This is a genomic window from Asanoa siamensis (genome assembly GCF_016862555.1).
In the GTDB taxonomy this organism is placed as follows: domain Bacteria; phylum Actinomycetota; class Actinomycetes; order Mycobacteriales; family Micromonosporaceae; genus Asanoa; species Asanoa siamensis.
Genome location: NZ_BONE01000050.1, coordinates 1 through 55,227, shown reverse-complemented (window position 1 = coordinate 55,227; position 55,227 = coordinate 1). Strand labels below are relative to the sequence as shown.

Sequence of the window (55,227 nt, the reverse complement as noted above, 5' to 3'; positions counted from 1 at the left end):
CCGCGAGGTCGTACGGCGGCTCCAGGTTGAGGGCCGGATCGACGAAGAGCAGCTTCACGTACGCGTCGGTGTGGCCGTTGCCGCCGAACTTGGCCAGCGACTCGCCGCCGGCGACGACCCGCACGATGTGCGGGGTCAGCTGTTCGGTCGACTCCACCGTCAGCACGAACTGACGGCGCGGCTGCCGCTCCGGCGCTGCTGCCATGGCGTATCCCTTCGGCGGTCACATCCCGTTAGGCAAGGCTACGCTCCCACGAACCGGCCGGACCTGCGTACCATCGGCAGTGGTGTCTGTCGATGTGTGGAGGTCCGCGATGAAGCGGCTGGCTCTTGTCACCTTCGTGCTCGCCTCCCTGCTCGTCGTGCCGGCCGGCCCGGTGGCCGCCGCGCCGGCAGGGCCGCGGCAGGTGATCGCGAACCTGTTCGAGTGGAACTGGCCGTCGGTGGGCACCGAGTGCACGACCTTCCTCGGCCCGCGCGGCTACGGCTACGTGCAGGTCTCCCCGCCGCAGGAGCACGTGCGCGGGCAGGAGTGGTGGGTGGCCTACCAGCCGGTGAGCTACCGCATCGAGTCGCGCAAGGGCACGCGGGCGCAGTTCGCCGCGATGGTCAACGCGTGCCACGCCGCGGGCGTCAAGGTGATCGTCGACGCGGTCGTCAACCACATGGCCAACGAGGACAAGACGGGGCCGGGCTGGGCCGGGTCGGCCTGGAGCCACTACAACTATCCCGGTGTCTACCAGGTCCAGGACTTCCACCACTGTGGACGCAACGGCAACGACGACATCAGGAACTACGGCGACCGGTACGAGGTGCAGAACTGCGAGCTCGTCAACCTCGCCGACCTGGACACGGGCGCGTCCTATGTGCGGGGGCGGCTCGCGGCGTACCTCAACGACCTGCTCAGCCTCGGGGTCGACGGGTTCCGGATGGACGCCAGCAAGCACATGCCGGCGGCCGACATCGCCAACCTGAGGTCCCGGCTGTCCCGGCCCGCCTATCTGGTCCAGGAGGTCATCTTCGGCGCGGGTGAGCCGATCACGCCGGGCGAGTACACGGGCAACGGCGACGTGCACGAGTTCCGGTACGGCAAGGACCTGGCCCGGATGTTCCGGTCGGAGCGGCTGGCGTACCTGCGGGACTTCGGCGAGGCCTGGGGCTACCTGCCGACCGGGTCGGCGGCGGTGTTCGTCGACAACCACGACACCCAACGCGACGTCGCCGGCGTGCTCACCCATCGCGACAACGGGATCTACGCGCTGGCCAACGCGTTCATGCTGGCCTGGCCGTACGGGTCGCCGACGGTGATGTCGAGCTACGAGTTCTCCTCGCGCGACCAGGGGCCGCCGTCGGACAGCGCCGGGCGCACGCAGAACAGCACCTGCTTCAGCGGCGGCTGGCGGTGCGAGCACCGCTGGCAGGTGATCGCGAACATGGTCGGCTTCCGCAACGCGGTCAACGGCCAGCCGGTCGTCAAGTGGTACGACAACGGCAACAACCACATCGCCTTCGGCCGCGGCTCGGCGGGCTACCTGACGATCAACGACGAGGACGGTGCGGTCAACGGCCGCTCGTACGACTCGAACCTGCCCGCGGGCCGCTACTGCGACGTCATCCACGGCGAGCGCAGCGGCAGCACCTGCACGGGCCCGACGATCACCGTCGACGCGGGCGGATGGTTCAGCGCGAACATCGCCGCCCACGACGCGGTGGCGCTGCACATCGGCGCGAAGCTCCCCTGATCCCGCGCGGTGGATTGCGACAGACCTGTTGCCACACCGTTTAATATCCTAGTAAATCTATAGAATTTATTGACTTCATGAACCCGGCTCGGGACAGTGGATGCGGGCACCTTCCGTGTCCACAGTAGAGTCCCGAGGAGCCAGCCTTGCCAACGCGATCACGGGCCGTGCGGATCAGGCGGTTCGGCGGACCCGAGGTGCTCGAGGTCGTCGACGTCGAGCGACCCGCGCCGCCGGACGACGGCGTCGTCATCGAGGTCCGGGCCGCCGGCGTCAACCCGGTCGACACGAAGGTGCGTCGCGGGCTGCGCGGCAACGGCCCCCTGCCGATCGGGCTCGGGTCCGACGCGGCCGGCGTGGTCGTCGCGGTCGGTCCCGCGACGACGCGCTGGACGGTCGGCGACGAGGTGGTCGCGCGCGGGCTGACGGGGGCGTACGCGACCCACGTCGCCGCCGGGTCCGCGCACCTCGTCCGCCGGCCGCCGGCGCTGGGCCACACCCAGGGTGCCGCGATCGGCGTCCCGGCCGGCACCGCCTACCAGGTGCTGCGTTCCCTCAAGCTCACCGAGGGCGAGGCGCTGCTCGTGCACGCCGGCTCGGGCGGCGTCGGCCAGGCCGCCGTCCAGTTCGCCCGGCTGTGGGGCGCCACGGTCGTCGCGACGGCCCGCCCCGCCAACCATGACCGGCTCCGCGCGCTCGGCGCCACCCCGGTCGCGTACGGCGAAGGCCTGCTCGACCGGCTTCGAAGGGTCGCTCCGGGCGGCTTCGACGCCACCCTCGACGCGGCCGGCACCGACGAGGCGCTGCTCACCTCGCTCACGCTGACCCGCGACCCCGACCGGATCGCCACCGTCGTCGCGGTCGAGCAGGCCGCGACCCTGGGCATCCGGGCGTTCAGCGGCTCGCGCCCTGGCTGGCTCTCCGACGAGGAACGCGCCTGGCGGGCCGAAGCCCTCCAGGTGACGGTCGACCTCGCGCGGCAGGACCGGTTCAGCATCGAGATCGCCGCCGGCTATCCCCTGGACGCGGTCGCCGAGGCGCACCGCCACAGCGAGACGACGCACGTCCGCGGCAAGATCGTGCTGGTGCCGTGAGCGCCGGGCAGCGCCACGTCGGCGACTCGACGCTGGTCGTCTCCGAGCTCGCCGTCGGCGCGGCGCCGTTCGGCAAGGCCGGCCGGATCCACGACGGGCAGCGCGGCGTCGACGCGATCGTCCACCGCGCCCTCGACCTCGGCGTCACGCTCTTCGACACCGCCGAGTCCTACGGCGACGCGCCCGGTGCCAGCGAGGAGCTGCTCGGCAACGCCCTGGCCGGTCGGCGGGACCGCGCGGTCATCTCGACCAAGTTCCGCGCGGGCGGACGCGACGAGGTCCGGCGGGCCGTCGACGCCTCGCTGCGGCGGCTGCGCACCGACTGGATCGACCTCTACCAGATCCACACGCCCGACCCGACGACGCCGATCGAGGAGACCCTCGCCGCGCTCGACGCACTCGTGATCGCCGGCAAGATCCGTTTCGCGGGCAGCTCGAACTTCGCGGGCTGGCAGGTCGCCGACGCGGAGCACGTCGCCCGGGCCCGCGGTTACCGCGGGTTCGTCTCCGCGCAGCACGAGTACAACCTGCTCTGGCGTAAGCCCGAGGAGGAGATCCTGCCGGCCGTCAACGCGTACGGGCTGGATCTGCTCGCCTATTTCCCGCTGCAGAACGGCCTGCTGACGGGCAAGTACCGGCGGGACGTCGCGCCGGCCGACGGCAAGGTGACCCGTTTCAAGTCCCACCTGCTCGACCACGCGTCCTGGGCCGAGCTCGACCGGTTCAGCGCGTACGCCCGCGACCGTGGCCTGACCGAGGTGCACCTGGCGTACGGGTGGCTGCTCGGCCAGCCCGGCGTCAGCAGCCTCGTCACCGGGGTCACCAGCGTCGCCCAGCTCGACGCCAACGTGGCCGCGGCCCGGTGGCGACCCTCCCCGGCCGAGCTGGTCGAGATCGGCGCCCTGTTCACCACCCGCCTGAGCGGCCGACCGGGCCGCCACGACAGTCACCACGCACCGGCCCCGGCGCCGGCCTGACCGAACGGATCGACATGCCCAGACCCCTCCGTACCCTGGCCGCCTTCGCCCTGGTCCTGTCCCTCGCCGCCTGCGGCCTCGACGACGTGGAGCCCGGCGCCGCCTCCGCCGCCGGCCGGGACCGGGTGCTGGTCGGCACCTCCGGCGACTCGGCCGGCACGCAGCTCGCCTACAACATCGCCCGGGCCGAGGGCTACTTCGCCGCCGAGGGCATCGAGGTCGAGGAGGTGCAGGTCAACGGCGCCCCGCTGATCCTCCAGGCGCTCATCAACGACCAGGCCAACGTGGGCTTCCTGTCGCTGTCGACCGCGCTGCAGGGGCGCGAGCACGGCAAGAACATCAAGCTCGGCGCCGCCGTGCAGATCACCAACGACTGGACGCCGATCATCTCGGTCGCGTACCTGCGGAAGAAGGGCATCGACCCCGCCGCGTTCGTGAAGCTGCCGCCGCGCGACCGGCTGGCCCAGGTCAAGGGCAGCGTGTGGGCGGTCAACGCGGCCGGCGGCCTCTACGAGCGGGCGACGGCCTACCTCGCGGGGCACTACGGGCTCGACCCCGAGCGGGACATCGAGATCATCCCGCTGGACCAGGTCAACCAGGTCGCCGGCGTGAAGAACGGCTCGGTCAACGTCTGGCTGGCCAGCCCGCCCAACAACCACCTGCTGGTCACGTCCGGTGACGCGGTCGAGCTGCTGACCCACGACGAGATCGTCGCCGAGACGCCGCTGGTCGCCAACGCCCGATCGGCCGAGACGATCATCAACGCGGACTGGGCCGACCGGAACAGCGAGGTCGCGAAGCGGTTCTTCAAGGCCTACCAGCGGGGCGCGGAGTTCGTGGTCGCGCATCCGGTGCCGGAGATCATCGCCTCGCTCGGCAAGGTCTACCCGGACCTGTCGGACGCCCGGATCACGGCGATCGTCGAGGCCAACAAGAAGAACACGCCGCCGGACAGCCGGCACTCGACGGAGGCGATCGCGGCCCAGGTGGCGTTCGCGGTCGCCAGCGGCAACATCAAGAAGACCTTCACGGTCGAGGAGGCATACACCGACGCCTATCTGCCTCCGGTCGCGCCATGACCGTCCTCACGGAGGCCGCGCCCGTCTCGGCGCCGCGCCCGCCACGATCGAAGGCCCCACTGGTACGCGCGGCGCAGCACACGGCCGTCGTCGCCGCCTTCCTGGTGCTCTGGCAGGTGGCCTCCGGCCGGTGGATCGACCCGCTGCTGGTCACCGACCCGCTCTCGGTGGGGCGGCAACTGCTGGAGTGGGTCCAGGACGGGCGGCTGGTCTTCCACCTGTCGTTCACGCTGCAGGCGCTGCTGATCGGCTTCGTCGCCGGCTCGGTCGCCGCGTTCCTGCTCGCGGTGCTGTTCACGGAGCTGCCGCGGTTGGGCCGCTTCGCCGAGACGTACATCATCGCCTTCAACGCGATCCCGAACATCGCGCTCGTGCCGATCTTCATCGTCTGGTTCGGGTTCGGCATCGCGACGAAGATCCTGATGGCCTACCTGACCGCGTCGTTCATCGTGTTCATCGCGGCGTTCCAGGGCCTGCGCAACACCGACGCGCGCTATCTGGAGCTGGCCCGGATCCTCGAGGCCAGCCGCTGGCAGGTGCTGGTCAAGATCCGGCTCTGGGCGGCCCTGCCGTTCCTCGCCTCCGCGTTCAAGATGGCCCTGCCGAAGACCGCCCTCGCCGTGGTGATCGCCGAGTTCCTCGGCTCCAACCGCGGCGTCGGCTACCTGGTCGTCCGGGCCAGCAACCTGCTCGACATCCCGGCCCTGTTCGCCGCCGTCGTGGTGCTGACCGCGCTGGTGCAGGTGCTCTCGCTGGTCGCCGCGTTCGTCGAGACGCGGCTGCTGCGGTGGATTCCCAAGGAGAAACGATGACCACTGTCGTGGCGCCGGCGGCGCCGGACGTGCGGGGCGGGTCGATCGCCATCCGCGGGTTGGGCCACGCCTTCGGCACCGTCGAGGCGTTACGCGACGTCGACCTGGACATCGCGGCGGGCGAGTTCGTCTCGTTCGTCGGCACCAGCGGCTGCGGCAAGTCGACGCTGCTGAACGTCATCGCCGGGCTGCTCACCCCGACCAGCGGCACCGTCACGATCAGCGGTGCGCTGCCCCGGCGGGCCTACATCACGCAGGACGACCGGTTGCTGGCCTGGCGCACGGCGCTGCAGAACGTCGCGTTCCCGCTGGAGCTGCACGGCGTGCCGAAGCGGGAACGGCTGGAGCGCGCCCGCGAGCTGCTGGCCCGGGTCGGGCTGGCCGACGCGGTCGACCGCCGGCCGCACGAGCTCTCCGGCGGGATGCGGCAGCGGGTGTCGATCGCCCAGGCGCTGGTCTACCGGCCGGCCGTGCTGCTGATGGACGAGCCGTTCGGGGCGCTGGACGCCTGGACCCGCGAGGCACTGCACGAGGTGCTCCTCGACGTCCGCGCGGAGCTCGGCACCACCACCGTGCTCGTCACCCACGACGTGTACGAGGCCCTGAGCCTCTCCGACCGGGTCGTCACCCTGGCACCGCGCCCCGGCCGGGTGCTGCGCGACCACTCCTTGCGCGACCACCCCAGCCCCCGCGACCTGCGCTCGGCGGCGCTCCTCGACCTGCACGAGACCATCCGGGCCGACCTCGGCTTCACGCACTCCACGAAGGACACTCCATGAGCGACGATCGACGACACGTGAAGCTGGGCTTCTCGATCTGGGCCAGCGGGTTCCATCCCGCCGGGTGGCGACTGCCGGAGGCGAACGCGCACGGCACGTTCGACCGGGCGTTCCTGCGGCAGACGGCCGAGACCGCCGAGCGCGGCAAGCTCGACTTCTACTTCATCGGCGACCGGGTGGTCGGGCTGCCCGCCTCGCAGCACGAGGCGCCCAACGAGGTACTGCGCCCGGAGGCCCTCACCACGGCCGCGTTCGTCGCGGCGGTGACGAGCCGGATCGGCATCGTGACGACGGTGAACACGACCTACGCGGACCCGTACACGATCGCCCGCGCGACCGCGCAGCTCGACCACCTCAGCGACGGCCGGATCGCCTGGAACATCGTGACGGGCAAGAACGAGGAGGCGGCCGGCAACTTCGGGCGCGCGTCGCACTGGGACGCCACCAAGCGGTACGAGTGGACCAGCGAGTTCGTCGAGGTCGCCCGGGCGCTCTGGGACAGCTGGGAGGACGACGCGCTGGTCGCCGACAAGACCGGCGGCACGTTCGTCGACGAGCGCAAGGTGCACCGGATCGACTACCGCGGGCAGCACTTCTCCGTCGACGGGCCGCTCAACATCGCCCGTCCGCCGCAGGGGCACGTGCCGATCCTGCACGCCGGGTCGTCGGAGGAGTCCCACGAGTTCGGGGCCAGGTACGCGGACATCCGGTTCGTGCTGCTCAAGGACACGCCGGAGGCGAAGGTCTACTACCGGGAGACCAAGGGCAGGCTCGCCGCGTACGGGCGGACCGAGGACCAGCCACTCGTGGCCGGCCTGCCTGTCTACGTGGCCGAGACGGCGCGGGAGGCCCACGCGAAGTTCCGCGAGATCCAGCACCTGACGGTCGCGGAGGCCCGGCTGGAGCCGCTGTCGGCGGCGCTGGGGGTCGACCTGGCCGGCCAGCGGCCGGAGGCGCCGATCGACGAGGTGCCGGCGCTGGCGGGGCTGACCGGGCGGCCGGCGCTGATCCTCGACCGGGCGCGGCACGCCTACGGCGACGCGTCGCCGACGCTGCGGGAGGTGGCGCTGTTCCTCAAGCGCACGCACGGGAAGCAGGTCGCGGTCGGGTCCGGCGCGCAGGTGGCGGACTACATCGAGGAGCAGTTCCGCGAGCGTACGGTCGACGGGTTCATCCTGTTCCCGCCGTACCTGCCGGGGCCGCTGGACGCGTTCGTCGACCTGGTCGTGCCGGAGCTGCAACGACGGGGGTTGTTCCGCACCGAGTACGGCAGCGAGCGGACCTTCCGCGAGTTCTTCGGGCTGCGCAAGCCGGAGAACCAGTTCACCGCCGCCGCCATGGCCGCGGCATGAGCGCCGTGTTCGTCTCCGCGGCCGCGCTGGCGGCGTCGCCGCGGCCGCCGGTGGTCCTGCACGTCGGCGACGGGCTCGGCGGCCGGATCCCGGGCGCGGTGACGGTCGACCTCGCCGCCCTCCAAAGCCCGCCCTCCACTGTGGATGGCAAGCGTCCGCTGCCGTCGATCGAGGATCTGCAGGCGTCGGCCCGCTCCTGGGGCATCTCGCGGGATTCCACTGTGGTCGTCTACGACGCCGTGGGCGGGACGCGGGCGGGGCGCGCGTGGTGGGTGCTGACGTGGGCCGGCCTCGCCGACGTGCGGCTGCTGGACGGTGGTCTGGCGGCCTGGTCCGCCGCCGGGCGGCCGGTCACCGACGCCGCGCCGGCGCCCGTCCCGGGCGACGTGGTGCTCTCCCCCGGGCACCTGCGGGAGTTGGACGCCGAGCGGTCCGCGGAGTACGCGGCCGCGGGCCGGCTCTTCGACGCGCGGGGCGCGGAGGCGTTCGCCGCCGGCCACATCCCCGGCGCGATCTCGGTGCCGACCCGCGACAACCTCGACCACGCCGGCCGGCTGCTCCCCGAGCCCGTGCTGCGGGCCCGGTTCGCCGCCTTCGACATCGACGGCCGGCGCCCCGTCGGCCTCTACTGCGGCGGCGGCGTCGCGGCCGCGCACCAGGCCGCGGTGCTCGCCTCGCTCGGCATCGAGACAGCCCTGTTCGTCGGGTCGTTCTCCGCGTGGTCGGGCGACCCGGACCGCCCCGTGTCCCGCACCCCCGTCCCGGAGGTAACCCGATGACCGCCACTGACGACCTGATCGCCAACGCCACCCGCTACGCGGAGAGCTTCGACAAGGGCGACCTGCCGCTGCCGCCCGCCCGGCAGGTGGCGGTGCTCGCGTGCATGGACGCGCGGCTCAACCCGTACGGCCTGCTCGGTCTCGCCGAAGGCGACGCCCATGTGATCCGCAACGCCGGCGGAGTGGTCACCGCCGACCAGCTCCGTAGCCTCGCGATCAGCCAGCGCCTGCTCGGCACCACCGAGATCATCCTGATCCACCACACCGACTGCGGGATGCTGACCTTCACCGACGACGGGTTCAAGGCCGGCATCCAGGCCGAGACCGGGCAGAAGCCGGCGTGGGCGGCCGAGGCGTTCACGGACCTCGACGAGGACGTCCGCCAGTCCATCCGGCGGATCGAGGCCGACCCGTTCATACCGGTCAAGAACTCGATCCGCGGGTTCGTCTACGACGTGCACACCGGCAAGCTGCGCGAAGTCTCATGACCGCCACTCCCGTGCGACCGTCCACGGTGGATGGCGAGCTGTTCCGGCGGCTGCACGCCGCCGGCGTGGTGGTGGTCACCGCACCGGGTGACCCGCCGGCCGGGTTCACCGCCACGTCGTTCACCTCGGTGTCGCTCGACCCGCCGCTCGTCGCGTTCAGCCTGTCCCGCACCGCGTCGGCCTGGCCCGCGGTGTCCGCCGCCGACCACGTGGCCGTGCACGTGCTCAGCGCGCGGCAGGAGCGGGTGGCCCGGACCTTCGCGACGAGCGGCATCGACCGCTTCGCCGCGCACGGTGACTGGCGGACCGGTCCCGAGGGGGTGCCGTTGCTGGGCGGCGCCCTCGTCCAGCTGGTCTGCCGGGTGGCCGGCCAGGTGACCGCGGGCGACCACACCATCGTCCTGGCAACGCCGTTGACCGGCGGATACGCCGAATCCGGCGGGCGCCCGCTGCTCTACCACCAGGGCGGCTACGCGGACCTCCAGCACCGCTGGACCCAATAGTCCATCTAATTAGTAGGACATGTGGGTTTGATCACGTTCGGTTGAGGAACCTCCGACGCACCCGGCACGGTGGAGGGCCTTGGACCCGCGTGTGGCGGGTCCATCGCCACGTCTACAGAGAGAGTCGGTCGACAGAGCCCGTGATCCGCATCGACGGGGTACGCCGGACGTACCGCAGTCGCGGTGGCGACGTCGAAGCCGTAGCGGGCGTCGACCTTACTGTACGTGCCGGTGAGATCTACGGAGTGCTGGGCCGCAGCGGTGCGGGCAAGAGCACGCTGCTGCGCTGCGTCAACCTGCTGGAGCGGCCCGACGCCGGGACCGTCACGGTCGACGGCGTCGACCTGAGCACCCTGCGCGAAGCCGACCTGCGCGCCGCCCGGCAGCGGATCGGCATGATCCACCAGCACTTCGCGCTGCTCTCGTCGCGGACCGCGGCCGGCAACGTCGCGTTCCCGCTCGAGGTCATGGGGGTGCCGCGCCGGCAGCGGGCCGCCCGCGTCGCCGAACTGCTCGACCTCGTGGGCCTGGGTGACCGCGCCGACGCGTACCCGGCCCAGCTCTCCGGCGGCCAGAAGCAGCGGGTCGGCATCGCCCGCGCGCTGGCCGGCGAGCCGAAGGTGCTGCTCTCCGACGAGGCGACATCGGCGCTCGACCCCGAGACCACCGGCTCGATCCTCACGCTGCTGCGCGACCTCAACCAGCGGCTCGGCCTGACCATCCTGCTGATCACGCACGAGATGGAGGTCGTCAAGCGGATCTGCGACTCGGTCGCGATCATGACCGACGGCCGGATCACCGAGGCCGGGCCGGTGCACGAACTGCTCGCGAAACCGGACTCGGCGCTCGCCCGCGGGATCTTCCGGCTGGGCCCGCCGCCGGCGCTCGACGACACCACGGTCGTCGACGTGACCGTCGTCGGCGACGACACCCTAATCTCCGACCTCGCCCGCACCCACGACGTCGACGTCCGCATCCTCGACGGCGCCGTCGAGACGCTGGCCGGCGGCCGGGCGGGCCGGCTGCGGCTGGCCCTGCCGGGCACGGCGGCGGCGAACGCGGCCGCGCTCGACCACCTGCGCGCCGCGGCGGTCGCCGTGGAGGTGCACCCGTGACCTGGTCCGAGATGGTCCCGCTGCTGTGGGAGGCGACCAAGGAGAGCGCCTACATGGTGCTCGTCGCCACGCTGCTCACCGCGGTCGGCGGCCTGCTCGTCGGCGTCGCGCTCGTGCTGACCGACCGCGGCGGGCTGCTGGCCGCCCGCCCGGTCAACGCGCTGCTCGGCCTGGTCGTCAACGTCGGGCGGTCACTGCCGTTCATCATCCTGCTGGTCGCCATCATCCCGTTCACGCGGGCGATCGTCGGCACCACGATCGGCACGTCGGCCGCGATCGTGCCGCTGACCGTCGGCGCGATCCCGTTCTACGCCCGGATCGTCGAGACCGCGATCCGCGAGGTCAGCCGCGACGTCGTCGCCGCGGCCCGGGCGATGGGCGCGTCCCGGCGGGAGATCGTCGTCAAGGTGCTGCTCCGCGAGGCCCGGCCCGGGCTGATCGCGGGCCTGACCATCACCGTCGTCGCGCTGGTCGGCTACTCCGCCATGGCGGGCGTGGTCGGCGGCGGCGGGCTCGGCGACCTGGCCATCCGCTACGGCTACCAGCGGTTCGAGACCGGAATCATGATCGCCACCGTCGTGCTGCTCGTCGTCTTCGTGCAGCTCGCCCAGATGCTCGGCGACCTCCTCGCCAAGCGTCTTTCCCACAAATAGAAGGGCTCCACCGTGCGTCGCACCATCGCCACCGTCCTAGCCACCGCCGGCCTCGTCCTCGGGCTGGGCATGGCTGCCTGCGGCTCGGACTCGGACGCCGCCCCCGCCTCGGCGGACGCGCCGCTGAAGGTCGGCGTCAGCCCCGTCCCGCACGGCGAGATCCTCAAGTACGTCTCGGACAAGCTCGCTCCGGCCGAGGGCCTGAAGATCGACATCGTCGAGTTCAACGACTACATCCAGCCGAACGTGGCCCTGCGGGACAAGCAGCTCGACGCCAACTACTTCCAGCACATCCCGTACCTGGAGGAGGAGGTCGCGTCCAAGGGCTACAAGTTCACCCCCCTGAAGCCGGTGCACATCGAGCCGCTGGGCGTCTACTCCAAGAAGATCAAGAACCTGGCCGACCTGCCTTCCGGTGGAATCGTCGCCGTGCCGAACGACCCGTCGAACTCCGGCCGCGCCCTGAACCTGCTGGCCGCCAACGGTGTCATCACGCTCAAGGACGGCGCGGGTGTGAAGGCCACCGAGGCCGACATCACCGGCAACCCGAAGAACCTGAAGTTCGAGCCGCTCGAGCCGGCGCAGCTTCCGCGCAGCCTGGACGACACCGCGATCTCGGTCATCAACGGCAACTACGCCATCGAGACCGGCCTCACCCCGGCCAAGGACGCGCTGGCGCTGGAGAAGGGCGAGAACAACCCGTACGCGAACCTGGTCGTTGTCCGCACCGGCGACGAGAACGACCCGCGCATCGTGAAGCTCGAGAAGCTGCTGCACTCGCCCGAGGTCAAGAAGTTCATCGAGGACAAGTACGCGGGCTCGGTGCTGCCCGCCTTCTAGACGCGCGCGGCCGGTCGGGCGCACGCCGCGCGGTTATGCTCTGCAACCGTGGAGCTGGAACCGCGTAACGAGCCCGACCGGCTACGGGTCTCCGACCGGGAGCGGGAGCAGATCGTCGAGTTGCTCGGCCAGGCGACGACCGAGGGCCGGCTGACGCTGGACGAATACACGGAGAGGGTCGGTGCCGCGCACGCCGCCCAGACGCGCGGCGAGTTGGCCCGGGTCACCGACGACCTGCCGGTGGCCGCCGCCCCGCTGCCCGTCCAACGCCCCGGCGCGGCGCCGGTGAGCACGGCCCAGGAACGCCTGGTCGCGGTCTTCGGCAACGAGACCCGCAAGGGCCACTGGATCGTCCCGGCCCACCTGGAGGCCCGCTCGGTCTTCGGCGACTGCCACCTGGAGATGCAGGAAGCGCAGTTGCAGGCCCAGGTCACGACGATCGACGCGACGGCGGTCTTCGGCTCGGTGACCATCTTCGTCCCCGAAGGGGTCGAGGTCCGCATGTCGGGCCGGGCGGTCTTCGGCAGCAAGGAGTCGAAGCTGCGCGGCACACCCCCACCGGGCGCCCCGGTGCTCGACGTCCGCTGCAACGTGGTCTTCGGCTCGGTGACCGTACGCCTGCCCAAGCGCCGCTGGTTCTCCGACTAGGAAAGCTGGCGCGCCGCCGCGGCGAGGGTCGTGGCGGCGAAGTCGGCGAGGTCCGGCTCGTCGTTCAGGTCGCGGCGGGCGATGACCCAACCTGCGGTCTCGCTCAGTCCCGGTCGCAGCGACTGCTCGGAGAGCAACCGCCGCAGCGCCTTGCCGACCTCGTCGCGGCGGGGCAAGGAGTCGGCGCCGGCCCGGTCGGCCACCGCCCGGAACCGCGCGAGCACGACGATCAGCGCGTCGTCGGCCGGGAACGTGACGTCGTCGAAGTCCATGCCGTCGAACTCCGCGTAGCGGAAGTCGCTCGACTCGAACGTGACGCGCCGCAGGACGACGGGCGGGTGCTCCCCCGCCCGGCCGCGGCCGAGGAACCGCGCCTCGTTCAGGGCGCCGGTGAACCGGCAGTCCACGAAGGCGCAGCCGGTGAAGTCGACCTTGGCCAGGGCCCCGAACGTGACCTCGGTGAACGTGCTGTGCTGGCCGGTGAGGCGCCTGGTCTTCGCCCGCGACAGGTCGATCGACGACCAGCCGGCGTCGGCGACGATCGCGTCCCGCAGGTCGGCCCGCGCCAGGCTCGACCCGACGACGGAGCCACCGGAGAACACGGCCCGGGAGGCGTCGACGTGGTCGAACCGGCAGTCGCGGAAGTGCACGTTCCACAGGTGGGCCGAGGACAGGCAGCCGTAGCTGAGATCGACGCCGTCGACCCGCGCGTCGCGGGCGTCGAGGCCGCCGGCGGGGAGGCCACGCAGGTCGAGTCGCCCGTCCACGGTGGGCAGTCCGAGGTCGGCGAGGGACGAGCCGTCACCCAGCCGCCGAAAGACCTCCTGCGCGGTCTCCCAGCCGACACCGACCCGCCAGCGGTCGACCAGATCCCTGCGCAACACATCGACCACCATAGCGGCGCCGGGGCGAAGGGCCGGCCCGCGGGCCTGGCCCTTCGCCGCGGTCGTCAGGAGAGGCCGACCGTGATCTTCCATTCCTGGAGCTTGCGGTCCCTGGTCACGTCGAGCTGCGTGTACGGGTCCTGGTCGACGAGCGCCTGCGCGGCCCCCAGGTCGGCGGCGGACAGCACGATGACGCCGCCGCTGAGGTCGGCGAGGGGCCCCGCCAGCACGAGCGAGCCGTCCGCCTTCAGCTTGTCGAGGTGCGCCAGGTGGTCCGGGCGGCGCTCCGCGCGCAGCGGGGTGTCGTTGTAGCCGTACGTGAGGAGGAAGTGGGCCATCGGGGTGTCACCTTTCGTTGGTTTCGCCGAATCCGTAGACCCGGCGGGCTGTGCGGGAGAACACGTCGGCCTGCTCGTCGGCGGTGCGGTGGCTGACCGCGACCCGCCACGCGTCGGTCAGCTCCGCCGCGTTCGTCCACAGTGTCTCGACGGGCAGGTTGGTGCCGAACATCGCGCGCGTCGCGCCGAACTCGTCGAGGACCTCGTCCGCGACGAAGCGGAGCAGGTCCGGGTCCACGCGGTGCACGAACGTGCCCTGGCCGGTCAGCTTGACGACCACGTTCGGCAGGGCGGCCAGCTCGCGCATGCCGGCCTGCCACTGCGCGACGGTCGCCGGGTCGGTGTGGTCCGTGAGCATCCCGGCGTGCACCAGCACGAAGGTCACGTCGGGGTGCTCCGCGACCAGCGCGGCGGCGTCGTGCATCTGCGGGGCGAAGACCTGGAGCTCGAACAGCCAGCCCAGGTCGGCCAGGGCGGCGATGTTACGGCGGAAGACGGGATCCTTCATGCGGTCCGGGCCGTCGGCGAACCGGAACTCGGGGCGCTCGTGCCAGTGGAGCTGCAGCCGGGTGCCCACGACGAGCGGGCTGATCCGCTGCTGGGTCCGCATGACCTCGACGGCGTCCTGCGCGAACAGGTCGGCGCAGCCCACCACGGCCATCGGCCAGCCGGTGCGGGCGTGCAGGCCGGCGACCCAGCGCACCTCGTCGACGACCTTGTCCAGCGGCCAGTTCGGCTGCACGTACACCGACGCCCCGATGCCGGCCGACGTGGCGTCGCGGATGTACTCCTCGACGAGGTAGTCGCGCCGGATCGGCTCGTACGGGCCGAAGATGCGCGGGACCATCGGCCCGGACAGCCACGGCATGTCGGCCTGCCGCCAGACGTGGTGGTGGCAGTCGACGATGTCACCGGAGTACATGGTCTCTCCTAGAGGTGAACTTCGCGCGCAGCGCGGCGAGGGCGGTGTCGAGGTCGCGGACCCCGGTGAGGGCGTCGAGGTGGCCGAGCACCGCCGACATGCCGCGGGTCACCGGGCGGTACGACGGGTCGCAGGCCAGCGGCGACCACCAGCACAGCCGGTGCGCCAGCAGCGAGAGCCGGCGGGTGGCGGCCACCATCGCCGTGCAGTCGCCGCGTTCCAGCCCGTCGGAGAGCACGACCACGAGGGCACCGCGGGCCATCGCCGCGTGGTGGGCGTTGCCGAGGAACTCCGCCAGGCTCGGCCCGATCAGCGTGCCGCCGTCGGCGTCCAGCACGACCTCGGCCAGCGACGCCAGCGCCGCGTCCACATCGGACGCGCGCAGCGCCGGGGTGACGCGGGTGAGCCGCGTGCCGAATGTGAAGACCTCGGCCCGCTGGCAGGTCGCCACGACGGCGTGGGCGAAGCGCAGGTAGTCGGGGCTGTGCTGCTTCATCGACCCGGAGACGTCGACGAGCAGCAGCACCCGCCGCTCGCGGGCCGGCCGGTGCCGCCAGCGCAGCCGGGTGATCTCGCCGTAGGTGTGCCGGGAGGCGAGGTAGATCGCGCGCAGGTCGAGTTCCTCGCGCCGGCCACCGGGTCGGCGCCGTCGGGACCGGGTCGGTGGCACGGCCCGGGGCAGCTCGCGGCGGATCTCCGCCAGCGTCCCGTGCGCGTGCGGCGCGGTCGGTGCGAACCGCTTGACACCGTCGGGGCTGAGCCCGCTCGCCGCGAGCCCGTCAGCGCCGGCCTGGTCGAGGAGCGCCTCGTCGGTGTCGCGGGAGCCGGGCATCGCGGTGGGCTCGTCCTCGTCGCCGTTCGGGGCAGGCACGTCCTCCGTGACCACCAGCCCGTCCTCGGGCACCCCGAAGAACCGCCGGAACACCTCGTCGTAGACGCGCTGGTCGGGCTCCGACGCCGGCAGCGTCGCGGCGCCGATCCAGTAGAGCTGACCGGTCGTCGCCGGCGCCAGCGTGTCGATGCCGGCGAAGAACGCCCCCTGTTTGTCGGCCGGGACGCGCAGGCCGGCCGTGTGCAACCCCCGCAGGAACCCGAACAGGTGCTCTCGCGTACGCGCGACGAGCGGCGGCTCAACGGTCGTCGGCACCGAAGACCTCGCTCGCGTGCGCCGCGACGAGCGCACCGTCCTCTTCGGACTTGAGCACGAGCCCGAGCGACGCCCGCAGCGCCTGCGACCATTCGGTGCCCTCGTCGGCGAGGGCCAGCGACCCCTGCGCCCAGGCGATGGACTCGGCGATGCCGGGCCGCTTCGTCGGTCCCAGCGACCGGATGACGTTGACCGACGCGACCAGCCGGGCCGCGGCGCGGGCGCTGAGCCCGGGCGCCTGGGCCTCGACGATCGCCCGCTCACGCTCGGCGTCCGGGAACGGGATCCAGTGGTAGAGACAGCGCCGCTTGAGCGCGTCGTGCAGCTCGCGCGTGCGGTTGGAGGTGAGCACCACGAGCGGCGGCACCGTGGCGCCGATCGTGCCGACCTCCGGGATCGTGATCTGGAAGCCGTCGAGGAACTCCAGCAGGAACGCCTCGAACTCGCTGTCGGCCCGGTCGATCTCGTCGATCAGCAGCACGGAGCCGGTCGCGCTGCGCAAGGCGCGCAGCAGGGGCCGTTCGAGCAGGAACTCGTCCGCGTACAGGTTGCCGACCGTGTGGCCTTCGGCCTCGGCCGTCCGCAGGCGCAGCAGCTGCTTGAGGTAGTCCCACTCGTAGAGCACCTGCGACGCGTCGATGCCCTCGTAGCACTGCACCCGGATCAGCTCGCGTTCCAGCGCGGCGGCCAGGACGTGCGCGACCTGGGTCTTGCCCACGCCCGGCTCGCCCTCGAGCAGCAGCGGCCGCCGCAGCGCGATCGACAGCCGGATCGCGGTCAGCAGGCCCTGGTCGGCGAAGTACCGGTGCTCCTCGAGCTGCCGCCGCAGGGTCGCGTGCTCAGGCAGCATCGCGCAGTGCGTCCAGTCCACGCAGGACGGACTCCGGCGTGAAGGGCATCGTCGCCAGCCGTACGCCGCAGGCGTCGAAGATCGCGTTCGCGATCGCCGGGATCGGGGCGTTCGCGGTCATCTCGCCGATGCCCTTGGCGCCGAACGGCCCGTTGGACGCCGGCCGCTCCAGGATCACGCTGGTCTGCTCGGGACTCTCGCCCGGCCCCGGCATGAGGTATTCCGAGAAGTCCACCGGTCCGTGCTCCCGCGACGCCGGGTAGTAGGGCTCGGTCGACTCGAAGATGGCGTGCGAGACGCCCATCCACGCGCCGCCCTCGACCTGCTGCGCGACCATCGCGGGGTTCAGCGCCCGGCCGATCTCGTAGGTGTTGTAGAGCCGCAGGACGGTGACCACGCCGGTCTCGTCGTCGACCTCCACCTCGGCCACCGTGCAGGCGTGGGCCTGGCAGGAGTCCGGGTCCATCTCGCCGGTCTCCGGCACGGGGTATGACCGTTCCTTGAGGAAGATGCCCCGCCCCGAGATGGTCTTCCCCTGCTTGAAGTGCGCCGCCAGGGCGATGTCCGAGATGTGGATCCGCTTCGCGGCCGCACCCTTCACCGCGACGTAGCCCGTGCCGTCGGTCTCCAGGTCACCGGCGTCGACCTCGAGCTCGTCCGCCGCCACCTGGAGCATCACCTCGCGCGCCTCGCGGGCGGCCATGATGACGGCGTTGCCGACGCGGTGCGTGCCGCGGCTCGCGAACGTGCCCATGCAGTGCGGCCCGGTGTCGGTGTCGGCGGTGTCGACGATGACGTTCTCCATCGGGATGCCCAGCGTCTCCGCGGCGCACTGGGCGACCACGGTCTTGAGGCCCTGCCCGAGGTCCACGGAGGACAGGCTGACCACGAAGCCGCCCATCGTCGTCGCGTGGACCAGCGCCTGCGACGGGTCGCCGCCGAGGTTCATGCCCGTGGGGTAGTTGACGGAAGCGAAGCCTCGGCCGTGCAGCAGCGTCATGCGATGGCTCCTCTCGGGGTCGAGGACGACATGGCCTGGTATTCCGCCGGCAGGTCGTGCCCGACGAGCGCGGCGGCCCGCTGGATGACCTCGATCAGCGCGGTGCCGGAGGCCTCCTTGCGGTGGGCCTTCATGTCACCGTCGCGGTAGGCGTTGACGAGCCGGAACTGCAGCGGGTCCATCCCCAGCGCCCGCGCCACCCGGTCCATCTGCGACTCGATGGCGAAGTCGGCGATGGTGACGCCGAAACCGCGCATGGCGCTCGACGGCGTCCGGTTGGTGTAGACGCAGTGACAGTCGGCATAGACGTTGGGGATCGTGTACGGGCCGGGCAGGTGCGCCGCCGCCTTGGTCGCGCCGTAGGGCGAGTGCCGCGCGTACGCGCCGGCGTCCACATAGAGCATGATCTTGCGCGCCACGATCCGGCCGTCGTTCATCACGCCGTCCTTGATGTAGATGCGCTCCGCCGCCCGGGGCGACGAGACCTGCATCTCCTCCTCGCGCGTGTAGACGAACTTCACGGGACGGTTGGTCAGCGTGGCCGCGATGCAGGCGAGCGGCTCGACCATCACGTCGACCTTGCCGCCGAACCCGCCGCCGACGGTGCCGCCCTTGACCTGCAGGTCCGTCGGCGCCCGGTTGATGATCAGGGCGGTGTTGTCGAGCGTGAAGAACGCCGCCTGCGTGTTGCTGTGGATGAGCAGCCGCCCGTCGGGCTTCGGCTCGACGATGCAGCCGGTGGTCTCGGTCGGCGCGTGCTCGATCGGCGCGGAACTGTAGCGCCACTCGAAGACGTGGTCCGCCTGCGCGAACCCCGCCTCGACGTCGCCGAACCGGATCCGGCGCGCGTGGTGGCCCTCGTACACGAAGTAGTTGGTGCCCGCCTTCTTGATGACCGGGGCGTCCGGCGACATCGCCTCCTCGACGTCGAGCACGGCCGGGAGCACGGTGTAGCTGACCTTCACCTTGCTGGCGCCCTCGAGCGCCGCCGCCTCCGAGTCGGCGACCACGGCGACGATCGGCTCGCCCCTGTAGATGACCCGGTCCTCGGCCAGCACCACCTCGTCGTCGGGCCCGATGCCGATCAGCCGCAGCACGCCGTACCAGTTGGCCGGAACGTCCTCGTGGGTCAGGACCCGCAGCACGCCGGGCACGCGGAGCGCCTCGGAGGTGTCGACGCTGTCGATCAGCGCGTGGTGGTGCGGCGACCGGTGGATCTTGAGGTGGGCCAGGTCCGGGAACGTCCGGTCCTCGAAGAACTGCGTGCGACCGGTGACGTGGCCGAGCGCGTCGGACCGCGGCACCGTCTTGCCGATCACAGTGAAGTCGCCGGGGCCGCGCTCGTCCTTGAAGAACGAGGAATCGATCGGGTTGACGCGTGGCATCAGAGCGTGGCCTCCTGGTCTGCGCCTTCCGCGCGCTCGCGGCGTCGCTGCGCGGCGTCGAGGATCGCGCTGACGATCGGCGCGTAGCCGGTGCACCGGCAGACGTTGCCGCTGATCGCCTCATTGACCTCGTCGGCCGTGGGGTCGGGGTTGCGGGCCAGCAGCGCCTCGGCCGACATGATCATGCCGGGCGTGCAGAATCCGCACTGGGTCGCGAAGCCGTCGATGAACGCCTGCTGGACGTCACTCAGGCGCCGGCCGTCGGCGAGGCCTTCGACGGTGGCCACGTCGCCGCCGTCCACAGTGGCCGCCGGCACGAGGCAGGAGACCACCGGGGCGCCGTCGAGCAGCACGGTGCACGAGCCGCAGGCGCCCTGCGCGCAGCCGCGCTTGGCACCCATCAGGCCGAGCTGCTCCCGCAGCGCCAGCAGCAGGGTCGTCTCAGGTCTGGCCATGAACGCCTTGTCGACGCCGTTGACCTTGAGATTGACGATCTTCACCGACATCGGGGCTCCTGTCAGCGGCCGAGCAACGCGCGGCGGAGGTGGACGGGAAAGACGCGGGCGCGGTACCAGGCGGAGGCGTAGGCGTCGTCGGCCGGCGCGAGCTCGCTGCGGCCGGCCTCGGCCGCCACACCGATCGCCTGCTCGGTCAGCGGGCCGCCGACGAGCGCCGCCTCGACGGCGTGCGCCCGGACCACCCGCGGGCCGACGCCCCCGAGGGCGACCCGCGCGGCCGTCACGACGCCGTCGGACTCGGTGACGACCGCGGCGACGGTGACGATGGAGGCGGAGTTCCAGCGGCGGCGGGCCGCCTTCACGTACCTAAAGGTGCCGGCGGCCGGCAGTGCGAAGGCGACCCGCGTGACGATGAACGGCGGCAGGTCGTCGCCCGCCGGCAGCTCGCGGGAGCCGTCGGCGCCGACGAGCGTGACCCGCGCGTCGAGGGCGACGAGCGCGACGGCCAGGTCGCCGTGCGGCTGGCGGGCGAACAGGTTTCCGCCGACGGTCGCGAGGTTGCGGACCGGCACCGACGCGATCGAGCGTACGACCGGGTTCAGGATCTCGAGGCGTTCGTCCTGCTCGACCTGCGCCAACGTGGTCGCCGCACCGATCGTCACCGCCTCCCCCGCGACGTCGATCCGGGCCAGGCCCGCGCGGCGCAGGCTGACCAGCTCGGTCGGCGGCGACGCGTAGTCGTTGAGCCACGGCATCAGGCTCGTGCCACCGCCCAGAGCCCGGGCACCCGAGCTGACCAGGCGCACCGCGGCGTCGACGTCGTCGGGGACATGTACCTCGGTCAGCATGTGGGCCCCCTTTATCGATATCGATAATGAACGTATACGGTCGTTCACATGTTGGTCAACAAGACGAAGCCGACCCTCAGCGAGAGCATCCGGGACGGCCTGGTCGAACTGATCGTGTCGGGCGAGATCAAGGCCGGTGAGCGGCTGATCGAGACCCGGATCGCGGCGGACTTCGGCACGAGCCAGGCACCGGTACGCGAGGCGTTGCGCGAGCTCGAGGGCCTCGGCCTGGTCGAGAGCCGGCCGCGCCGCGGGCGACACGTGCTGCCGTTCGTCGAACAGACCATCCGCGAGGCGTACGTCGTGCGGGCGGCGCTGGAAGAGGCGGCGACCCGCCTGGCGATGCTCAACCGGCGTCTCCCCCTCGACGCGATGCGCACCGACGTCGCGGAGATGCGCCGGTGCGCGGCCGCCGACGACGCCCGGGCCATGGGCCTGGCCAGCGCGCGGTTCCACCGCCGGGTGGTGCTGGCCGCCGAGAACTTCCTGCTCGAACGGGCCTGGGAGGGCCTGCAGATCGAGGCCCGGACGGCGATCACGCTGGCGCTGACGAAGCCGGCGCTGGACCACGTGGCGGACGAGCACGAGGATCTGTTGGGTGTCCTGGCGGCCGGCGACGTCGAGGCGGCCTGCCTGCACGCCCGCGCGCACCAGTGGGCGTACGCGGACCTGCCGCACGACATGCACGGCGCCGCGAGGACCGTTCGCTTTCCTGGGTAGCGTGGGTGCGGTGAGCTTCAGCAACGATGTGCGCTCCGCGTTCCGGCGCGGCGAGACCGACGCCGTGGTGCGGATGAGCGAGGCCGAGATCGCCCGCGCCCGCGCGGCCGGTGACCCCGCCGGCGAGGTGGAGGCCGTCTACAGCCTCGCCCGGGTCGCGATCCGCCGCGGCGACCTCGCCGGCAGCGCCGACCTGGCCCGGCAGGCGCTCGCGGTCGCCGTCGCCTCCGGTGACCGGCGGCTGGAGGAACGGCCCCGGCACGTGCTGGCCGGCGTGACCCGGATGTCCGGCGACCTGCTCGGCGCCGAGGTCCTCTACCGGGAGAGCATGGCGCTCAACGAGGAGCTCGGCCAGCCGGCGGCGGTCAACTCGGAGCTGCACAACCTGGCGTTCTGTGAGCTGGGTCTCGGCCGGCTCGACTCGGCGCGAGCGATGTTCACGACCAGCCGCGAAGCGGTCTTCGCCAACGGCTGGGACGACTTCGTGCCGTACGTCTGCGTGGCGGGCGCCGCGCTGGCCTCGGCGGAGGGCGACCAGGCCCGCGCCGCCCTGCTGCTCGCAGTGACCGACGCGGCGTTCGCGGCGCTCGGCCAGGTGCCGGATCCCGACGACTCCGCCGAGCTCGCGGCTGTGCGCGCCGCCGCCGTCTCCGCGCTCGGCGAGGCCGACTTCGCGTCCGCGTACGCCAAGGGTCAGGCGCTGTCGCCGCGGGACGCGTTCTAGGGCTTTGCCACTCGTTCAGGGGATCGCGTACGGCCGTTTTCTCCAGAACCCTTGACCCGGTGACCGACCCTGACTCCGGCGCTCCCGTGCACGGGACGCCGTACCCGCCGACGGTGCCCTTCCAGGCGCCGCCGCCCTACCCGACCGGCGGCGGCGCGCTGCAGCCGTACGAGCCCGCCGCTCCCCCGCTCCCCTACGGCCAGCCGGCGCCCGCCCCGTACGGCGGCGCCCACCCGCTCGTCTCCCCGGGCGAGCGGCTCGGCGCGGCGCTGCTCGACGTGCTGCTCGCGTTCGTCACGCTCTACGTCGGCTGGCTGGTCTGGTCGATGATCACCTGGTCCGACGGGCAGACGCCCGGCAAGAAGCTGCTCAACCACGTGACCGCCGACGCGCACACGGGCCAGCCGCTCGACTGGGGTCAGATGGCCCTGCGCGAGTTCTGCGTGAAGGGCCTGCTCGGCTTCCTGTTGGGCGCCGTCACCTGCGGCGTCTACGGCCTGGTCGACGCGTGCATGGTCTTCGGCGAGCGGCAGCGGACCCTGCACGACAAGATGGTGAACTCGGTCGTGCGGCACGCCTGACCGCGTCGTTACGGCAGGTCGGCCGGGCGGAGCCGGAAGACCTGCAGGCGCAGGTCGTAGTATTTCTCGGTTTCGCCGACCCACTCCATGCCGATGCGGCGCGCGGTCGCCTGGGCGCGGGTGTTGTTGGGCCGGGCGACCGCGAAGATCTCGTCGTAGCCCTGGTCGAAGGCCCAGCGCGCGACGGCCCGGCCGGCCTCCGACGCGTACCCGTGGCCCCAGTAGTCGGGGTGGAGCTGCCAGCCCATCTCGAGGTCCTCGCCGCGCGGCGGGAGCGGCAGCAGCACGGCCCCGCCGACCAGCCGGCCGTCCTCGGCCAGCTCGACCGCCCACCGGCCCGCCGGCTCCGGCAGCCGGGCGTCCTCGGCGACCCACTGCTGCAGCACCAGGCGCATCGCGTCCACGTCCGGGACGTCGTCCATCGCCGGACTGAGCCAGCGGGCGACGTTCGAGGCGCTGTAGATCGGCAGCGCCGCCTCCGCGTCGTCGACCCGCCACGGGCGCAGGGTCAACCGTTCGGTCTTCAGCTCATCGGCCACCCTTCCCACTCTATGTCGCGATCACGGCGCCGTGGCGGTGTGCTCGCGCACAGCCCACGGATATTCATGCATTTACATCTCTGCAATCTGGCCTACACCATGTGTTCGAGCCTCCGTACCGGCCGGCTCGAAGACTGTGGATCACCTCGGCCGCCGCCGAGGGCCCCCACAGCGCGGCACCCCCCGCCTTCTACGAGGACCTCAAGCGGGTCTGCGCGACCTACGGCTCGGGCTGGAAGCCGATCTGCGACGGTCTCGCCTGGACCTACTACCAGGCGGTGAAGACCTTCGGCAAGGTCGCCGTGAGCCAGGCCGACCTGGACAAGGCCTGCGCCCAGGTGGCGGAACTGCGGCGCCAGGAGGCCCTTGCCCGCGCCTGACCGTGCCCCCGACCCGGGCGGGCGTGCTGTCGTCAGCACCAATGCGGTTAGAACCAGTGCGATCGTTTACGCGTACCAACCTCCGACTGCGGCCCGTAAATCGACTCCAGAGCCTGCCGGACGGCGGTGACCAGCACTTGAAATCGGATGGAACACGCCGGCCCCGTCGCGGCGCCGGTTGCTAGAGGCCGAGGTGCACCGGGCGGTCCGGAGCCTCCGCTGTGAGCAGCGATGTCAGGGGTGTGGTGAGGTCGCGGGGCGAGAACAGCTCGGGTCCCGTATGGTCGGCGATCTCCGAGAGCCGCCACCAGCGGAACGCGCCCAGCTTCTCCTCTGTGGCGAGTTGGTCGTCGGTCAGGTCGCCGCGGGGCTCGAAGTGGTTCACGCGGACGAGGAAGTAATCGTTGATGATGCCGCCGGACGCCCGCGGATGCTCGGCAGCCGAGATTTCCTGGTGCCAGACGTGCGGTGGATCGGCGGTGATCACCAGACCGGTCTCCTCCCGCAGTTCACGGCGCAGAGCCGTCAGCGGGTCCTCGCCGGGTTCGATGCCGCCGCCTGGCGCGGCCCAGACGGCCTTCGCCTGCTCGGGCACCGCCGGGTGGGGAAAGTCGAACCGACAGAGCAGGATGCGGTCGTCCTCATCAAGGATGACCGCGCGGACGGCGCGGCGGGTCACGGCGCGTCGGACGCGGTGGCGAGGCTGATGATGACCGGCACCGCCGCAGACTACCAACCACCGGACGTTCGGAGTTCGTGATACGCAGCTCGACGTACGTCAATGAGGTCGGTGAATGTCATCCTCGGATGTGAGGTCAATCCGGACCGCGCGGACGAAGGGCGACGTAGTGCGATTCTCACTCTGGACGGCGGCTGCCGTCGCGACCGTCGTGCTGGTTTCAGGTGGTGTCATCTCGTCCGGCGCCTTCGCTGCCGGTGGTGCGGCGGGCGGGCGGCCCGTGCCGGTGGTCTATGACAGTGACATGGACTTCGACGACGCCTCGACGCTTGCGTATCTGTGTGAGGAGCACAAGCTTCGGCGGGTCGAGTTGCGGGCCGTTACCGTTGCCAACAACGGGTTCGGGCATCCTGAGCGGACCTTGCGGCATGCGCGCAGTGTGTTGGAGCAGTGTGGGCTGCCAGGGGTGCCGGTGGCCGAGGGCGGCACCGGAGCGGGGGTCAATCCCGCCCCCGCCGAGTTGGTCGCGACGATCGAGTCCGTGCTCAGCGGTGCGCTCGGGGACGGTGCGCGGCCGCCGTATCAGGCGCCCGGCACCGCGGCCGGGCTCATCGCTCGCGCCGTCCGGCAGGCCGGGCCGCCCGTCACCGTCATCGCCACCGGGCCCATGACGAACCTCGCCGGTGCGCTGCGGCAGCGCGGCGTGGCCGAGCGGATCGGGCGCATCCAGATCATGGGTGGCGCGATCGACGTGCCCGGCAACCTGTACGGGTCCGCCCTGCCCGGGTTCGACAACTCCCAGGAGTTCAACATGTGGATGGACCCGCCGGCCGCGCGGGCGGTGTTGCGGGACGCGCGGCCCGGGACCGTCCACCTCGTGCCGCTCGACGCCACCGCGTCCGTGCCGATCACGCAGGACTACGTCGCGCGGCTCGCGGCCGACCAGCACGCGCCCGGCGCGCGGATCACGTACCGCATCGCCAGTCATCCCGAGATGGCCGCCCTCATCGATCTCGGCATCATGTACTGGTGGGACGCCGCGGCCGCCGTGTCCGCGGTGCACGACGGCATCGTCACCACGCCGCGGCGGGTCCGGCTCGACGTGGTGCTGGCCGGCGAGCAGTCCGGCCGGACGGTACGCGCGCCGCGCGGGTGGCCGGTCCGGGCCGCGTTCGGCGCCGACCGGGCCGCCTTCGAGCAACGGTTCCTCGACTCCCTCAACGGCCGCCGCTGACGGCCCCGTATGCTCCGGCCCGGACGGCGAGCACGAACGGGGGAATCAATGTCTGGGTTGCGTACGGGATCGGTGCTCGTGAGCCTGCTGGTGGTGGCGGCCGGACTCGCCGGATGTGTCGCGGAGCCACCGCCGCCGGCACCGGCTCCTCCGGTGAGTCCCGCGCCGTCGCCGTCGACGAGCGGGCCTGAGGCGCTCATGGCGACCATCGGCCAAGCGATCGAGGACGCCGCCTTCGGTGAGGACGTCCGGCTCGGTGAGATCGACGACGGCCGGACGTCGTACGCCCCCTGTGATCTGCTCGTCGTCGAGCCGGACAAGGCGAACTGGCTGAAGCTCGAGTCGGACTGGTCGTCCGGCCTCGAGGTCAACCCCGTGTCCTCCTTCGGGAGCCTGCACGGTCCGAAGACGGTCATGGACGTCAAGGTGTTCCACCTGAAGGACGCGGCCGCGGCCGAGGCGGCAGCCACGAAGGCCCGGACGGCGCCGTGCTCGCGGGCCGACGCTCCCCTCTCCATCGGCTTCGCGACCGCCAAGCGGGGCTCGCGCACGGTTGAGGTCGGTGCGACGCCGGCGCGGCTGACGACGATGACCCTCAAGGACGTCAAACCGGAGGCCGACTACCTGCCGGGCGACGCCCGCGTCACCTTCGCCCGCGGACCGTTGCTGATCAGCGTCGAGGCGGTGGCGTTCCGGTCCCGCAAGGCGAACGCACCGACCGACATCACGGCCGCGGCCGAGGCGAAGGCGATGACCACGGCGATCGCCCTCACGAAGGCCCTGCCGCCCGCCTAGGTTGTATCAAACCGCCACCCTCGCGCCTCAACGTTCCGGAGGTCTTTCCAGAACTCGTGCTCGTCGCCCGGCAGGGCCGGGGTGATGGGCAGGTTCGCGAGCGTACGCGCGGTCGCCACCGAGTCGCCGATGGCCAGCAGCGTGCCGCCGTCCTCGACGAACGTCCGGAGCTCGGTCCAGCCCCGCTGCCGGACGCGCTGGCGGCGGCGCTGGCCACCCGGCCCGGGATGCTGCTGCTGCAGACGCGGATGGCCAGCCCGTACGGGCACGCCCTGTCCCGCCGGCGGGCCGCGGTGCTGGCGCGCCTGCTCGCCGACCAGGACCTGGTGATCCTCGAGCACGACGCGGCCCACGAGCTGGCGCCCACCCCGGGCGTGTCGCTCGGCGAGTTCCTGCCCGGGCAGACCCTGCTGGTACGGAGCTGGAGCAAGTCACACGGGCCGCACCTGCGGGTGGGCGCGCTGGCGGGGATCCAGCGGGTGGTGGCGCGGGTACGGGCACGGCAGCGGGCGACCGGTGGGTGGCCGTCGGTGCTGACCCAGCGCGCGCTGGCCCAGATGCTGACCGACCCGCAGACCCGGGAGCTCGTGCGGCTGGCCCGGGCCACCTACCGGCAGCGCCGGCAGCAGCTCGTGCGGGCGCTGCGGGAGCAGGGCCTGCACCCGACAGGGGTGGCCGGTCTGTCGACCTGGGTGCCGGTCCGCGACGCCGCGATGGCGATCAAGCTGTTGGCCGCGGAGGGCATCGGGATCGCCTCGGGAGCCGCGTTCACGGTGGACGGTGACGGCGGCTCACACGTCCGGATCGCGACGACCGTCGGGCACGACGAGCATGTCCGGATCGCGCGGGCGCTCGGCGCCGCACATCACCAGTAGGCGAGGAGCGCGGTGATCGCGGCCGAGCCGGCGACGGTGCCGGTCGCGACCGTCGACAGTGGGCGGTCGAGCCAGCCCGCGCTCGCGAGGCCGGCGCCCCAGGGGATCGAGTAGGTCAGGGCGTACTGGCCAAGGCTCGTGATGTCGAGGTCGTGCTGGGCGGCGGCGATGATCGGTGGGAGCGCGCCGGCGATCGCCGCGGCGGCGAGCACGAGGCGCGGTCGGGCCGGGCGCCACCGCTCCGGCTCCCGCCAGGCGATGCCGACGCCCACGCAGGCCGCGACGGTCGCGAGGACGGCGAGCCCGGCGGCGACGGTGACCACCGTGGCGAGGTTGTGGGTGGCCATGCCGCCTGCGCCCCAGGCGTTGAACCAGTCGCGGACGGCGACGAGCCCGTAGCCGGCGAGCTGGGCGGCGAGGATCGCGGCGGCGACGCCGGCGCGGCGGGCGTGTGACGGCCGGACGATCGTCCACACGCCGGCGGCGGCGAGGCTCAGCGCCAGCGGCCAGAAGGCGGAGGGATAGAGCCAGTCGAAGCGGACGATCGACATGTCTGGCCGGTCATTGCGGCCGGGCACCGCCGCCGCACCGGCCGCGCCGACGGCGCACAGGACGATCAGCGCGCCGGCGGCTGTCGTCGTCCGGGTCGTGCGGGGCCGTTCCAGAATCGACTGTGCGTGCATGCTGATGTCAACGTGGCCGGCGGTGCGTCGGTTGCGCGCCGTTCCGCCCCGGCTTCCCGCGGGCCGCCCGTACCGTGGGGACGTGAGCCCGGACGACGATGTGCGGTCCAACCTCTCCGGGATGCGGGCGCGGCGGAAGCTGCGGGACGTGTCCGACCGCAAGCGGCGTGAGCTGGTCGAACGCGCCCTCGACCTCGGTCTGCCCGCCGCCCGGTCGATCAACGACCGGGACATCTCGTTGTTCTCGCGGTCGCTGGACCCGATGTTCGCCGGCATCAACACGTTCCTGAAGTCGCCCTACGTCGAGAACGTGCGCGACATCGGCCGCTACGACGTGGCGTTCGTCGGCGCGCCGTTCGACATGGGCACCACCTACCGGGCCGGGGCGCGGTTCGGGCCGCAGGCGGTGCGGCGGATCTCGGCGCTCTACGACTCGTACAGCCCGGATCTGGGCATGGACCTGCTCGAGGAGATCACCATCGGCGACGCGGGCGACATCTTCGTCATCCCCGCGAACATCGAGAAGACCATCGACCAGATCGAGCTCGGGGTCGGCCACATCCTGGACGCGGGCGCGTTCCCGGTCATCGTGGGCGGCGACCACAGCATCGGCCTGCCCGACGCCACCGCGCTGGCGAAACACGTCGACGGTCGGCTGGGCATCATCCACTTCGACCGGCACATCGACACCGCGGTGACCACAATGGACGAGCGGATGCACACGACGCACTGGTCGCACGCGACGAAGCTGCCCAACGTCCCACCGTCCAACCTGGTGCAGATCGGCATCGGCGGCTGGATCGGCAACCACGCTGGCGTACACGTGGCCGACGAGCTGGACACGACGGTCATCAGCATGTTCGACGTCGACGAGCTCGGCATCGACCGCGCGATGGAGATCGCCCTCGAGATCGCGTGGCGGGACGCCGACGCGGTCTACCTGTCGTTCGACATCGACGTGATCGACCCCGGGTACGCGCCGGGCACCGGCACGCCCGAGCCGGGCGGCATGACACCACGGGAGGCGCTGCGGGCGGTCCGGACGGTGGCGCGCGAGGGCCTGATCGGGATGGACGTGGTCGAGATCGCGCCGCCGTACGACGTCGCGGACACGACCTCGCAACTAGGCGCCCGGGTCATCATGGACACACTGGCCACGCTGGTGGAACACGGCCACCTGGGCCGCCCGCCGGGCTAGTCGTTCGGCGCGCGGTCAGGCCGGCCCGAGCGCGGCGCGCAGCGCGAGCGCGAGGGCGTCCTGTCGTTCGTCGCTGACGCGACGGTCCTCGGGCAGGCCGAGAAAGCCGAAAACGCCGGGCCCGCGGCGCTCCGGCGGCAGGTCGGGCATGCGGGGCACCACGTGGAAGTGCACGTGGGCGAAGCCCTCCTTCTCGGCGAGCTGCACGACGTAGGTCTTCGCGCACCCGGTCACCGCCCGCAAGGCCCGGGACAGCCCGACGAGCCACGGCCCGAGGCCCGCGGCTTCGGCGTCGGTGAGCTCGGCGACCGACGTCACGTGCCGGCGCGGGACGAGCACCAGCCAGCCGGGCAGGGAGGTGTCGAAGGCGTGGGCGACCCGCCAGTGCCCGTCGACCCCGACCACTTCCCGCGGCGGCAGCGTGCCGATGCGCGCGGTCCGCACACACGAGAAACAGTCCATGACCGTGACTGTGCCACGGGACGCTATCGTCGGCGCCATGGCGCCCGCACCCCCGATACCGGCCTAGGCCCGCGAGAGCCTCGCCGAAGGCCTGGACAACACCCGCGACTGGTAGGCCTCCTGTCAGGGCGACCCGCAGTTCGCGGCCACGCGGAAGATCCCGTAGCGGGTGCGGACGAGGTCCGCCGAGGCGGCCACGCCGCGCGCCCAGGTCGGGCCGCGGCCCGCCATCGACAGGTCGAACCGGTACTCACCGACGAGACCCGGCAGCGCCGCCGCGGGTCCGGCGGGATAGCCGGCCGTCTGGGCGAGGAACTCGTCCGCCGCCGCCGCGAACTCGGCGATCTCGTCCGGCGTCGCCTGCTCCACCTCGCTCGCGCTCCGCGGCGCGGTCTGCGACCACTGACTGAAATGACGTGCCGCGACGGCACACAGGCTGAGATCCGCCGTCCGCGACGGCAGCGTCGGCACCAACGGGTGCGGCGGCGGGACGACCCCGCACGCGGCGAGCGAGGAGCAGCCCGACGATCGTCAGAAGCGCGGAGTGCCTCATTCACCGGAAGCTAGCTCGCGAACGAACCCGGCGGGAGACCTCCGCGTGCCTGTTCCACGGGATTTCAGCCAGGCGACGCCGAGCACGTCGACCCGGGCGAACGGCAGCACCGCCAGCGCCAGCCCGAGGTAGTGGAACACCGCGCTGACGACGAAGTACACGTGCGGCGGCACCATGGTTCTATTCTCGGAAGACCACCGGCATGAGGCCATGAGCGATCGAAGGTGCGGGCACCCAGTTATGGCGCCTCGGGAAAGCGACAGCCGGATCCGCCTTCCGGCGGGAAAGTACACACTCCCGAAGGTGTCGATCATCCAGGGCTCCGGCTCCGGTCACGAGCCCGCGCACGTGAAGATCGCCGACCTGGCCGCCCGCACACCCCAGGTCAGCGAGTGTCACCGCATTTCCGGTGAGGACTGTTTCCTGCTCAAGCTGCACGTGCCGGCCATCGCTGACCTCGAGGCGGTCCTCGACCAGTTTCTCCGGTACGGCCAGACGCACAGCTCATTCGTCGTGGCCACCCCTGTGCCGCCGCGCGTTCCGACCGCCGGCCCGTAACAGCGGGCGCGGTGCCGGACAGGTATCGGGTGTGAGGACATCCCAGCCGGATCGGGAGGGGCGCTTCCGGGCGCTGTACGCCGGCTCGTACGCCGACGTCTTGCGGTATGCCCAGCGCCGCGTTCATCCCAGCCATGCCGAGGACGCCGTTGCCGAGGCCTTTCTGGTCGCCTGGCGGCGGCTGGAGGAGGCGCCGGGCCGGCCCGACGACGCGCGGGCCTGGTTGTTCGGCATCGTGCGCAACTGCCTGCTCAACGCCCGCCGTGGGCTCGGGCGGCAGGACGCCCTCGCGGTTCGGATCGCCCTGGTAACGACCCTGGACCACACCGTCGAGGACGAGGCGACCGCGCAGCGGCTCGACCTCGTCGCGGCCTGGCGCCGGTTGAGCGCCCGTGAGCAGGAGACGCTCGCCTTGACCGTCTTCGACGACCTCACCTCCCCGCAGGCGGCCCGGGTGCTCGGGATCACCGCCGCGTCGTACCGGTTGCGGCTCCTGCGTGCCCGCCGGGCCCTGCGCCGCCACCTCGACCAGGTCGAGCCCAGCACCCTGGCCGGCCTCGGACTGGACACCAGGATGGAGACCCCGTGACGCTCGACGAGACCCTGCGGTCGCTGGATGCCGCCACTCCCCTGACCGACGCGCAGCGACGGCGGGCGGCGTCCACATTGGACCATATCATCTCGACCCCACCGGAACGGGTACGACGGCCCCGGCGTCGTCTCGTCCTGGCGACGGCGGCCGGCGTCGTCGCGGTGGCCGGGGCCGCGTTCGTGCTGCCGGGCGGCGTCGGTGGCGGCCGGGCGTACGCGTCCTGGACCCCCACCCCGGCACCGCTCACCGACGCCGAGATCGCCCTCATCGCGCCGGAGTGCCAAGACCGTCTGGGCGGGAGCCGCGTGCTGGACCTGGCGCGCGCCAAGCTCGTGCTGGCCGAGCGCCGCGGCGAGTACGCCGTCCTGTTGTACCGCACCGACAACCCCGACGTGTCCGGCGCGTGCCTGGCCCACCACGTCGCCGGCAGCGACGACGTCGACGACGTCGCGTCCGGGGTGACCGGCAGTTCGGGGCCGGCGTTGACCGCGCCGCCGCGCGGCTACACCCAGGGCGGGATCGCCGACTTCGGCGACGCCTCCATCACCGACGGGGCGGTCGGCGCCGACGTGACCGGCGTGACCGTGCACGCCCGGAACCTGAGCGTGCAGGCCTCGGTGGCCAACGGCCGGTACGTCGCCTGGTGGCCCGGGCCGGCGTTCGACCACGACGCGCCGCGGCCCAGCGGCGAGGCCGGCCCGACGCTGTTCATTACCTACGACCTGACCCTGCGGGACGGCACCGTCATCCCCGACGCGCAGCCCGACCGGCCACGCTGAAAGGCGCGCGAGGCCCCGGGATCGGGACCTCGCGCGCGCGAACCGAAACGTCAGGCGGGCTCGGCCACGATCAGCTGGAACTTCGAGAAGGTCAGCTTCACCGTGTTGTGCCGGGCGTCGACGACGCCCAAGGACCCGCCGTTGAACGGGTCGGTCAGGCGGTACCGGCCGCGGCCCAGGCCGCGCAGCTCCACCGTGCCGTCGAACTCGTCGGCGTAGAACGCGTAGTGCAGCTTCGCGCCCTTCTCGACGACGTGCGCCTCGGGCTTGTCGAAGCCGATGTCGTACAGGTCGCCGCGGTACTCCCCCGTGGGCAGCATGTTCTTCTTGTAGAGCGCCACCCACTTCTTCCAGACGACCTCCTTCTCCGGCGTGAGCAGGGTGTCGTTGTCGGGGCCGACCGGGTAGGTGAACTTCGTCGACAGGACCCCGCCCACGCCGTAGGTGGACGCGAAGTCGTCGCCGTTGTCGCTCAGCTCGACGTGGTCACCCGCGTAGCTGGCGCCGGCACCCATCATCGCGTGCATGGTCTTGCCCTTGTGCCGGACCTGGTACGACGACGTCGGGTCGGAGCCCGGGAACTGGTCGATGTAGGGCAGGTTGTGGAAGGCGAACGCGGTCCCGCACGGGCACAGCTCGACGACGGCGTTGCGGTTGGCCTTGTGCGCGGCGTCGTAGACGGCCTTCCAGAACCGCGCGAGGCCCTCGGTCGACTCCTCGGGCCGCTTGTGCCCGTGCGCCGGGTTGTAGCAGGGCGTCACGCCGTTGAGGTGCTGACCGTCGATCTTGAGACCCTCGTAGCCCCACTCCTTGATGTACTTGCGCGCCTGCGCGGCGAAGTAGTCCACCACGGGCTCGTACGCCGGGCACAGCGTCCAGGCGTTCCACCACGTCACCCGCTGCATCTGCCCGTTGCGGTCGAGCAGGAGCATGTCGGGGCGCTCCTTGAACAGGTTGCTCTCGGGGTCGGCCGCGAGCGGCGCCCACCACAGCCGAGGCTTCAGGCCGGCGTCCCGGATCTTCCTGGTGAAGGCCTTCATGTCGGCCTCACCACCGGGGAACTTCGCCAGGTTGATGTCCCAGTCGCCCTCGTTGGTCTGCCAGCCGTCGTCGAGGCCCGCCCAGACGAGGCCGACCTCGCGCACCTTCGGCAGCGTCGCCACGACCTGCTCGACGGTCATGTCGCGCTCGTAGCCCCAGGCGCACCAGACCGGGTCGAAGGCCGACTTCGGCGACTTCGGCGCGCGCTGGCCGATGTCACTCATGTAGTCGCGGTAGATCCGCAACGGTCCGAAGTGGTCACCGGAGTGGGCGATCAGGAACGTGGTGTCGGTGGTCAACCGGCCGCCCGGGGCGAGGGTACGCACGGCGTCGCCCTCGACCGCGATGCTCGCGCCGTTGGTCGACTTGCGCACCGGCAGCGCCAGGATCCGGGCGACGGGCTCGACGTGCCCGACGGAGACACCGGCACCGCGGCGCCAGACCGACGCCATGGGCGTACCGCCGCCGTAGTCCGAGGAGTCCATCCCCAGCGAGTTGCGCTGGTTGAAGGTCGGCGTCACCTGCCGCACCCAGTCACGCCGGTTGCGGTAGGTGGTGCCGGAGAAGGTGTAGAAGCCCTCCGGCTGCTCCAGGATCTCGTGCGCGCCGCTGCGCCAGCCGGTGACGGCGAGGTCGGCCCGCGAGCGGTTGGTGTAGGTCACCTTCATGACGATCATGCCGGTGAGCCGCTGGAAGGACGTGAGCTCAACCGTCTTGCGCACGCCGTCGACGGAGTCGCCCCAGACGGTGACCTCGACGCCCGAGCCGTGCCGGGAATGCCTGGTCCTGCGGGTCTCGTGCCCGCGGTAGGCGAACTCCTCGACCGCGGTCGCGCCGAGCAGCAGCGCCTCGCTGGCGTCGAAGGCGGTGACGGCGACGTCCTTGAACGCCACCCGGGTACGGAGCTTGTCGTCGAACTCCAGGGTGATGGAGGTGTCGCCGACGCCGACGACGTCGGGGCCGTGCTTCGGTTTGGCGGCCGCCGGCGTCGCGCCCACGGCCACCGCGGGCAGGGCGGCCAGGCCGGCTCCACCCAGTGCCAGTTTGAGTACGGTCCGCCGCTTCAGGTCGGTCACGTCGAGCTCCCTTCGGGGCATACGGTCAAGATCAACTAACGCCGAGACGCTCCGCGTACGGCATGGAAGGCGGGGGCTGGTTGTTCGACGAACGTAAGTGGCATGCGATTGGCTTGTCAATGGTCTGGCTCTGGTAGTTTTCTGGTGCGGTCAGGGATTGGTATGGTCTGGTATGACCGTTGCGACGACGCGCACACCGCGTCGCCTGTTCGCCGACGAGGCGCTCCCGCTCTACGAGCGCACCGCCGCGCAGCTCCTCGACGACCTGCGCGCGAACGCCGCCAGCAGCGGCGACCGACTGCCCTCGGAACGCGCGCTGGCCACCCGGTACGCCGTGTCCCGCGTGACGCTGCGCGCCGCCCTGGCCGAGCTCGAGTCGCGCGGCATCGTCCGGCCGGCGTCGTCCCGGGGTTGGTTCGTCGGCGACCTCGAGCCGCACGCGCCGGCGACGGCCACGACGACCGCACCGCAACCGCCGCCCCAGCCACAGGTGCAGGGCTTCGCCGACTACGCCGCGGCACACGGCCTGACGCCGAGCAGCCGGGTCCTCTCGGCCACGGTCCGGCCGGCCACGGTCTCCGAGGCCGAGGAGCTGCGCGTCGCGCCCGGCGCCGACCTCTTCGAGCTGCACCGGTTGCGCTTCCTCGACGAGCTCCTGGTCGCGTTCGAGCACAACCGGCTGCCGCTGGCCGTCTGCCCCGCCCTGGCCGGGACCGACTTCAACACGGCCTCGCTGTACGCCACGCTGCGCGCCGCCGACCCGCCCCAGCTCCCCCGGGTGGCCGACTACTCGGTCGAGGCCCGGCACCCGACGCCGCGCGAGATCGAGCTGTTCGAGATCAGCGAGATCATGCCGATGCTGGTGGCGACGCAGTTGACGTTCAACCAGGCCGGGCGGCCGATCGAGCTGACCGTGCAGGTCTACCGGGGCGACCGCTACCGGTTCCGGGCCTCGATCACGAACCGGCCTTAGTCGGTTATCGACCCGCGGAAGCGGTAGCGGTCACCGCGGTAGACCTGGACCGTCAGCTCGATCGGCTGGCCGCCCTGGTTGAAGCTGAGCTGGGTCGCGACCAGCATCGGCACCGTCCCGTCGACCTCCAGCAGCCGCCGCTCCTCGTCGTCCGGCTGCCGGGCCTCCACTGTGTACTGTGCCAGCCGCGGAAGCTGCGGCGGCTCGGCGCGGCGCAGCGTGGCGTACAGCGACGCCGTGGTGAAGTCGGTCTCGGCCAGCGCCGGGCAGATGGCCAGCGGCAGCCGGTTGTTCTCCACGACCACGACCAGGTCGTTGAGGTAGCGCAACCGCCGCATCTCGAACAGCTCGGCGCCCGGCGCGATGCGCAGCGTCTCGGACTCGCCGACCGAGCAGGGCCGCACCCGCGACTCCAGGACCACGGCGTGGGCGGTCAGCCCGTGCGCCGCGGCGTAGTCGGCGAAGCCCTGCACCACGTGGCCCGACGGCCGGCCGTCGCCCGGCTCCGGCGTGCGCCGCTCGCCCGCGGTCAGGTCGGTGAGGAACCAGCCGCGGGCCGGTGACGGCGCGACGACGCCCTGGTCGGCGAGCTGCGTCAAGGCTGCCCGCAACGTCGACCGGGACACCCGGTAGTGCTCGGACAGCAGGCGCTCCGACGGCAGCCGGTCACCCGGACGGTAGCCGCCCGCGACGAGGTCGTCGACCAGCCGGCTGGCGGTGCGTCCGGAGAGCAGGGCCGACGAGCTGGCGGGCAGGGCCGGGGACGGTTCGGAGGCGACCATGCGGCAGAGCATACCGGATTACATACCAATCAAGCAGTAGCCGGCCAGTTCGAATACCAGTATGGTCCAGTTCACCTTGTGAACGGCTGGGAGGAACCGCCCCGTGGCTAACCCGCTCGACATCGTCATCGCCCGGCACAAACGCGGGGAGCCGGTCGGCGTCACCTCGATCTGCTCCGCCCATCCGTTGGTCCTGCGGGCCGCGATGGCGCAGGCCGGGGCCGACGGCGACCTGGTGTTGATCGAGGCGACCTCCAACCAGGTCGACCAGACCGGCGGCTATACCGGAATGCGGCCGGCCGACTTCCGGGACCTCGTGCACCGGGCCGCCGACGAGGCCGGCCTCCCCCGCGAACGGGTCGTGCTCGGCGGCGACCACCTCGGCCCCAACCGGTGGCGCGCGTTGCCGGCCGACGAGGCGATGGCCCACGTCGACGTGCTCGTGCGCGCCTACGTCGAGGCCGGCTTCACGAAGATCCACCTCGACTGCAGCTATCCCTGCGCGGACGACGCGACCCCGTTGGCCGACGAGGTGATGGCCGCCCGCGCGGCCCGCATGCTCGAGGTCGCGGAGTGCACCGCCTCCGCCGTGGGCCGCGCCGGCGATCTCCGGTACGTCATCGGCACCGAGGTCCCCGTGCCGGGCGGCGCCGAGGAGACGATCGACGACCTGCGCCCCACCACGGCCGAGTCGGCCCGGACGACGCTGGCCCGGCACCGGGAGGCCTTCGCGGCGCGCGGCCTCGCCCACGTCTGGCCGCGGGTGCTGGCCCTGGTCGTGCAGCCGGGCGTCGAGTTCGACCACCTCCGCGTCGTCGACTACGACCGCGACCGCACCCGGGACCTGCGCCGGGTGCTGGACGACGAGCCGGCGATGGTCTTCGAGGCGCACTCCACCGACTACCAGACGGTGCCGCGGCTCGCCGCCCTGGTCGAGGACCACTGGGCGGTGCTCAAGGTCGGGCCCGGCCTCACGTTCGCCTTGCGGGAGGCCCTGTTCGCACTGGCCGCGATCGAGGCGGAGGTCGTGCCGGCGCCCGACCGCTCGCGCCTGCCGGAGGTGGTCGAGGACCGGATGCGGGCCGAGCCGGAGCAGTGGGCGAAGTACTACACCGGCGACGCCGACGAGCAGCGGCTCGCCCGGCGCTACAGCTACAGCGACCGGATGCGTTACTACTGGCCGGATCCGGAGATCCAGGCGGCCGAGCGGCGGTTGCTGGCCAACCTGGGCGAGCGGCCCGTCCCGCTGCCACTGCTCAGCCAGCACCTGCCCGACCAGTACCGGCGGGTCCGGGACGGCAGCCTCGCCGACGACCCCGTGTCGCTCGTCCTCGACCGCGTCCGCGACGTCCTGCGCGACTACCGCGACGCCTCCACCCCTTCGCAGCGGCAGCAGGCGGCATGAGCACCTTCCTCGGTCACGACGTCGACGACCTGCGCCGGCTCGGCGCCCTCGACACCAGCCGCGAGATCGCGCAGCAACCGGCCGTCTGGCGGCAGATCGCCCGGCAGCGCCAGGAGTCGGCCGCCGACACCGACGCGTTCCTCAAGCCGTTGCTGGAGCGGCCGGACCTGCGGATCGTGCTCACCGGCGCGGGCACCTCCGCGTACGTCGGTGAGGTGCTGGCGCCCGCGCTGCGCCGGCGGCTCGGCCGGCGCGTCGACACCCTCGCCACGACCGACATCGTCGCCGACCCGCTGGCCTGCTTCGCCCAGGACGTCCCGACGCTGCTGGTGTCGTTCGCCCGCTCCGGTGACAGCCCGGAGAGCCTGACCGCGGTCGAGCTGGCCAACCAGGCGCTGACCGACTGCTGGCACCTCGTGGTGACCTGCAACGCGCAGGGCCGGCTCGCCACCCAGCACGCTGATCCGTCCACTGTGCACGTCGTGCTGCTGCCCGAGGCGGCCAACGACCGGGGCTTCGCGATGACGTCCAGCTTCACCGGCATGGTGCTGGCCGCGCTGCTGGCCCTCGGCGACACGGACGACGGACTGGTGGACCGGCTCGCCGCGGCCGCGGAGCACGTCCTGGCGACCGGGCCGGCCGCGGCGGCGGACCTCGCCGCCCGCGGCTACTCCCGGATCGTCTATCTGGGCAGCGGCACCATGCACGGCGTCGCCAAGGAATCGGCGCTGAAGGTCCTGGAGCTGACGGCGGGCCGGGCGGTCGGCCTGGCCGAGTCGGCGCTGGGCTTCCGGCACGGGCCGAAGTCGGTGCTGAACGACGAGACCCTGGTCGTCATCTACGAGTCCAACGATCCCTACACCAGCCGGTACGACCGGGACATGGTGGCCGAACTGCTGCGGGTCGTCCCGCGGCGCAACGTCGTCACGGTCAGCGCCCAGCCACGGGACGGCGCCTGGACCGTGCCGGGCGTGGCCGACGTGGCCGACACCGCGCTGGCGCTGCCCGCCGTCGTCTGCGCGCAACTCATCGGCCTGCACTTCTCCCTGGCGCTCGGGCGCACACCCGACAACCCCTTCCCCGGCGGCGAGGTCAACCGCGTCGTCCAGGGCGCGATCATGCATCCCCTGCACCCCTGACGAAGGCTGGACAATGTTCCTCGGCGTCGACGGCGGTGGCACCAAGACCGCCTTCTGTCTACTGAGGCCGGACGGCTCGATCGCGGCCGAGGCCTCGGCCGCGAGCAGCTACTACTTCAGCGAGGGCATCGACCTCGTGGGTCGCGTCCTCGCGGAGGGCGTGGGCGCCGTCTGCGCGACGGCCGGCATCACCCCGGCGGACGTCGACTTCGCGTTCTTCGGCCTGCCGGCCTACGGCGAGTCGAGCGGGGACGTCGCCGCGCTCGACGCAGCCCCGCGGCAGGTCCTCGGCCACGACCGCTACCGCGTCGACAACGACATGGTCTGCGGCTGGTCGGGTTCGCTCGGCGCCGTGGACGGCATCAACGTCATCAGCGGCACCGGATCGATGACGTACGGCGAGCGGGCCGGTCGCGGCCACCGCGTCGGCGGCTGGAGCGAGGTCTTCGGCGACGAGGGCTCCGGCTACTGGATCGCGGCCCGCGGCCTGCAGGCGTTCTCGCGCATGAGCGACGGCCGGGCGCCCGCGGGCCCGCTCCTGGACGTGCTCCGCGAGCACCTGGGGCTGACCGGCGACCTCGACCTCATCGACGTCGTGCTCAACCGGTGGCAGGGCGACCGGGGCCGGATCGCCGCGCTCTGCCCGCAGGTCGTCACCGCCGCCGACCGCGGCGACGCGGCGGCCGCGGCGATCCTCGCCGAGGCGGGCCGGGAGCTGGCCCTGCTGGTGGACACCACGCGCACCCGACTCGGCTTCGCGGCCGACGAGCGGGTGCCGGTCTCCTACTCCGGCGGCACGTTCAACGCACCTCGGGTGCACGACGCGTTCCGCGCGCACCTCCACGAACTGCACGACCGGTACGACCTTCGTCAGCCCCTGTACTCACCGGTCGTCGGCGCGGCGCTCTATGCCGCGAGACAGGCCCGCAGCCCGCTCGGCGCGGGGGCGCTCGAGCGCCTGCGGACCACCCCCACCGCCACCGCTGCCTGAGGAGGCGCAGATGCCAACGACAATTTCCCGCATCAGAAGCAGCTGGATCCCGTACGCGGGACTGCTCGTGCTGTTCTGGGGCGTGTGGGGAGCCTTCTCCGCCGTCCCGACCAGTGACTACGGATATCCCGACGGCATGGTGTACGTCGTCTGGTCGATCACCATGATCATCCCGGCCGTCGCCGCGCTGCGCGGCAACCGCATCGACCGCCGCCCGGTCGCCACGACCTACGGCCTGCTGGTCGGCCTCACCGGCGCCGGCGGCCAGTTGCTGCTGTTCAAGGCGCTCACCATCGGTCCGGCGTACCTCATCTTCCCGTTGATCGCGCTCTCCCCGGCGATCACCGTGCTGATGGCCATGGTGCTGCTGCGGGAGCGCATCCCGCGGCTCGCGATCATCGGCGCGATCGCCGCGCTGGTCGCGGTCGTGCTGTTCAGCGTCAGCGACGGCGACGGCTCCGCCACGGGCGGGCTGTGGCTGCTGCTGGCCATCGTGGTCTGCGTGGCCTGGGGCGTGCAGGCGTACTTCATGCGCAAGGCGGCCACCGTCGGCGTCAACGACGCCACGACCTTCACCTGGATGACGATCAGCGGCCTGCTGCTGGTGCCGATCGCCATCTGGATGGCCGGCGGCCTGGCGCTGGACGCGCCGTGGCAGGCACCGACCCTGGCGGCCGTCACCCAGGTGCTCAACGCCGTCGGCGCCCTGTTCCTGGTGATGGCGTTCAGCCGCGGCAAGGCCTCGATCGTGGCTCCCACGACCAACGCCCTCGCGCCGGTGCTGACCGTGATCCTCTCGCTGATCGTCTACCAGAAGGTGCCGTCGGTCTACGCGACGATCGGCATCGTGCTGGCCATCATCGGTTCGACCCTGATGGTGTACGCGGACGAGAAGCGCGGCGAGGCGGCGGCCGGCGGGGTCACCCTCGACCGCAAGGACGTCGTCGTACCGTAACCGCCCTTCGCGGCCGCCGGTCCGGGATCGCCCGGACCGGCGGCCGTCGTCGTGCGTTCCCCGGACGTCGGACCTGTTCGCCCGCGGCCGTCGAGAAAATCCCGGCGACGGTGTCGGATCAACCCCGATACGTTCGTTGCACGGGTGAGCGGTCGCCCACGGCGCGGCCGGAACGGGAGATGACGATCATGAAGCTCACGACCACGACGATGGTCACCCTCGACGGGGTCATGCAGGGCCTCGGCGGCGCCGACGAGGACCGCAGGGGCGGGTTCGAGCGCGGCGGGTGGATCACACCGATGTTCGACCAGGAGGGCGGCGCCTTCCTCAACGCGGTCTACCGGCGCGCGGACGCGTTCCTGTTCGGGCGGCGGACCTACGAGATCTTCGCGGGCTCCTGGGGCACCTGGGCCGACCCCGGCGACAACCCCGTCTGGACCGCGCTGAACACCAAGCCGAAGTACGTCGCGTCGACGACCCTCACCGATCCGAAGTGGACTGATACGACCGTCCTCTCCGGAGACCTCGCGGCCGCCGTCCGTGAGCTGAAGGCCGGCGACTCCGGTGAGCTGCAGGTGCACGGCAGTGGCGACCTGGTCCGGTGGCTGCTCGCCAACGACCTCGTCGACGAGATGATCCTGCTCATCTGCCCGGTCGTGCTCGGGCAGGGCACGCGGCTGTTCGCCGACGCGGGCCCCGACGTGGCACTCGAACTCGTCGACACGCGGTCCACCCCGTCGGGCGTGATGATGCAGACCTACCGGACCACCGGCCGCCCGCGGTACGAGACGGCCACGCTCGACACCACCAGCGAAGCGGCCTGAGCGTGACCGGCGCGTTGCGCGACCTGCTCGCGCGGCACGTGGCGGGTGGCGCCGTGCCGGGTGCCGCCGCGAGCCTCGGCCCCGAGACCGCGGTCGCCGGCGCGCTGGCGGTCGGCGGTGAGCCGATGCGTGCGCACACGATCGTCCGGATCAAGTCGATGACCAAGGCCGTCACCGCCGTGGCGGCCCTGCGCCTGGTCGAGTCCGGCCACCTGGCGCTGGACGAGCCCGTGGACAGGTGGCTGCCGGAACTCGCTGACCGGCGGGTCCTCCGGACGCCGACGGCGGACCTCACCGACACGCGGCCGGCGGTCCGGCCGATCACCCTTCGGCACCTGCTGACCTGCACATCCGGGTACGGCATGGTGCTCACCGACTCTCCGCTGCGGCAGGCGATGGTCGACGGTGGGCTCGACATCGGCCTGGACCAGCGCCGGTACGCGGCCGACGACTGGCTCACCCGGCTCGCGGCCCTCCCCCTCGCCTTCCAGCCGGGCGAGGGCTGGCGTTACCACCACTCCTTCGGCGTCCTCGGCATCCTCGTCGCGCGGGTGGCCGGCCGGCCGCTGCAGGACCACCTGACCGACGACCTGCTGCGACCGCTGGGCCTGCACGACACCGGGCTGTGGGTGCCCGCGGGCAGCGTGGCGCGGCTGGCGGCGAGCTACTGGCACGACGACGGCCTGACGGAGATCGACCCGGCCGGGGCCGGTGACTACGCCGGGCCGCCGCCGCACGACGTCAGCCACGGCGAACTCGTGTCCACCCTGGTCGACTACACCCGCTTCGTCCGGGTGCTGGCCGACGGCGGCCGGTTCGAGGGCGGGCGGATCGTCTCCGCGGAGCATCTCCGGCTGATGACCACCGACCAGGTGCCGGCCGCCGCCAAGACCCCGGACAGCTTCTTCCCCGGCTTCTGGGACGACGAGGGCTGGGGCTTCGGGGTGGGGGTGCGCGGGACGGGCCGCTACGGGTGGTCCGGCGGACTCGGCACGACGTTCTTCGTCGACCCGGACGGCACGGCCGGCGTGCTGCTGACCCAGGTCGAGATCGGCGAGCGGCTGCAGCCGCTGTTCGACGAGTTCCTCTAGGGTTTCGCGCCCGGTGCGCGGAAGCTGACGGCTGTGCGCGTCGCCTCGTCGATCTCGTCGGGCGTCAGCAGGACCACCGTCCGCGTGTCCAGCGCGCCGGTCGCGGCCACGGCGAGCGACACGGCGGCCGCCGCCGTGTTGTCGGGCAGGTCGCAGGTGATGTAGGCGTCCTGCTCGCCGAAGCTGTAGTACATCGACTCGAGGCGGCCGCCGACGCTCTCGCACGTGGTCCGGGCGGCGTCGACGCGGCCGCTCCCGCCGTCCGCGAGCAGCCCCCGGATGCCCTCGGCGGTGTAGGCCGCGATGAACAGGTACTTCGCCATGGCGCGTAATTTAGCCTGATTGGTGCGGTTCGGGGGTCAGGCGCACCACCTGACCCCCGAACCGGTCCGGATCAGCCCAGGTACGTGTCCCACGGGCCGGTGATGGCCAGCGTGAGACCGGGGTCCTGCATGTTGACGAAGAGCACCTTGCCGTCGGCCGTGAACGTCGGGCCGCAGAACTCGGAGTCGTTGAGCTCGTTGCGGGCGATCGCGTAGGTCGGGCCGCCGGGGAACGAGCTGAGCACGTGCGACGCGCCCTCGCCGTCCTCGGCCAGGACCAGGCTGCCCCACGGCGTGACGGTCACGTTGTCGGGGCCGTCGAAGGTGAGGTCGGTGTACTTCGGCGCCGAACCGTCCTCGGTGCTGGCCGCGTGCGGGAAGTACGTGACGAGCTGGATCGTCTGGTCCTTGAAGTTGTAGAACCAGACCATGCCGTCGTGCGGCGTCGCGTCCGTGGGAAGGTCACCCTCTTCCCACGCGTACGAGTTGACGACGTAGACGCCCTCGTCGGTGGCCCACACGCCCTCGAACTTCTTGCCGCGGGTGACCTGGCCGTCCTTGAACTGCTCCCGGACCGGCTTCGTCTGCGCGTCGCGCTCGGGCACCTCGATCCAGCGCACCGGGAACGGGCGGCCCATCTGGGCGGAGGTCAGGTAGGCCACGTCCGGCAGCACCGAGCCGTCGTCCATGATGATCGCCATCGCGGCGAGCGTGCCCGCGTTCGGGGCGAGCCGGGTCAGCACGCCGGGGCCGAGCTTCACGCCGCGCGGCGCGGTCCAGCGGTAGAACAGGCCGTTGGGCTCGCCGGCGTCCTCCGACAGGTAGACGCTCGTGCGGTCCTTGCCGATCGCCAGCGCCTCGTGGGCGTACCGGCCGAACGCCTTGATCGGGCGCGGGTCGGCCTTGCCGTCCGAGGTGACCTCGAAGACGTACCCGTGGTCCTTCTGGAAGGTGCCCGAGACGTCGCCCTCTTCCCACTCGTCGCCGGCCTTGTCCTCGGTCTCCTCGCAGGTGAGCCAGGTCTCCCACGGGGTCGGGCCGCCGGCGCAGTTGCCGACGGTGCCCGAGATCGCGACGAACTCGCCGTAGTTGCGGCCCGCGCGGTCGGTGGTGATGACGGTGCAGCCACCGGCGTTGACGGCGCCCGGGTCGTACACGGTGCCCTTGACGTGCGGCACGCCGTGCTCGGCGCCCGGGTCGATCTCGTGGTTCTGGATGATCGTGTAGCGGCCGTGGCCGGCGTCGAAGACGGCCATGCCGTCGTGGTCGGCCGGCGTGAGGCCCTGACCGCGGTCGAGCTTGGTGACGCCGGTGCGGGTGACGATCGTGTAGCTGAAGCCCTCGGGCAGCGCCAGGATGCCCTTCGGGTCCTTCTTCAGCGGCGGGAACGGCTTGTGGTCGCCGGACGGGCGCGGTGAGCGCGGGTGGGCCTGCGCGAGCGAGGGCACGGCACCCGCCACGGCGAGGCCGACAACCCCGGCGGCACCGCCGCTGAGCAGGGCGCGACGAGAAGTAGGCACGTCAATTGCTCCTATGTTCCGAATGAGCCAACGGCCTGAGCAAACTCCCGCGGGCGAACAGCGCCGCACCATCCAGGCGACGAGCGCGTTAACGCTCGGTCTATAGTCACCGTCCGTAAGGGTTGCCTATGCTAAGGCGCCGGCGCCGAGGAAGCCGCCCGACTGGCGCGACCAGAGGTCGGCGTAGCGGCCGCCGCTCGCCAGCAACTCGGCGTGGGTGCCCTGCTCCGCGATGCGGCCCTCGTCGAGCACCACGATCCGGTCCAGGTGGGCGATGGTCGAGAGGCGGTGCGCGATCGCGATGACGGTACGGCCGGTCATCACCTCGCCGAGCGTGTCGTGGATAGCCGCCTCCGCCTCGGAGTCCAGTGCGGACGTCGCCTCGTCCAGCACGAGGATCGGCGCATCGCGGTAGAACGCCCGGGCGAGCGCGATCCGTTGCCGCTGGCCGCCGGAGAGGCGCACGCCGCGCTCGCCGACGTGGGCGTCGAGGCCCGTGCGGCCGTCCCTGTCCCGCAGCGCGGCGACGAAACCGTCGGCGGCGGCGCGGCGCAGGGCGGTGGCGACGCGCGTGTCGTCGGTGGCGCCGGGGCCGGCGACGTTCTCCCGCACCGAGCGGTGCAGCAGCGTCGCCTCCTGGGCGACCATGGCGATCTGGCGGCGGAGACTCTCCTGCGTCACGTCGGTGATGTCGTTGCCGTCGATCGTGATGGTGCCGGACTCGGCGTCGTGGAAGCGGAGCAGCAGGCTCACCATGGTGGACTTGCCGGCGCCGGAGCGGCCGACGATGCCGACGCGCTCGCCCGCGGCCACGTCGAGGTTCAGGCGGTCGAGTCCGCCGCCGTCTCGTCCATAGTGGTGGGTGATGTTCGCGAAGCTGATGGCCCCTTCGCGTACGCGCAGTGTCGTCGCCGTGGGCTTGTCGGCGACGGTGAGCGGCTGGGCGATGGTGCGCAGGGCGCGGCGGAGGGTGCCGACGTTTCCGAAGAGCGCGGAGACCGCGTCCAGCAGCCATTCCGCCATCGAGGTGATGCGGAAGCTGAGCGCCAGCGCGGCGGCGACGAGGCCGATCGGCGCGTCGTCGGTGCGCCACAATGCGATCCCGTAGCCGGCGAGGCCGACGAGCAGGGCGCTGCCGAGCGCCATCATGGTGCTGTTGATGGTCACCTCGACGCGCTGGAGGTCGAGGTGCGCGCGCCGGGCCTGTTCGAAGACCTTCCGGTCGTACGCGGTGCGGGTGCCCTGCCCGTCGCCGAGCAGGGCGAGCGTGTCGACGTTCGCGTAGGAGTCGACCAGCAGGCCGGTCAGCGCCGACTCCGCGTCCTGCAGGCGCTCGGAGGCGCGCCGGTAGCGCGGCACGGCCCACCACATCACCAGGGCGTACGCGACGATCCAGCCACCCAGCGGCAGCAGCAGGCGCGCGTCGATCGCGGACATGACCCAGACGGAGCCGACGATGTAGGCGACGACGAAGACGAGCGTGTGCATGACGCTGTAGGCCGCGGTGCTGGCGGCGTCGCCACCGTCCTTGACCCAGCTCGCGATGCGCCCGGCGAGGTCGTCGCGGAACCAGCCGACGGACTGCCGCGACACGTACCGGTGCGCCCGCCAGCGGGCCAGCGGGCGCGCGTTGGCCCGGAACGCGATGTCGTCCAGCGCCTCGCCGACGAAGGTGATCAGCGGGCGGACGAGCAGCAGGAACAGGCCGACGGCGAGCAGCTCGGCACCGTGGTCGGCCCAGAGCGTGTCGGAGCTGCCGGCGGCGAGGGTGTCGACCAGGCGGCCCGCGTACCCGATGAGCCAGACCTCGATCGAGGCACAGAGGACGGTGAGCGTGACGGCCACGAGCACGACGGCGCGCAGCGGCCTCAGCTCGCGCAGGAGGAACCGGCGGACGCCGGCCGCCGGCGTGGTGTCATCGTAGTCGGGGAAGGGATTGACGGGATTCTCGAAGAGAGCGAACACGAAGCGCCTTTCCGGCGGCGGAGACGGTCAGGAAACCGGGGGTACCGCCGGGCGTCCTCATGATCGTTCTCCTCCGGGTGCGGGTTCGTCGTTCTCCCCGCTGAGGCTAGGCCGATCGGGGCCGCGCCGCCGCTCAATTTCCGGCGGACCTCACACCCCGCGGCGCCACCTCGTCGGAGGGGTGTACGCATCCTGCGGAAGGACAATCATGACTTCAGCGCTCGAGAAGCTGCGCGGTGAGTTCGGCGGCGACATCATCGAACCGGGTATGGCCGACTACCCTTCGGCCAGCGGATCGCTGCTGGTCGCGGGCAACCCGGCGGTCGTGCTGCGGCCCAAGTCGGTCGGTGACGTGCGGGCCGGCGTGCGGTTCGCCGCCGAGGCCGGGCTGGTGTTGTCCGTGCGGGGCGGTTCGCACGGGTTCCCGGGGTTCGCCACCAACTCCGGCGGGGCGGTGATCGACCTCGGCGCGCTCTCGTCCGTCGAGGTCGTCGACCCGTCGCGGCACGTCGTGCGGATCGGCGGCGGCGCCACCTGGGGGCAGGTAGCGGCGGCGCTGGCGCCGCACGGGCTGGCGATCTCGTCCGGTGACACCAGGAGCGTCGGTGTCGGTGGGCTCACGTTGACCGGTGGGATCGGCTGGAAGGTGCGCAAGTACGGGCTTGCGCTGGACAACGTGGTCGGCGCGGAGGTGGTCACCGCGGACGGGTCGGTCGTGCGGGCGAGTGCGCAGGAGCATGCCGACCTGTTCTGGGCGCTGCGCGGTGGTGGCGGCAACGTCGGGATCGTGACGGCGTTCTGGTTCGCGGCGCACCCGACGACCGACGTCTTCTTCGGCCGGATCGTGTTCCCGGCGGCCGCGGTCCCGGGTGTGTTGCGGGGGTGGGCCGACTACCTGCGCGACGCTCCGCCGGAGCTCACCTCGATCGCGAGCTTCGCCAACCCGTTCGCCGGCGGGCCGGCGGCGCCCCTCGAGGTGCACGTCGCGTTCGACGGTGACGATCCCTCGGCCGCGGCGGCCGCGCTCGAACCGATCCGTCGGCTCGGGACGGTGCTCGACGACGACGTGGCGCGCACGCCGTACGCGGACACGCTCGTGGACGGCATGACGCCGCCGCCGGGGATGTCGCTCGTGACGCGGGGCGCGTTCGTCGAGCGGGAGGCGGTGGAGGACGTGCTGCGGATCCTCGCGGAGGTCGGTGCCGGGGAGCGGCCGCCGTACATCGCCGTGCGCAGCGTGGGTGGTGCGGTCGCGGACGTGCCGGTCGAGGCCACCGCGTACGCACATCGGCACGCGGAGTTGATGGTCGTGACGACGACCGGCGGGCCGACGCCCGTGGTGGAGGCGGCCCGTCCGGGCCTGGCGGCGATCTGGGACCGGCTGGCGCCGCACGTGAGCGGGTTCTACGCGAACTTCCTCTCGTCGGCCGCGGCGGAGGACGTGGCCGGGATCTACCCGGCGGCGACGTACCGGCGGCTTGTGGAGGTCAAGCGGCGCTACGACCCGGGCAACCTGTTCTCGCGCAACCACAACGTCCGTCCTTAGTAGAGTTTTCTGCGCGCGGCGGCCCGTTTCCTGGGCCGCCGCGCGGCGGAGAATGGCCGGTGTGCCCTCGCCCGCTCTGCGTCACTCGGTTCGCGCGATCATCCTGACCGACGACCACCGCGTGCTGCTCTGCCGGCACCTCCTCCCGGGGCCGCCCTTCGGGGCGGTCTGGACGGTGCCGGGTGGCGGGATCGAGGCCGGCGAGACGCCGCTGGCCGCCCTGCGCCGCGAACTGCGGGAGGAGGTGGGCTTCGACCTCGACGGCAGCCCGCCGCACGTGTGGCACCGGGAGGTCGTCCGGCCGGGATACGTTCCCGGGTACGACGGCGCGGTCCACGACTACTTCCTCGTCCGGGCCGAGGTGTTCACCCCGCGGGGCACGCACGCCGCCGACCTGCTCGCCGCGGAGAACATCACCGAGTTCCGGTGGTGGTCCCTGGCCGACGTCGTCGCGTACCGGGGACCGGACCTGTTCGGTCCGCGCGATCTGGGCACGCCGCTGACGGCGCTGGTCACCGACGGCGTACCCGACGAGCCGATCTCCCTCCCGATCTGACATAACCGTTTCTCCCCCAGGGGCTTGCCTCATCATCGGCGGCGGTCGATCCTGAGCTGTGTCCTGATTTCGGTCTACGGGGGACCCGATGAGACATCGTGCTGCTCTGCGCAAGTTGCTCGGCGCGGCGGTCGCCGCCGCACTCGGCGCCGTCGTCCTGACGCCCACCGCGGCGGCGGCCGCACCACCCAACGCCGTGCTCACCTGGAACGTCCACGCCCAGACGGCCATCTACGAGGTCGCCCGGCAGTCGCCCACCGCGGGCACGCGCAGCTTCGCCATGGTGCAGGGCGCGGTCTACGACGCGGTCAACGCCATCGCCGGTACGCCCTACAAGCCCTACCTGGTCGCACCGCGAGCAGACCGCGGCGACTCGACCGCGGCGGCCGTGGCCACCGCGGCCCACCGCGTCCTGCTCTCCCTGTTCCCGGCCCAGGCCGACGCGCTGCGGGCCCAGCACGACGAGGCGCTGGCCGCCGTGCCCGACGGCCGCGCGAAGCGGGGCGGCATCCGGGTCGGCGAGGCCACCGCGGCGGCGATGCTCGCGGCGCGCACCGGCGACGGCGCGTTCGGCCCGCAGACGTGGCCGGTCGGCACGGCTCCTGGTGTCTACCGGCTGACTCCGCCCGGGTTCGTCCAGGCCGGCGGGTGGTTCCCCTTCCTGGAGCCGTTCGCCGTCGACGACGCCGCCGACTTCGGTGTGCCCGCGCCGCCGCGGCTGGACAGCGCGGCCTACGCCCGTCAGCTCAACGAGGTCAGGTCGCTCGGCTCGGCCACCAGCACGACCCGCACACCGGACCAGACCGAGTCGGCGACGTGGTGGGACGACTACCGCCAGGTCGAGTGGCACATCAAGCGCGGGCTCGCCGCCGACCACCGGCTGAGCCCACTGGAGACGGCCCGCATGCTGGCGATGGTCGACGTCTCGACCGTCGACGCGATGATCTCCTGCTACCGGCAGAAGCGACAGTGGAGCCTCTGGCGGCCGGTGACCGCGATCCCGCTGGCCGACACCGACGGCAACCCGGCCACCGTGGCGGACCCGACCTGGACGCCGCTACGCGTCACGGCCCCGTCACCGGAGTGGCCCTCCGGACACGCCTGCTACACGTCCGCGATCATGACGGCGCTGCGGACGTTCTTCGGCCGTGACAACCTGTCGTTCAGCGCCTACAGCGCCGAGTCCGGCACCACCAGACACTTCGACAGCCTGTCCGCCGCCCGCGCCGAACTGATGGAGGCGCGGATCTGGGCCGGGGTCCACTACCGCGGCGCGACCGTGCACGGCGACCGACTAGGCGAGGCGGTCACACGGGAGGTCCTGGCCAAGGAGTTCGGCCGGCGCCGATGACTGGCGTCGCGCTTCGCTGAACGCCGCTCGCTCGCTACCGGTTTCCTGCGGGCGTGCGCCTGGGCAGCCCCGACCATATGCCGCTTGTCGGCCCCGGCCGACGACACCGGTAGCCGGCGGCCATCAGGTGCTGGCGGCCAGGGCGGTTTCGAATGCTTCGAGGTCAGCGCCGTCGCGGAGGGCGGAAAGTCGGTCGCGGGCCGCGGTGACGCCCGCGGTGCCCTCGACCGTCTGGGCCAGCCTGCGGGCGAACGCCCGGACGATCGGGTGCACGCGGTAGTGGTGGGGCTGCGCGGTCTGTTCGAGGAGGCCGAGGTCCACCAGCGAGTCGACGGCGCTGAACGCCGCGCCGTAGGGCAGGGCGAGCGCCGCGGCCATGTCGTGCGTGCTGAACTCGTCCTGCTCGATGGCGCCGGCCATGCGCAGCGCCCGCGCCTGCGACGGTGGGAGCCGGTGGTAGGCACGGACCAGTGGTGCCTCCGCCGCCAGGCACTCGTCGTGCAGGACCCCGGTCACGTTGTGCAGCTCGCGGTCCAGCTCGTCGGCGATGGCCGTGATGCTCCACATCGGCCGGTCCCGCAGCCGGCCCGCGAGCAGGCGCAGTGGCAACGGCCAACCCGCCGAGAGCCGGGCCAGACGCCGCACGGCGGCCCGATCGGAGGCGACGCGCTCCGGTCCCGCGATCCGCTCGAGCAGCACCATCGAGTCGTCGAGGCGCAGGCCGCCGATGGTGATCCAGGTGGCCGACAGGTTGGTGAGTCGGCGTCGGCCGGTCATGAGGAGACCGCCCGCCGGCCTGGCCCGCAGCAGCGGCTCCAACGGCGCGGCATCGTCGACGTTGTCGAGCACGATCAGCAGCGGCCGACCGGCGGCCACCTGGTGCAACAGCGCCAGCCGCGCGTGCACGGAGGTGGGCAGCTCGGTCCGCGGCACGTCGAAGGCGAGCAGCCAGCCGGCGAGGATGTCGGCGAGGTCCGGGGAGCTGCGGACATCCGCGTAAAGCTGTCCCCCGACGTACCGGTCGCGCAACAGGTGGGCCGCGCGGACCGCGACAGCGGTGCGGCCGATGCCGTCGACCCCCGCGATACCGACCCACCCCGACCCGTCCAACAGACCGGTGCCGATGGCGGCGAGCTCGGCGTCGCGCCCGGTGAAGTCGACCAGGTCCTGCGGGAGGTGCGTCGGCCCGGCTCCCTGCCGGACCGGAGGAGCGGGCTCGGCGGTGACGACGGCCTCCCCGCGCAGGATCCGCTCGTGCAGCCGGCGCAGCGCCGGCCCGGGCTCCAGGCCGAGGTCGGCGTCGAGGCGGGCGCGGCCCTCGCGGTAGACCGCGAGGGCGTCGGCCGGACGGCCACTGCCGTGCAGCGCGCGCATGAGCAGCACGCGCGGCCCCTCGCGCAGCGGGTAGGCGTCGACCATGGCGGTGAGCTCCGGGACCACCGCGGGGTGCTGGTGCGGGAAGGCGTCGAGCAGCGCGGCGAGCCGCAGCTCGTCGGCGGCGAGCCGGCCCTCCTCGAGCCGTGCGCGCTGCGCGGTCGCGAACCGGCCGGGCAGCCCCGCGAGCGCGGGCCCCCGCCACAGCGCCAGCGCCTCCTCCAGAACGTCCACCGCGCCGCGGGCGTCGCCGTCCCGCAGCAGCTCACGGGCGTGCGCGGTGGATCGGTGGAACCGCGACACGTCGACGGACTCCGGCGGCACCCGCAGGGCGTACCCGTCTCCGACGGTCTCGATCATCGCCGGGCCGCCATCGATCGCCCGCCGCAGTCGGGACAGGTATGTCCGCACCGTGCTGGTCGCCGCTCGCGGTGGCTCGTCGCCCCAGATGGCGCTCGTCAGCTCGTCGAGCGAAACCGGATGACCGGCGCGCAACAACAGCACCGACAACACCGTCAGTTGCTGCGGTGAACCCATCGGCACCCGCTGACCGCCGTGCCACATCCGCACCGGACCCAGGACCCCGAACCGCACGTCGGGCCGCGTCGACATCTCTCCCCCAAGCGTTAGCTGCGACAACGCTAGCCGCCACGGCGGCGCGCGCCGAACCGCGGTCGTCAATCGGACGTCAATCGGGGCTCGATCGCGCGCTGACCGGACATCGATCGGGTTCGCGTTAGCTGGGTGCATGACCACACCAACGACACGCACCGAGACCCTGACACCAGCCGAAACGGTCGCGACCGCGGCGGCGACGCTGCTCGCCGGACGCCTGTCCGAGGCGGGCGCCGTCTTCCAGCCGGGCGACGAAGGGTACGCCTCGGCCTGCGCCGGCTTCAACGTCGCGGTCCAGCACCGGCCGGCCGTGGTGGTGGCCGCGGCCAACGCCGACGACGTCACCGAGGCGGTCCGCTTCGCCGACGACCACGACCTGTGCGTCGTCGTCCAGGCCACCGGCCACGGACCGGCTGCGGCCGCCCACGGCGGACTGCTGATCGACACGGCACGGATGGCCGAGGTCACCGTCGACCCGGACACGCGGATCGCCCGGGTCGGCGCCGGCGTGCGCTGGCAGCAGGTGATCGATGCCGCCGCCGTCCACGGCCTGGCCGCGGCGAACGGATCCTCGCCGACGGTCGGCGTCGTCGGGTACACCCTCGGCGGAGGTCTGAGCCCGGTCCTCGGCCGCACCCAGGGCTACGCCGCCGACCACGTCGTCGCGATCGACCTCGTCACCGCCGACGGCGTGCACCGCCGGGTCACCGCCGAGTCCGAGCCCGGCCTGTTCTGGGGCCTGCGCGGCGGCAGGACCGGCTTCGGCGTCGTCACCGCCGTCGAGTTCCGGCTCTTTCCGCTCGAGACCCTGTTCGGTGGGGGCATCTTCTTCCCCGGCGAGAACGCCCGGGCGGTCCTGCACGCCTGGCGTGCCTGGGTCGACTCGACGCCCGACGAGCTCACGTCGTCGATCGCGATCCTGCGCATGCCGCCGGCCGGACCGGTCCCCGAGCCGCTGCGTGGTCGCCTGGTGGTCCACGTCCGCGTCGCCTACCTCGGAACCGTCCAGGACGGCACCCGGCTGCTGGCCCCGATCCGCGCGGCCGCCCCGGCGATCCTCGACGCGGTCGGCGAGCTGCCCTACCGCGCCGCCGCGGCGATCCACGCGGACCCGGTCGACCCGATGCCGGTGTACGAGCGGTCGGCGCTGCTGCACGACCTGCCGCCCGAGGCGGTGGACCGGCTGCTCGACACCGCCGTCGACAACCCGGGCGCCCCGGTGACCCTCGTCGAGGTCCGGCACCTCGCGGGCGCCCTGCGCCGACCGCCCCGGGAACCGAACGCGGTCGCGAACCGGGACGCACCGTTCCTCGTCTTCCTCGCGAGCATCGCCCCCGCCGCCGAAGTGGCAGCGCACACCGCCGCCCAGGGTCGCATCCTGGCCGGGCTCGGTCCGTGGACGACGGGACGGACCTTCGCCAACTTCCTCACCCCGGGCGACGGGCGCGCCGAGCACACCGCGACCGCCTACCCGGCCGACGTCCACGACCGGCTGGTGGCCCTGCGAAGGCAATGGGACCCGCGCGGACGCTTCGACCCGGCGCGGCACCAGGGCGGAGCGGCGTGAGCAGCGTGGCCGGGCGGCGGGCGGAGGGGGCGCCGCCGCCCGGCCACGCGTCGACAGCCGACGCCCCGCCGGCAGGGGCGGGCGCGCGCTGGCGCGGCCAGCGCCACGGCGCGCGCCCGGATGACGACGAGCGGGCTCGGCGACAGGGCGTCCGGTCGCGCCTGTGGCACGTTCGCGAACGGTGAGGCGCGCGGGCGAGCCGGGCCGCTGCCGGCCCGGGAGGTCGCACGAGCCATCCGCCCCGCGTTCCTCAGGCGAGCGCGACGATCAGGCTCGCGCTCACCTTGGCCGGGTCACGGTGGTCCATCCAGCGGATCTGATGAACTGCCAGGCAAATCATGGCGACTGACGCCACTGAGAGCAAACGTATGCGGGTCCGCTATGGCGACCCAGGCGACCATTGCATGGACGGGGAAAATAATTAACTATCTGGTACGTTCACATCTCGCCCGACGGTGGGAGGCACGGTTCGCATGCCGCGGGACATCGGTCACCACCCCGCGATCGCCACGGTCTGCCTCTCCGGGACGCTGGAGGACAAGCTCGCCGCGGCCGCCGCCGCCCGCTTCCGCGGTGTCGAGATCTTCGCCAGCGACCTCGTCGCGTCCGCCTGGTCTCCGCGGCGGGTCCGGGAGGAGTGCGCGCGGCGCGGCCTGTCGATCGACCTCTATCAGCCGTTCCGCGACTTCGAGGCGGTCCCGCCGGACGTGCTGGCCGCCAACCTCCGCCGGGCGGAACGCACCTTCGACGTCCTGGAGCGACTCGGCACGACGACGCTGCTGGTCTGCTCGTCGGTGTCGCCGGACGCGGTCGACGACGACGACCTCGCGGCCGAGCAGCTCTACGAGCTCGCGGCCCGCGCGCACCGGCGCGGGCTACGCGTCGCCTACGAGGCGCTCGCCTGGGGCCGTTTCGTCAACACCTACGCGCACGCGTGGCGGATCGTCCGCCGCGCCGGCCATCCCGCGCTCGGCCTCTGCCTCGACAGCTTCCACGTGCTCTCCCGCGCCGACGACCCGACCGGCATCCGGGTCGTTCCGGGAGACCGGATCTTCCATGTCCAGCTCGCCGACGCCCCACGGATGAACATGGACGTCCTCGAGTGGAGCCGGCACCACCGCCTGTTCCCGGGCCTCGGCGCGTTCGACCTGACCGGGTTCACGGGTCACGTGCTGAGCACGGGCTATGCCGGGCCGCTGTCGCTGGAGGTGTTCAACGACGTCTACCGGCAGGCCGACCCGCGGCACGCCGCCATCGACGGCATGCGGTCCCTGCTCGCGCTGCAGGAGGCGGTGGGCACGTCGGCGCCGCCCGCCGTGCGCGACCGCGTGCGCCCGGCCGGGCTGCCGCCGGCACCCGCCCTCGGTGGCCACGTCTTCACCGAGCTCGCGGTCGACGAGCGTTCGGGCCCGACCGTGGCGCGCGCCCTGACGGCACTCGGGTTCGCCCACACGGGACAGCACCGCTCGAAGCCTGTGGAGCTGTGGGAACAGGGCAGGGCACGGGTCCTGCTGAACTTCGCACCGCACAGCCGGGTGGCGCCCGGCACGGCCGCGATCTGCGCCCTGGGCCTGGAGAGCGCCGACCCGATGGAGTCCGCCCGGCGCGCGGAGCGCCTGCTCGCCCCCGTGCTGCCCCGCCTGCGGCAACCCGGGGAGGCCGAGCTCGTCTCCGTCGCGGCGCCCGACGGCACCGCCGTCTTCCTCGTCGGCGCGGGCTCCGGCGGCGACAACTGGTTGCGGGACTTCGCCCCGACCGGCCACACCGCCCCCGGCGACGGGCGGATCGCGGCCACGGACCACGTCTCGCTGACCGACCCGGTCGACGACTTCGACGAGACGACGCTCTTCTACCGGGCCGTCCTCGGCCTGCGGGCCGGCGAGTCCACCGAGATCGCCGCACCCTTCGGGCTCATCCGTACGCGTGCGGCCGGTGACCCGGCCGGCCTGGTCACGATCGCGCTGAACACCGCGCCGCTGCGACGTGGCGACTGGGCGCCCGCGATCCCGAGCCCCCAGCACGTGGCCTTCCGCACGGACGACGCGGTCGCCAGCGCGCGGGCCATGCGCGCGCTGGGCGCGCCGGTGC

The 55,227-nt window shown here is 72.3% G+C and carries 58 protein-coding genes and 1 pseudogene (1 of these 59 only partly in view); 37 read left to right on the top strand and 22 right to left on the bottom strand.

The genetic code is table 11. The features are described 5' to 3' along the window. Positions 1-205 carry the beginning of a siderophore-interacting protein gene (locus Asi02nite_RS27245; RefSeq protein ID WP_203716771.1) on the bottom strand. 614 nt of this gene lie to the left of the window's left edge, so 205 of the gene's 819 nt are visible here — the first part of the coding sequence; it begins with the start codon at positions 203-205; its stop codon lies off the left edge, out of view. 109 nt (positions 206-314) lie between these two features. On the opposite strand from Asi02nite_RS27245, the gene Asi02nite_RS27240 reads away from it, so the two are divergent. From Asi02nite_RS27240 to Asi02nite_RS27175, 14 genes are all read left to right on the top strand, one after another. Continuing rightward, positions 315-1,742 carry an alpha-amylase gene (locus Asi02nite_RS27240; RefSeq protein WP_203716770.1) on the top strand — a complete coding sequence of 476 codons (1,428 nt, stop codon included), beginning with the start codon at positions 315-317 and terminating at the stop codon, positions 1,740-1,742. Positions 1,743-1,888: 146 nt separating this feature from the next. After that, positions 1,889-2,836 (top strand): quinone oxidoreductase family protein, encoded by a 948-nt coding sequence (locus Asi02nite_RS27235; RefSeq protein ID WP_203716769.1) that lies wholly within the window; start codon positions 1,889-1,891, stop codon positions 2,834-2,836. Continuing rightward, the gene (locus tag Asi02nite_RS27230) at positions 2,833-3,813 is read left to right on the top strand and encodes an aldo/keto reductase (RefSeq protein WP_203716768.1); all 981 of its coding nucleotides are present in this window, start codon (positions 2,833-2,835) and stop codon (positions 3,811-3,813) included. Before Asi02nite_RS27235 ends, Asi02nite_RS27230 begins: the two co-directional genes overlap by 4 nt. A gap of 14 nt (positions 3,814-3,827) precedes the next feature. Further along, the gene (locus Asi02nite_RS27225) at positions 3,828-4,892 is read left to right on the top strand and encodes an ABC transporter substrate-binding protein (RefSeq protein ID WP_203716767.1); all 1,065 of its coding nucleotides are present in this window, start codon (positions 3,828-3,830) and stop codon (positions 4,890-4,892) included. Beyond that, positions 4,889-5,704 carry an ABC transporter permease gene (locus Asi02nite_RS27220; protein ID WP_203716766.1) on the top strand — a complete coding sequence of 272 codons (816 nt, stop codon included), beginning with the start codon at positions 4,889-4,891 and terminating at the stop codon, positions 5,702-5,704. The genes Asi02nite_RS27225 and Asi02nite_RS27220 overlap by 4 nt, the downstream gene beginning before the upstream one ends. Then, on the top strand, positions 5,701-6,483 hold the full coding sequence (locus Asi02nite_RS27215) for an ABC transporter ATP-binding protein (protein ID WP_203716765.1): 783 nt from the start codon (positions 5,701-5,703) through the stop codon (positions 6,481-6,483). Before Asi02nite_RS27220 ends, Asi02nite_RS27215 begins: the two co-directional genes overlap by 4 nt. Further along, complete coding sequence (locus tag Asi02nite_RS27210) at positions 6,480-7,835, top strand: NtaA/DmoA family FMN-dependent monooxygenase (protein WP_203716764.1); 1,356 nt, start codon at positions 6,480-6,482, stop codon at positions 7,833-7,835. Before Asi02nite_RS27215 ends, Asi02nite_RS27210 begins: the two co-directional genes overlap by 4 nt. Continuing rightward, entirely contained in the window at positions 7,832-8,614 is a 783-nt protein-coding gene (locus tag Asi02nite_RS27205; RefSeq protein WP_203716763.1) for a sulfurtransferase, read from the top strand. Before Asi02nite_RS27210 ends, Asi02nite_RS27205 begins: the two co-directional genes overlap by 4 nt. Then, positions 8,611-9,102: a beta-class carbonic anhydrase gene (locus Asi02nite_RS27200; RefSeq protein ID WP_203716762.1), complete on the top strand. Its 492-nt coding sequence runs from the start codon at positions 8,611-8,613 to the stop codon at positions 9,100-9,102. Before Asi02nite_RS27205 ends, Asi02nite_RS27200 begins: the two co-directional genes overlap by 4 nt. Then, positions 9,099-9,605 (top strand): flavin reductase family protein, encoded by a 507-nt coding sequence (locus Asi02nite_RS27195; RefSeq protein WP_203716761.1) that lies wholly within the window; start codon positions 9,099-9,101, stop codon positions 9,603-9,605. The genes Asi02nite_RS27200 and Asi02nite_RS27195 overlap by 4 nt, the downstream gene beginning before the upstream one ends. Before the next feature lie 140 nt (positions 9,606-9,745). Then, the gene (locus Asi02nite_RS27190) at positions 9,746-10,720 is read left to right on the top strand and encodes a methionine ABC transporter ATP-binding protein (protein ID WP_203716760.1); all 975 of its coding nucleotides are present in this window, start codon (positions 9,746-9,748) and stop codon (positions 10,718-10,720) included. Then, a complete protein-coding gene (locus tag Asi02nite_RS27185; RefSeq protein WP_239127138.1) occupies positions 10,717-11,373 on the top strand; it encodes a methionine ABC transporter permease in 657 nt (218 codons plus the stop codon). Before Asi02nite_RS27190 ends, Asi02nite_RS27185 begins: the two co-directional genes overlap by 4 nt. Before the next feature lie 12 nt (positions 11,374-11,385). Continuing rightward, on the top strand, positions 11,386-12,213 hold the full coding sequence (locus Asi02nite_RS27180) for a MetQ/NlpA family ABC transporter substrate-binding protein (RefSeq protein WP_239127136.1): 828 nt from the start codon (positions 11,386-11,388) through the stop codon (positions 12,211-12,213). 48 nt (positions 12,214-12,261) lie between these two features. Next, positions 12,262-12,861: a DUF1707 SHOCT-like domain-containing protein gene (locus tag Asi02nite_RS27175; protein ID WP_203716759.1), complete on the top strand. Its 600-nt coding sequence runs from the start codon at positions 12,262-12,264 to the stop codon at positions 12,859-12,861. Here Asi02nite_RS27175 and Asi02nite_RS27170 read toward each other — a convergent pair. The 9 genes from Asi02nite_RS27170 to Asi02nite_RS27130 form a co-directional block, all read right to left on the bottom strand. After that, a complete protein-coding gene (locus Asi02nite_RS27170) occupies positions 12,858-13,745 on the bottom strand; it encodes a pentapeptide repeat-containing protein (protein ID WP_203716758.1) in 888 nt (295 codons plus the stop codon). The two genes, Asi02nite_RS27175 and Asi02nite_RS27170, sit on opposite strands and share 4 nt — an antisense overlap. A gap of 65 nt (positions 13,746-13,810) precedes the next feature. Next, positions 13,811-14,083, bottom strand: a complete 273-nt coding sequence (locus tag Asi02nite_RS27165; RefSeq protein WP_203716757.1) for a YciI family protein — start codon at positions 14,081-14,083, stop codon at positions 13,811-13,813. Positions 14,084-14,090: 7 nt separating this feature from the next. Beyond that, positions 14,091-15,005 carry an amidohydrolase family protein gene (locus Asi02nite_RS27160; RefSeq protein WP_203716756.1) on the bottom strand — a complete coding sequence of 305 codons (915 nt, stop codon included), beginning with the start codon at positions 15,003-15,005 and terminating at the stop codon, positions 14,091-14,093. Then, on the bottom strand, positions 14,992-16,152 hold the full coding sequence (locus Asi02nite_RS27155; RefSeq protein WP_203716755.1) for a vWA domain-containing protein: 1,161 nt from the start codon (positions 16,150-16,152) through the stop codon (positions 14,992-14,994). Before Asi02nite_RS27155 ends, Asi02nite_RS27160 begins: the two co-directional genes overlap by 14 nt. Beyond that, positions 16,136-17,002 (bottom strand): AAA family ATPase, encoded by an 867-nt coding sequence (locus Asi02nite_RS27150; protein WP_203716754.1) that lies wholly within the window; start codon positions 17,000-17,002, stop codon positions 16,136-16,138. Before Asi02nite_RS27150 ends, Asi02nite_RS27155 begins: the two co-directional genes overlap by 17 nt. Continuing rightward, positions 16,992-18,002, bottom strand: coding sequence for a xanthine dehydrogenase family protein molybdopterin-binding subunit (locus tag Asi02nite_RS42410; protein WP_203716753.1), 1,011 nt, complete (start codon positions 18,000-18,002; stop codon positions 16,992-16,994). The genes Asi02nite_RS27150 and Asi02nite_RS42410 overlap by 11 nt, the downstream gene beginning before the upstream one ends. Continuing rightward, on the bottom strand, positions 17,999-19,387 hold the full coding sequence (locus tag Asi02nite_RS42405; protein ID WP_203716752.1) for a xanthine dehydrogenase family protein molybdopterin-binding subunit: 1,389 nt from the start codon (positions 19,385-19,387) through the stop codon (positions 17,999-18,001). Before Asi02nite_RS42405 ends, Asi02nite_RS42410 begins: the two co-directional genes overlap by 4 nt. Then, positions 19,387-19,893 carry a (2Fe-2S)-binding protein gene (locus Asi02nite_RS27135; RefSeq protein WP_203716751.1) on the bottom strand — a complete coding sequence of 169 codons (507 nt, stop codon included), beginning with the start codon at positions 19,891-19,893 and terminating at the stop codon, positions 19,387-19,389. The genes Asi02nite_RS42405 and Asi02nite_RS27135 overlap by 1 nt, the downstream gene beginning before the upstream one ends. An 11-nt stretch (positions 19,894-19,904) precedes the next feature. Then, positions 19,905-20,693: an FAD binding domain-containing protein gene (locus Asi02nite_RS27130; RefSeq protein ID WP_203716750.1), complete on the bottom strand. Its 789-nt coding sequence runs from the start codon at positions 20,691-20,693 to the stop codon at positions 19,905-19,907. A 48-nt stretch (positions 20,694-20,741) separates the two neighbouring features. Between Asi02nite_RS27130 and Asi02nite_RS27125 the strand changes: the two genes are divergently transcribed. The 3 genes from Asi02nite_RS27125 to Asi02nite_RS27115 are packed head-to-tail and all read left to right on the top strand — an operon-like array spanning position 20,742 to position 22,718. Beyond that, a complete protein-coding gene (locus Asi02nite_RS27125) occupies positions 20,742-21,413 on the top strand; it encodes a GntR family transcriptional regulator (RefSeq protein WP_203716749.1) in 672 nt (223 codons plus the stop codon). A gap of 10 nt (positions 21,414-21,423) precedes the next feature. Next, a complete protein-coding gene (locus Asi02nite_RS27120) occupies positions 21,424-22,137 on the top strand; it encodes a tetratricopeptide repeat protein (RefSeq protein WP_203716748.1) in 714 nt (237 codons plus the stop codon). 59 nt (positions 22,138-22,196) lie between these two features. Continuing rightward, positions 22,197-22,718: an RDD family protein gene (locus Asi02nite_RS27115; protein WP_203716747.1), complete on the top strand. Its 522-nt coding sequence runs from the start codon at positions 22,197-22,199 to the stop codon at positions 22,716-22,718. Between the two features lie 8 nt (positions 22,719-22,726). Here the strand turns inward: Asi02nite_RS27115 and Asi02nite_RS27110 are convergent, their stop codons facing one another. Beyond that, the gene (locus Asi02nite_RS27110) at positions 22,727-23,257 is read right to left on the bottom strand and encodes a GNAT family N-acetyltransferase (protein WP_203716746.1); all 531 of its coding nucleotides are present in this window, start codon (positions 23,255-23,257) and stop codon (positions 22,727-22,729) included. A 101-nt stretch (positions 23,258-23,358) separates the two neighbouring features. Here Asi02nite_RS27110 and Asi02nite_RS27105 point away from each other — a divergent pair, with 101 nt between their 5' ends. Beyond that, positions 23,359-23,637, top strand: a complete 279-nt coding sequence (locus tag Asi02nite_RS27105; protein ID WP_203716745.1) for a phospholipase A2 family protein — start codon at positions 23,359-23,361, stop codon at positions 23,635-23,637. 181 nt (positions 23,638-23,818) lie between these two features. Here the strand turns inward: Asi02nite_RS27105 and Asi02nite_RS27100 are convergent, their stop codons facing one another. After that, a complete protein-coding gene (locus Asi02nite_RS27100; protein WP_203716744.1) occupies positions 23,819-24,316 on the bottom strand; it encodes an NUDIX hydrolase in 498 nt (165 codons plus the stop codon). A 169-nt stretch (positions 24,317-24,485) separates the two neighbouring features. On the opposite strand from Asi02nite_RS27100, the gene Asi02nite_RS27095 reads away from it, so the two are divergent. From Asi02nite_RS27095 to Asi02nite_RS27085, 3 genes are read left to right on the top strand one after another with little or no spacing between them, the layout of a single operon-like run. Continuing rightward, positions 24,486-25,550 carry a nucleoside hydrolase gene (locus Asi02nite_RS27095; RefSeq protein ID WP_203716743.1) on the top strand — a complete coding sequence of 355 codons (1,065 nt, stop codon included), beginning with the start codon at positions 24,486-24,488 and terminating at the stop codon, positions 25,548-25,550. A gap of 48 nt (positions 25,551-25,598) precedes the next feature. Continuing rightward, the gene (locus Asi02nite_RS27090; RefSeq protein WP_239127134.1) at positions 25,599-26,345 is read left to right on the top strand and encodes a hypothetical protein; all 747 of its coding nucleotides are present in this window, start codon (positions 25,599-25,601) and stop codon (positions 26,343-26,345) included. A 56-nt stretch (positions 26,346-26,401) separates the two neighbouring features. Next, on the top strand, positions 26,402-27,220 hold the full coding sequence (locus Asi02nite_RS27085; protein ID WP_203716742.1) for an aminotransferase class I/II-fold pyridoxal phosphate-dependent enzyme: 819 nt from the start codon (positions 26,402-26,404) through the stop codon (positions 27,218-27,220). On the opposite strand, the gene Asi02nite_RS27080 is transcribed toward Asi02nite_RS27085, so the two are convergent. After that, on the bottom strand, positions 27,211-27,903 hold the full coding sequence (locus Asi02nite_RS27080) for a hypothetical protein (protein WP_203716741.1): 693 nt from the start codon (positions 27,901-27,903) through the stop codon (positions 27,211-27,213). The two genes, Asi02nite_RS27085 and Asi02nite_RS27080, sit on opposite strands and share 10 nt — an antisense overlap. A gap of 82 nt (positions 27,904-27,985) precedes the next feature. Between Asi02nite_RS27080 and speB the strand changes: the two genes are divergently transcribed. Then, positions 27,986-29,101 carry an agmatinase gene (gene speB, locus Asi02nite_RS27075; protein ID WP_203716740.1) on the top strand — a complete coding sequence of 372 codons (1,116 nt, stop codon included), beginning with the start codon at positions 27,986-27,988 and terminating at the stop codon, positions 29,099-29,101. 15 nt (positions 29,102-29,116) lie between these two features. Here the strand turns inward: speB and Asi02nite_RS27070 are convergent, their stop codons facing one another. The 3 genes from Asi02nite_RS27070 to Asi02nite_RS27060 all read right to left on the bottom strand — a co-directional run bounded on the left by Asi02nite_RS27070 (position 29,117) and on the right by Asi02nite_RS27060 (position 30,292). Continuing rightward, on the bottom strand, positions 29,117-29,563 hold the full coding sequence (locus Asi02nite_RS27070; RefSeq protein WP_203716739.1) for an HIT family protein: 447 nt from the start codon (positions 29,561-29,563) through the stop codon (positions 29,117-29,119). A gap of 123 nt (positions 29,564-29,686) precedes the next feature. Beyond that, a complete protein-coding gene (locus Asi02nite_RS27065; protein WP_203716738.1) occupies positions 29,687-29,932 on the bottom strand; it encodes a hypothetical protein in 246 nt (81 codons plus the stop codon). A 180-nt stretch (positions 29,933-30,112) separates the two neighbouring features. Next, a complete protein-coding gene (locus Asi02nite_RS27060; RefSeq protein WP_203716782.1) occupies positions 30,113-30,292 on the bottom strand; it encodes a hypothetical protein in 180 nt (59 codons plus the stop codon). A 148-nt stretch (positions 30,293-30,440) separates the two neighbouring features. Here Asi02nite_RS27060 and Asi02nite_RS41815 point away from each other — a divergent pair. From Asi02nite_RS41815 to Asi02nite_RS27045, 3 genes and pseudogenes are all read left to right on the top strand, one after another. Next, a pseudogene (locus Asi02nite_RS41815) lies at positions 30,441-30,674 on the top strand (Lrp/AsnC ligand binding domain-containing protein); the annotation flags it as partial. 31 nt (positions 30,675-30,705) lie between these two features. Further along, a complete protein-coding gene (locus tag Asi02nite_RS27050) occupies positions 30,706-31,263 on the top strand; it encodes an RNA polymerase sigma factor (protein ID WP_203716736.1) in 558 nt (185 codons plus the stop codon). Continuing rightward, entirely contained in the window at positions 31,260-32,045 is a 786-nt protein-coding gene (locus Asi02nite_RS27045; protein ID WP_203716735.1) for a hypothetical protein, read from the top strand. The genes Asi02nite_RS27050 and Asi02nite_RS27045 overlap by 4 nt, the downstream gene beginning before the upstream one ends. 50 nt (positions 32,046-32,095) lie before the next feature. Here the strand turns inward: Asi02nite_RS27045 and Asi02nite_RS27040 are convergent, their stop codons facing one another. Next, positions 32,096-34,162 (bottom strand): glycoside hydrolase family 36 protein, encoded by a 2,067-nt coding sequence (locus tag Asi02nite_RS27040; protein WP_203716734.1) that lies wholly within the window; start codon positions 34,160-34,162, stop codon positions 32,096-32,098. Positions 34,163-34,334: 172 nt separating this feature from the next. Here Asi02nite_RS27040 and Asi02nite_RS27035 point away from each other — a divergent pair, with 172 nt between their 5' ends. After that, the gene (locus Asi02nite_RS27035) at positions 34,335-35,135 is read left to right on the top strand and encodes a GntR family transcriptional regulator (protein WP_203716733.1); all 801 of its coding nucleotides are present in this window, start codon (positions 34,335-34,337) and stop codon (positions 35,133-35,135) included. On the opposite strand, the gene Asi02nite_RS27030 is transcribed toward Asi02nite_RS27035, so the two are convergent. Continuing rightward, complete coding sequence (locus Asi02nite_RS27030; protein WP_203716732.1) at positions 35,132-35,917, bottom strand: GntR family transcriptional regulator; 786 nt, start codon at positions 35,915-35,917, stop codon at positions 35,132-35,134. The genes Asi02nite_RS27035 and Asi02nite_RS27030 overlap by 4 nt on opposite strands. Positions 35,918-36,020: 103 nt before the next feature. Here Asi02nite_RS27030 and Asi02nite_RS27025 point away from each other — a divergent pair, with 103 nt between their 5' ends. From Asi02nite_RS27025 to Asi02nite_RS27000, 6 genes are all read left to right on the top strand, one after another. After that, positions 36,021-37,322 (top strand): D-tagatose-bisphosphate aldolase, class II, non-catalytic subunit, encoded by a 1,302-nt coding sequence (locus tag Asi02nite_RS27025; RefSeq protein WP_203716731.1) that lies wholly within the window; start codon positions 36,021-36,023, stop codon positions 37,320-37,322. Continuing rightward, the gene (locus Asi02nite_RS27020; protein ID WP_203716730.1) at positions 37,319-38,461 is read left to right on the top strand and encodes an SIS domain-containing protein; all 1,143 of its coding nucleotides are present in this window, start codon (positions 37,319-37,321) and stop codon (positions 38,459-38,461) included. The genes Asi02nite_RS27025 and Asi02nite_RS27020 overlap by 4 nt, the downstream gene beginning before the upstream one ends. Positions 38,462-38,474: 13 nt before the next feature. Then, a complete protein-coding gene (locus Asi02nite_RS27015; protein WP_203716729.1) occupies positions 38,475-39,452 on the top strand; it encodes an N-acetylglucosamine kinase in 978 nt (325 codons plus the stop codon). 10 nt (positions 39,453-39,462) lie between these two features. Then, positions 39,463-40,407 carry a DMT family transporter gene (locus Asi02nite_RS27010; protein WP_203716728.1) on the top strand — a complete coding sequence of 315 codons (945 nt, stop codon included), beginning with the start codon at positions 39,463-39,465 and terminating at the stop codon, positions 40,405-40,407. A 188-nt stretch (positions 40,408-40,595) separates the two neighbouring features. Next, positions 40,596-41,231 carry a dihydrofolate reductase family protein gene (locus Asi02nite_RS27005; protein ID WP_203716727.1) on the top strand — a complete coding sequence of 212 codons (636 nt, stop codon included), beginning with the start codon at positions 40,596-40,598 and terminating at the stop codon, positions 41,229-41,231. A gap of 2 nt (positions 41,232-41,233) precedes the next feature. Then, positions 41,234-42,322, top strand: a complete 1,089-nt coding sequence (locus Asi02nite_RS27000) for a serine hydrolase domain-containing protein (protein ID WP_203716726.1) — start codon at positions 41,234-41,236, stop codon at positions 42,320-42,322. On the opposite strand, the gene Asi02nite_RS26995 is transcribed toward Asi02nite_RS27000, so the two are convergent. From Asi02nite_RS26995 to Asi02nite_RS26985, 3 genes are all read right to left on the bottom strand, one after another. Continuing rightward, a complete protein-coding gene (locus Asi02nite_RS26995; protein ID WP_203716725.1) occupies positions 42,319-42,645 on the bottom strand; it encodes a GYD domain-containing protein in 327 nt (108 codons plus the stop codon). The genes Asi02nite_RS27000 and Asi02nite_RS26995 overlap by 4 nt on opposite strands. A gap of 71 nt (positions 42,646-42,716) precedes the next feature. Further along, complete coding sequence (locus Asi02nite_RS26990; protein WP_203716724.1) at positions 42,717-44,165, bottom strand: alkaline phosphatase PhoX; 1,449 nt, start codon at positions 44,163-44,165, stop codon at positions 42,717-42,719. Positions 44,166-44,291: 126 nt separating this feature from the next. Beyond that, positions 44,292-46,130 (bottom strand): ABC transporter ATP-binding protein, encoded by a 1,839-nt coding sequence (locus Asi02nite_RS26985; protein WP_203716723.1) that lies wholly within the window; start codon positions 46,128-46,130, stop codon positions 44,292-44,294. A 208-nt stretch (positions 46,131-46,338) separates the two neighbouring features. Here Asi02nite_RS26985 and Asi02nite_RS26980 point away from each other — a divergent pair, with 208 nt between their 5' ends. The 3 genes from Asi02nite_RS26980 (at position 46,339) to Asi02nite_RS26970 (ending at position 49,583) form a co-directional block, all read left to right on the top strand. Continuing rightward, positions 46,339-47,676 carry an FAD-binding oxidoreductase gene (locus Asi02nite_RS26980; protein ID WP_203716722.1) on the top strand — a complete coding sequence of 446 codons (1,338 nt, stop codon included), beginning with the start codon at positions 46,339-46,341 and terminating at the stop codon, positions 47,674-47,676. A 61-nt stretch (positions 47,677-47,737) separates the two neighbouring features. Then, positions 47,738-48,232, top strand: coding sequence for an NUDIX domain-containing protein (locus Asi02nite_RS26975; protein WP_239127133.1), 495 nt, complete (start codon positions 47,738-47,740; stop codon positions 48,230-48,232). Between the two features lie 88 nt (positions 48,233-48,320). Continuing rightward, complete coding sequence (locus Asi02nite_RS26970) at positions 48,321-49,583, top strand: vanadium-dependent haloperoxidase (protein WP_203716720.1); 1,263 nt, start codon at positions 48,321-48,323, stop codon at positions 49,581-49,583. Positions 49,584-49,706: 123 nt separating this feature from the next. Here the strand turns inward: Asi02nite_RS26970 and Asi02nite_RS26965 are convergent, their stop codons facing one another. Beyond that, complete coding sequence (locus Asi02nite_RS26965; RefSeq protein ID WP_203716719.1) at positions 49,707-51,569, bottom strand: AfsR/SARP family transcriptional regulator; 1,863 nt, start codon at positions 51,567-51,569, stop codon at positions 49,707-49,709. 136 nt (positions 51,570-51,705) lie between these two features. On the opposite strand from Asi02nite_RS26965, the gene Asi02nite_RS26960 reads away from it, so the two are divergent. Continuing rightward, complete coding sequence (locus Asi02nite_RS26960; protein ID WP_203716718.1) at positions 51,706-53,139, top strand: FAD-binding oxidoreductase; 1,434 nt, start codon at positions 51,706-51,708, stop codon at positions 53,137-53,139. 473 nt (positions 53,140-53,612) lie between these two features. After that, the coding region (locus Asi02nite_RS26955) for a sugar phosphate isomerase/epimerase and 4-hydroxyphenylpyruvate domain-containing protein (protein WP_203716717.1) at positions 53,613-55,227 on the top strand (1,615 nt) is incomplete at its 3' end.

Coding starts and splice junctions, on each gene's coding strand:
- Asi02nite_RS27240 (WP_203716770.1), top strand. CDS start 315: ATGAAGCGGCTGGCTCTTGTCACCTTCGTGCTCGCCTCCCTGCTCGTC.
- Asi02nite_RS27225 (WP_203716767.1), top strand. CDS start 3,828: ATGCCCAGACCCCTCCGTACCCTGGCCGCCTTCGCCCTGGTCCTGTCC.
- Asi02nite_RS27220 (WP_203716766.1), top strand. CDS start 4,889: ATGACCGTCCTCACGGAGGCCGCGCCCGTCTCGGCGCCGCGCCCGCCA.
- Asi02nite_RS27215 (WP_203716765.1), top strand. CDS start 5,701: ATGACCACTGTCGTGGCGCCGGCGGCGCCGGACGTGCGGGGCGGGTCG.
- Asi02nite_RS27210 (WP_203716764.1), top strand. CDS start 6,480: ATGAGCGACGATCGACGACACGTGAAGCTGGGCTTCTCGATCTGGGCC.
- Asi02nite_RS27205 (WP_203716763.1), top strand. CDS start 7,832: ATGAGCGCCGTGTTCGTCTCCGCGGCCGCGCTGGCGGCGTCGCCGCGG.
- Asi02nite_RS27200 (WP_203716762.1), top strand. CDS start 8,611: ATGACCGCCACTGACGACCTGATCGCCAACGCCACCCGCTACGCGGAG.
- Asi02nite_RS27195 (WP_203716761.1), top strand. CDS start 9,099: ATGACCGCCACTCCCGTGCGACCGTCCACGGTGGATGGCGAGCTGTTC.
- Asi02nite_RS27165 (WP_203716757.1), bottom strand. CDS start 14,083: ATGGCCCACTTCCTCCTCACGTACGGCTACAACGACACCCCGCTGCGC.
- Asi02nite_RS27160 (WP_203716756.1), bottom strand. CDS start 15,005: ATGTACTCCGGTGACATCGTCGACTGCCACCACCACGTCTGGCGGCAG.
- Asi02nite_RS27150 (WP_203716754.1), bottom strand. CDS start 17,002: ATGCTGCCTGAGCACGCGACCCTGCGGCGGCAGCTCGAGGAGCACCGG.
- Asi02nite_RS42410 (WP_203716753.1), bottom strand. CDS start 18,002: ATGACGCTGCTGCACGGCCGAGGCTTCGCTTCCGTCAACTACCCCACG.
- Asi02nite_RS42405 (WP_203716752.1), bottom strand. CDS start 19,387: ATGCCACGCGTCAACCCGATCGATTCCTCGTTCTTCAAGGACGAGCGC.
- Asi02nite_RS27135 (WP_203716751.1), bottom strand. CDS start 19,893: ATGTCGGTGAAGATCGTCAATCTCAAGGTCAACGGCGTCGACAAGGCG.
- Asi02nite_RS27130 (WP_203716750.1), bottom strand. CDS start 20,693: ATGCTGACCGAGGTACATGTCCCCGACGACGTCGACGCCGCGGTGCGC.
- Asi02nite_RS27125 (WP_203716749.1), top strand. CDS start 20,742: ATGTTGGTCAACAAGACGAAGCCGACCCTCAGCGAGAGCATCCGGGAC.
- Asi02nite_RS27090 (WP_239127134.1), top strand. CDS start 25,599: ATGTCTGGGTTGCGTACGGGATCGGTGCTCGTGAGCCTGCTGGTGGTG.
- Asi02nite_RS27080 (WP_203716741.1), bottom strand. CDS start 27,903: ATGCACGCACAGTCGATTCTGGAACGGCCCCGCACGACCCGGACGACG.
- Asi02nite_RS27070 (WP_203716739.1), bottom strand. CDS start 29,563: ATGGACTGTTTCTCGTGTGTGCGGACCGCGCGCATCGGCACGCTGCCG.
- Asi02nite_RS27060 (WP_203716782.1), bottom strand. CDS start 30,292: ATGGTGCCGCCGCACGTGTACTTCGTCGTCAGCGCGGTGTTCCACTAC.
- Asi02nite_RS27035 (WP_203716733.1), top strand. CDS start 34,335: ATGACCGTTGCGACGACGCGCACACCGCGTCGCCTGTTCGCCGACGAG.
- Asi02nite_RS27030 (WP_203716732.1), bottom strand. CDS start 35,917: ATGGTCGCCTCCGAACCGTCCCCGGCCCTGCCCGCCAGCTCGTCGGCC.
- Asi02nite_RS27020 (WP_203716730.1), top strand. CDS start 37,319: ATGAGCACCTTCCTCGGTCACGACGTCGACGACCTGCGCCGGCTCGGC.
- Asi02nite_RS27015 (WP_203716729.1), top strand. CDS start 38,475: ATGTTCCTCGGCGTCGACGGCGGTGGCACCAAGACCGCCTTCTGTCTA.
- Asi02nite_RS27010 (WP_203716728.1), top strand. CDS start 39,463: ATGCCAACGACAATTTCCCGCATCAGAAGCAGCTGGATCCCGTACGCG.
- Asi02nite_RS27005 (WP_203716727.1), top strand. CDS start 40,596: ATGAAGCTCACGACCACGACGATGGTCACCCTCGACGGGGTCATGCAG.
- Asi02nite_RS26995 (WP_203716725.1), bottom strand. CDS start 42,645: ATGGCGAAGTACCTGTTCATCGCGGCCTACACCGCCGAGGGCATCCGG.
- Asi02nite_RS26980 (WP_203716722.1), top strand. CDS start 46,339: ATGACTTCAGCGCTCGAGAAGCTGCGCGGTGAGTTCGGCGGCGACATC.
- Asi02nite_RS26970 (WP_203716720.1), top strand. CDS start 48,321: ATGAGACATCGTGCTGCTCTGCGCAAGTTGCTCGGCGCGGCGGTCGCC.
- Asi02nite_RS26965 (WP_203716719.1), bottom strand. CDS start 51,569: ATGTCGACGCGGCCCGACGTGCGGTTCGGGGTCCTGGGTCCGGTGCGG.
- Asi02nite_RS26960 (WP_203716718.1), top strand. CDS start 51,706: ATGACCACACCAACGACACGCACCGAGACCCTGACACCAGCCGAAACG.